We start from the raw sequence: 57,671 nt of genomic DNA on the forward strand, positions 1-57,671 counted from the left end.
CAACCGGCGCGGCCTACCGCCAGCTAGGCGTGCCCGGCGAGGACCGCTACTTCGGGCGTGGCATCAACTACTGCGCCTCCTGCGACGGCTACCTCTACAAAGGCAAGGTCGTGGCCATTGTCGGCGGCGGCAATACCGCCCTGACCGACGCCCTGCATCTCAAGAACCTCGGCGTGGATGTAACCCTCATCCACCGGCGTGACGAGTTCCGCGCCCAGCAGTCACTCCAAGACTCGGTGGAGCGCGAGGGCATTCCGGTGCTCTGGAACACCGTGGTGGAGGAAATCCAGGGAGACGGGAAGCACGCTAACAAGCTGCTCCTGCGCAACGTCAAGGACGAAACCGTCACGGAGTTACCCGTGGACGGCGTGTTCATCGCCATCGGTCAGGTTGCCGCCACCGGCCTTGCCCAAGACCTTGGCGTCGTCCTCGGGGAAGACGGCTTCGTCAAGGTGGACGGGACCATGCGCACCAACGTCCCCCGCGTCTATGCGGCGGGCGACCTGACAGGCGGCCTGCAACAGATCGTCACCGCCATCGGCGAAGGCTCCATGGCGGCCATGAGCGCCTTCGAAGACATAAGCCATCCCTATTGGAAGGAGTAGTCTCGAACTCCACGCTCGGCTCCCCGCAGATGACGCAGAGAACGAAAGCTCCCATAAACAAACAAGAGGCGCGCTCCCGCAGGAGCGCGCCTCTTGATTTTCTTTCAAGCAAATACGATTTAGTCGGATTCCATCTGCATGGTGACCATGGACTCGCTCAACTCGCCTGCCAGGCGGGACATGTTGACGACGGCTTCGCTGGCGTGGGCCATGGCCTCGGCAGTAGCCTCGGCGATGCGGTTGATCTCCTCGGTGGAACGGTTGATCTCCTCGCTGGCCGCAGACTGTTCTTCTGAAGCCGTGGCAATGGAATGCACCTGGGATTCGTTGGTACCCACCAGCTCGAGGATCTTCTCAAGCGACTCGCCCGTGGCGTTGGTCATGGAGGTGGCCTCCTCGATCACCAGGGTGGTCTCCTCGGTCACGGTCATGTTCATGCGCGCGCTCTCCTGGATCGCCCCGATAAAGGAACTCACCTCGTTGGTGGCCTGCACGGTCTTTTCCGCCAGCTTGCGGACCTCGTCCGCGACCACGGCGAAACCGCGTCCGGCCTCTCCGGCGCGGGCGGCCTCGATGGCGGCGTTGAGCGCCAACAGGTTGGTCTGATCCGCGATATCGTTAATCACGGACATGATCCGGCCGATGCCCTCGGCCTGTTCGCCCAGGCCGTCCATTTCCAATTTCAGTTGGTTGGCCTTGGCGTTCACCTGAGTCATGACCTCGATGACCTTGTTGACCTGTTCGCTGCCCTGCTGGGCTGTATCCTGCGCCGAGCTGGCCGTCTGCGAGGCGCTGGCCGCGCTTCGCGCCACTTCGAGAATGGTGGCGTTCATCTGCTCCACGGCAGTGGCGACCTCGGCGGTTCGCGCCCGCTGTTCCTCTGCGCCTCCGGTGGCCTGGCGAATCTGGTCCTCAAGGTTCTCGGCGGCCAGGGAGACCTCTTCGGCGACCGAGGTAGCCCCGGCCACGCCCCTGGCGATGGCCTCGTTCTGGGCTGTAATCCGGTCTTCCTTGAGCTTGATATTGGTAAAGTCCATCACCGAAGTGAAAACACCGATGAGCTTGCCGCTGGTATCCTTGATGGGTGCCGCCGCAATGGAAATGTACTTGGTGTTGCCCTTGCGGGAATCAACCTGTGTCTTGGCGAACTGCTTTTCTTTCTGCTCAAGCGCCTTGCTGGCCACGGTCTCGGTCTCGTAGCCGTAAAAAAACTGGGCAAAGGAAAGCCCGTAGAAATCGGACGGCTTCCCTTCCTGCTCCGTGAGTCGGATGATGGATTCGTTCAGCCACTCGATCTTGCCGTCCGCATCAGTCAGAGCCATGGGCGTAATGATGTTTTCCAGAATGGAATCGGTAACGCCGATCTTGGCCTTCAACGTCTCGATCAGATGATTGATCGAGTGCTGAACCACACGAACCTCTGCGAAGCCCCCCTCTTCCACGTGCATATCCAGCTTGCCCTTGGACGCTTCATCCAGAACGGACGTAGTCTTTCGTAACGGGACGATGAGCCTTTTATGCGTAAAAGACAGCCTGAGGCCGCAGATAATGATGACCGCCAGGCACATTCCGCCGACAAAATATCCATTGGGATGAAAAAAGGCCAGGATACCGACAAGAACAACTATCGCCAAGTCACTCAGAAAGAATACTTTTTCCATGATCAAACACTCGGGGTCACAGGTTTGGTGCAATTCCATTGGAATGTTTCACTTACCACCACTCCGGAATTTCAACAATATCCTTAGACTAGGAAATATTGTAAAATTTGCTACCCGGCAACCCTCGGCCTCCTCCTGCAACATCCAACTCATGGCCCCGGAAATCATATCCCCCCGGTAAGGTGCTGCTCCCAACGAAAGACGCCACTTCAGGCTGTGCAAATGCAGGAGAGAAAGGACCGCCTCAAGCTATAGACACCTGCCGGGTGTGTCAGAAAAACAGCCCAGCCATCCGTCCGGTACGGTTCCAAGCCCTGGTTAATAAGCTATTGCAGATTACCGGTTTCAGAGTAGGCCAGGCCCTCGGATGGTCCTCAAGGGAGGCCTCTAGCACCCTCGCTGTGTCGGCCCCCCATAGGACTAGACTGAACTTCTCGCTGACGAGCTTCCTGGCATGCATGGACATGCTACGCCATAGTTCAGCATCATCAAACAAGGCTTGAAGGCCATCGGCCAACGCGCGGACATCACCATACTTCACCGCAAATCCCGTTTCACCATGTTTCAGGAAACCGTTAATCGCGCCTTCGCACTCATAGGCCACCCCGGGGAGCCCGGCTCCCAAAGCTTCGGCGAGAGACAAGCAAAAGCCCTCATAGGAAGATGTCAGAACGGCGGCATGGGACGAAGCCAGGTGCCCCTGAAGCTCTCCCCATTCCAAAAAACCTAAAAATTCTATTGAATCATTTAATTCATGTTCTTTCACCAATTCGGCCAAAGATTTGCTGTCCGGCCCTGTTCCGGCAATGAGCAACCGGAACTTTCGCCCGGTTTTCCGCAATTCAGCCATCAATTCTATCAGGTGTGAGATGTTCTTTTGCTCCTCGACCACCCTGCCATGATAAATCAACCTAAACTCGTCAACGGGCGGTTGTGCCATCTCTTCCGTAATAGGCACCCCGTGACGAAGGTGGACTATATCCTTCTTCCTTTCTGAGAAAATCTGCTTCAAGTAACCCACCGCCGCATTCGAAGGGCAGATAAACCTGCTAATTATGTGCTCATACTCAATAAAAATATTGTAATAGCTTTCGTGATTATTATGGCAGACGGCCACGATGCGCACAGGCACCTCTTTCGCGTACAAAGCGCATCCGGCATACGTTGACTTTCTATAATTTGGAAGAATAACGTCCGGCTTGATGACAGACAATACCTTGTACATATTCGCAACATGCGACACCGAGTCATAAGCTGGCAAAGCATGGACTGTCGCACTTTGTGATATCCTTGCAATCAATTCATTTTCTTTATCAGCTTCAGGCATTGGACCATGGGTTATAAAATGTACGTCATACCCAGACCTGGATAATTCGCGTATCAAACGACACGTATAGATGAACACGCCACCAGTCATACCGCTATAAATTGCAACTTTCTTAGGCATGGCACCTATACCCTATTAAATATAATGAATGAACAGATCAAAACACACGGGAAACCTCATCGACATTGGATACATTTAATACTATTTTGCCAGGACATACAGTACGCCACTACGGATAGGCAAACAGATTAACGCCATCTCATCGGAAGGCTTGCATGCTACAGGTACGAAATAGCCGTGACACCATCTCCACGTTATACATGGTGCAACGCGCCCAGTTTTCACCCCAGGCAAAGCGTACGCATGGCCTCAAGGCTTACATTATTACCAGTGGACACTAAGAAAACATATGCGGTAGGTATAGGCTTGGTCAAAGTTTTCTCGCAAGCCCAAGCAGGAATCGCGGCCGAACGCAATTCAGGCCCTTAAGATGGAAAAGGAATTCATGAAGATTAAGAAGGTACTTGTCACGGGAGGGGCGGGCTACATAGGAAGCCACACCTGCGTCGAACTGCTTCAAGAGGGATATGACGTAGTTTGCGCGGACAATTTCGTCAACAGCTCTCCGATTGCCATGGACCGGGTAGCACAAATCACCGGGAAAACGATTCCTGTCCACGAATTGGACTTTTGCGACTATCCAGCAGTGAAGAAGTTCTTCACCAACGAGACCGTTGATGCTGTAATCCACTTTGCCGGGCACAAGGCTGTCGGCGAGTCCGTTGAAAATCCACTCAAATATTATGAAAACAACTTACTCAGTCTGATCAATCTGTGTAAAGCCATGGGCAAAGACATCAGGAAAAACCTGGTGTTCAGTTCATCTGCAACGGTCTACGGATTTCCCGACCAGCTCCCCATTGAGGAGGATTCCCCCGTGGACTCCTTCAACCCCTATGGCAGGACCAAGCTCTTCATCGAACAGATACTTCAGGACATATGGGCCACTGACAACGCATGGAACATTTCCATTCTACGCTATTTCAACCCGGTGGCAGCACATCCGTCCGGACTGATTGGAGAAGACCCGGCAGGAATACCCAACAACCTGATGCCCTACATTGCGCAGGTTGCCATCGGGCGCCTTGAGCGGCTTCGGATCTTCGGCGCCGACTACGACACCCCTGACGGGACAGGGGTCAGGGACTTCATTCACGTGGTGGATTTAGCAAAAGGACACGTAGCCGCCATGCGCAAACTCGAAACCTCTCCGGGCCTCATGGTTCACAACCTGGGCACGGGTCGAGGATACAGTGTACTGGAACTAGTCAACACTTTTGCCGAGGTCAACAACGTCCAAGTCCCCTACGAGATTGTCGGCCGCCGTCCCGGAGACGTGGCCGCAAATTACGCCTCGACCGACAAAGCAAAAAAGGAATTGGGCTGGGAAGCACAGTGCGGTATAAGACAAATGGTCCTGGACACTTGGAACTGGCAATCAAAAAATCCGAACGGCTATTCCTTCGACTAAACAGCCTAGCGGCGTGGGCAGCATAATAAAGCCAGGGCGGAAAGGGCATGTACTTACGCATCCCGCGGAATCATCCTTGTTTCAGCAAGACCGGTCCGTTCAGTGGAGGGCGCGGTTCCGTAAGGCTTTAGCTGGCATGCCGCTGGAAGAATCGAACGCGGTCCGCCCATTAGGCAAGCCAACACAACGAGCGCAATATAAATGAAAACCCTCAAGCGATTATACGGTTTCTTTAACTCCTCTCACGGCAGCCTTAGCGATAAAGTCCTTCGTTCAGCGGCATGGCTGGGCATTGGAAGTGTGGTTGTCAACACCCTGGTTCTTGTTCGATCCATCATCTTGGCAAGACTGTTGCTCCCCGAAGTTTTTGGCCTCATGACCACCGCCTTTATGATCATGCGGCTCGCAAACGTTTTTACGCAAACAGGCCTGAACACGGCGCTCATCCAACGCAAGGAGTCCATAGAGGACGCCAAAAGCACGGCCTTTATTCTCACGCTGCTGCGCGGAATGCTGCTTTATGGCGTCTTCTATCTGTTCTCCCCGTTCATAAGCAAATTCTACGGCGATCCCATTCTGGAAACTATGCTCAAGGTGCTGGCAATAACGTTCATCTTCTCCAGTGCCTTAAACATCAATATCATCACCTCCAAACGGGAAGTCGACTTCAAGACCGTTTCGATCTACACGCAATTTTCAAGCATCATATCATTTATCGTTACGATCACTATGGTCTACATCAAGCCGGACCTTTGGTCTCTGGTTATTGCACAGGTGATATGCTCCTTCATAAACATGCTCCTGTCGTATTACTTCTTCCCCATAGAAAAAAAATTCGACTTCAATTTCAACATTGCAAAAGAACTCATTCAGTTCGGCAAATACATGACGGGCATTTCCATAGCCACATTCCTGACCACGGAAATCGATAACTTCACGGTGGGTAAAGTCATCGGCATGGAACCCCTCGGATATTATATCCAGGCGTATACGCTGGCCAACCTCCCTTCAACGCACATCACGAGCATTCTTGGGAACATCATCACGCCCGCATACAGCAAACTGCAGGGAAGCCTGGACCTTCTGGTTGTCGCTTACCTCAAAGTCCTACGGGTCATAAGCAGCATCGTCATCCCCGCTGCTTTCGGCCTGTTCTTCCTCGCGAGCGACATTATCCTCATTTTGTACGGAGAGAGGTGGGCGCCAGCGATATTGCCGCTTAAAGTATTATGTGTCTTCGGCCTGATCAGGTCCGTTGCCTCGACAACAGGGCCCCTGTTCATTGCCATCGGCAAACCCAACCTCGTCTACCGAATCCAGACCTACAAACTCATTTTCATTTGCCTGCTCATCTACCCACTGACCCGGTTGTACGGGATCGTGGGAACAAGCTATGCCGTCATGATTCCCATGGTTTGCGAGCAATTCCTGCTCTGGAGCATGATCGTCAAGGAATTTCCGTTACAACTCAACTCGCTATTTTCGGCCTTTCGAGGGCCCGTCTGCTCTTCCTTGATTATGCTCTTATATTTGCATTACGTTGATCCGGGCGATCTGAGTCCCATGAATCTTGCTTTCAAAGTGCTGTCCGGGGCCGCAGTGTACGGAATCGCCTTTTTGACTCTGTTCTATAAGGACACGAAAACAATCTACCGTTCTTTCATCAAGAAAAGGCAATTATAATGGATATCTCTGTCTTGGTTTGCACCTGGAACAACTGCCGACTCCTACGCCGGACTCTTGATTCGATTCTGGCCAACGACACAACGGCGGGTTTCGAAATTGTCGTGGTGAATAACAACTCGACTGACGAGACGGCCTCAATTCTCCAGTCCTACGAAGGGCACAAGAACGTGGTTACCGTGCTTGAACCGCGCCAGGGCGTGAGCTATGCCAAAAACGCAGGACTACAGCATTGTAATGGTCGCCTGATAGTGCTGACCGACGATGACGTCGTCGTCCCCCCACACTGGCTGGAAGAGTATTGGAAAGCCTTCAGCCAGGACGAATCCGCACAACGCTTCTGGGGAGGGCCGATAGAAAGCGAGTTTGAAACCCATGATTTCGACCGGGAATTGCTCAACTATGCGCCGGGATCGGTCAAAGGGCTTGATCTCGGAACGCAACAGAAGAGTATCGACCGGAAGAACCTGTTTCTCGGAGCCAACTGGGCGCTTTCGAAAGAAGCCTGCTTAGCCATGGGGGGATTCAACAACAACCTTGGGCAGAACCCTTCCCTCACCTATCCACGTATCGGCGAGGAAAGCGAACTGATAGAGCGGTTGATGCGGGCTGGCTACGAAGGGATCTATCTGCCGACCATCAAAATTTTACATTTCGTCCCGGAGACCAAGCTGACTCTGAAACACATCTGCGACAGACGAAGAGCTCTTGGGCATTACAAAGCGATCCACAGCGGTGCCGCATATCCCGGCCGGAAGGTCTTCGGCATCCCCACTTGGCTCTACAAGAAATATGTATTTCATGTTGCTGCAAAATATCTGGCACGGCCCTTCTCAAGAAAAGAGTACATCCGTCATGCCGCCAGACTGTCACACATAGTTGGCGAGATGCACGGCCTGGCCTCAAAAGGTCAAAGCTAGAACCGGTTGACGCGACCAATCCGACTTGCCGGGAAACGCCAATAGAAATTGCAAAGAAATCCTTGTTCCGGGAGGAACCGAGTGAAAATAGACGTGCTCATGGCAACATACAATGGCGAGCAGACTCTGGCCGCAGTCCTAGATGGCTACAGAAAAGTTATGCCCCCCGAGCAAGGTTGGCAACTCGTAATCGTGGACAACGCCAGCACCGATGGAACGAGAAGCCTCATCAAGTCCTATGAAAACGACCTGCCGATCACTTATCTTTACGAAGCCAAACCGGGAAAGAACTCCGCTCTCAACACAGGAATAAAATCGCTGCAGGGCGATCTCGTCATCCTTACCGACGACGATGCCATACCCTGCCCCGACCTCCTGGTTCAATACCGGGAGGTGGCGGAATCCGAGGTAGACGTGTCCATCTTCTCCGGTAAGGTCATGCCGGACTGGAGAAAAGAACCACCTCTGTGGATGGTAGACTCAATTCCATTGACGACCGCCTACAGTCTCAACGCAGGCAAACACTCCGAAGGAAGCATCCCTCCCACGAGTGTGCTTGGTCCGAACATGGCGGTAAGAAGGGAAATCTTCGAGAGAGGATTCCGGTTTGACGAGTCGATAGGCCCATGCGGATCAAGTTACGCCATGGGGAGTGAAACCGAGTTCTGCACAAGACTGCACGGGCATGGTTACAACTGCCATTTCAGCGAGCGTCCCTGCGTCAGTCACATCATCCGGGACTACCAGGTCAACGGCAAGTGGCTGCTGAAAAGGTCATTTCAAAACGGACGGGGCGCAGCCAACCGGGATCTTCGCAATGCCCCTGGCGAATTCCGACTCTTGGCCGGAATACCCAAGCATTACATAAAGCATGCCGCGATCAGGACGGGGACGGTTATCCTCTCCCTCTTCTCCTTTGACAAGACGAAGATCTTTACCTCCCTTTGGGAGTGCAGCAGTGCACTAGGCCGAATCTATGAAGCGCTGAAGCTTAGGGGGACTTGATGCCGCCTTTAGCCCTCGGCCAATCTCTCTGATAACTTCTTGAATTCATTTTTCATTTCGAGATTCTGAAAGACCATCAGCTCGGGGGTCTGCAGGCCCGACATGCGCTCGAGCATGGCGTTGGCGTTCTTCATCAAAGAAATCAGGCTATGGGCGCCCTGTACAGTCTCGTAAGTGTTCAGTGCCACGTCATACTCATCCGCCACCTTTTCCCTGGCGGAAACAATGCGCGCCCGGTTCTTTTTCAAGTAGTCGGCATAGAGCAGGGCCGTGTCCCGCGTCAGCCTCTGGGCCTTGAGGTTCGACTGGTAGATCTTGCGGAATTTTTCAGGTTCGTTTGAGATCCTGTCTTCGGTCTTGTCCATGAGCGCTTCCTGTTTCTCCACGATGCCGTCGATCCTGACCAGGTAGACCTCGTCGATCTTGTGCTCGTACTGCTGGTAGAGATTGAGCAGAATGCGGAGCAGCAGCGTGTGCATTCCGTAATAGCGCTTGGCCATCTCGATCTCCTCCCCGGCCTGGGAGGTCAGCCGCTGGAGCTCCGTGGTGATGGTCTTGACGTTGTTGAACACCGAGACCATTTGCACGTCGTCGTCACCCGTCACGCTGTAGACGAGAGTCTCCACCTGCTCGCGATCCACCTGCATGCCGAGCTTGCGCATTTCTTCCAGGAGCTGGCCGACCAGTGCTTCGACCCGCTTGGCGTTGTCCTTCTCCCGGCCTTCCAGCTCCTTGATTTCCTCATCAATGGAAGTGACGTCCTTCTTCCACAGTTCCCACTTCTCGACCTTTTGAGGCGCAGCGAGACGCTCGGTGCGCAACTCGGCCACCTTCTTGCGGCAATTGAGGGAGTCCTGCTGCAACTCGGCGATGGCCGCCTTGGTCTCGGCCATGTCGGAGATACCGAGGATCTCGATGCACTCGTTAAGCAGGTCGTTGATATCGTCGTCCACGCTCTCCTTGTCTTCCTTGAACGGGTTCCAGGAGGAGTCCGGGACGTTTCCCCGCGCCTCCAGATCGGCCACGGCCTTGGAAAGCAGCGGATGGACGTCGTCCCATATTCCTTCAAGGGACGAAGCCGAAGCCGGGGCCGCAAAAAGCACCAGCATGAGGAGAGTAAGCACTACGCGTTTCATGAGAACTCCGAAAAAAGGCCGCGCCCGCACATTGCCGAACGGGACGCGGCCGTTGCGTTACAGTCTAGTCGTCGTCATCGCTGCCGCCGTCATCATCGTACCCGTCGTCTTCAAGATCATCATCGTAATCCTGATGGGCACCACGACTTCCGCCGCCACCGCCGCCCCGGCGGCCTTTTTTCACGCGGCGTTTCTTGCCGCCAATCCTAATGGTCTTTTTCTTTCCTCCGAATTTGAAGAAAAGAATCAGCACGGCCACGATAATGACTATCCCCAATATGTTATCCATCAGAACCCTCCCGAGGTTTCATACAGCAGGGGCCACAACGGCCCGGTCGGCCTAATCGTCGTCGCCGTCGTCGTAATCGTAGTCGCCGTCGTCGTCATCGCCGCCTCCGCCGCCACCGCCGCGGCCTCCGGCGCCGCCCATACCCGCGGGAACGTAGGTCAGCATTTCATAGATGGACTGGGTCGGCGCAACCCACACCCGGCCGGAACCGGAGTAGGTGTGCAGCAGCCCTTCGCCGGAAACCGACGTGGAGAACCAGGACTTGCTCGACTTCTGGACCGCGAACTCGACACTCTCGGAGCGCATGAAGGCGAACGTGCCGTCCACGCTGAGCTTTCCACCGCTCAGGTCCATGATCTCCACCTCGTCAAGCGGCACGGGCGAAAGCACCACGGCAATGCCGATGCCGGAAATCTTGGTCTGGAAGAACCCCTTGCCCCCGAAGAAACCGGCGGAGATCTTCTTCTGCTTGGCGATGGAGATGTCGAGATCGCCGCTGCCCGCAAAGAAATACCCCTTGTCCACGATGACCCCGCCCTCAAGGCCGCCGATCTCGTGCAGGAAGTAGTGGCCGAAGGTCGGCTCCAGGTAGACGTCGCCCGTGCCGCTGATCTCGTTGACGAAAAAGGTCTCGCCAGTGAGCGTCTTGCGCAGCAGGCCCTTCATCATCCCGCCGCCGCTGCTGGTCTTCATCTCCAGGTTGCCCTGCATGAAGTAGAGCGCGCCCGGCTCGAGACGAATCTTGGAATTGTTCAGGCGGATTCTGACCACCTTGGCCTTCATCCCCGCCTTGTTGGCGAAGTAGAGCCGCTCCGCCGCAAAGGTGTTCCAATATCCCTTGAGCTCCTGCAGCTCCAGGATCTCGAAGACAGTCCCGTCCTGGGCCGTCTTCGACGCCGTGATTTCGAATTTCCCTTTCAACGACATGCACTCCTCCCAATTGATGTTGTCTTACCGTTTCCGATTCTTTTTCTTGTAGTCGGCAATGGCCTGAGCCACGCCGCACGCCTTCATGGCCGAGCTTTTGATGTTGAATCGCACGCAGCCGAAATTGCCACCGATGCATGCGCCGCTGCCGCGATCGCAGGACGGGCTCTCCCCCTTGGTGAGCTGGGGATGGAACCGTGCCGAGACAATGCCTTTGCTGTTCCGGCACATGCAGTTGAGCAGATCGGTGCGCCCGATCTTCTCCATGAACTTGACGAACTTTTTCTCACCCGCATTCAGTTTGGCGATCTTGCCGCTGTAGTGCAGCGCGGCCCAGCTCTCCACCTTGGGTTTCCAGTCACACTTCTTCGCCAGTTCGCTCATTCCCCTGCGATAGGCGGACGGCCCTTTTTCCAACAGCACGCAGGCGAGCTTCTTCGACTCGTATCGAGGGGAGACCTTGCTGCACCCCTTGCCCCCGCTCCACTTGGCCATGTCAGTCTCGATGTCGTGCCGCATCCGGGCATAGGCTGCAAAAGCCTTGCCGTCCTTGCAGGTTCCCTCCATCCAGTTGGTGAAGGCCTCCTTCCCCTGCTGGTAGGTCGACTTCTGCTTGCGGGCCTCCTCCAACTTGTTGAAGAGGGCTAGCGGACAATCCAACGTCTCGAAATCCTTTTTGATCTCTTTGGCAAACCGGGAAAAATCGCTGCCTTTCCGTTCCTTCTCACGCCAGGTCTCGAACTGCATCTTGAGGTAGGACTCGATCTCCTCATCGCTGATCTGCTCGGCCTTGAGCGCAGCTCCGCCGGTCGCAAGTGAGCGAATTTGGTGTCCTTCGGTCAAAGCCTTGCGCACCATGGGGTTCGTCGGGTTGGCGATCATCAGTTCGCGCACCTTGTGATAAGGGAAGGCGTATCCCCGGCTCAGGCCCGCCCAAACCGCGTCGCCCTCCTTGCCGCCGTCGAAAGCCTCCTTGTACCCCGCGTAGAGGTTGCGGGTGGTGTCGTCCACGATGAAATCGCGCATGGCGACCATGCCTTCGTATCCTGCGGTGCCCACGGCCAGCGCCGTGGCCGTGGCCGGATGCATCTGCATGGCCGACGAGGTCAGCGTCCAGATGGCGCGCTTGTAGTCGGAGCCGCCTTCCACCACGGCAGTGCCCGTGTCCACGTTGAGCCCCACGTTCATGGCGTCCGGGGCTTCCTCCAGCCGCCTGATGAACGGGTCGCTGCCGATGGCCGCCCGCATCCTGTTCAGGAACTCGGCCTTTTTCCCGGCGGGCAGTTTCTTCACGTACTTGAGCAGCATCTCGTCCGCGGTCTTGCGGACCGAGTTGAAGCAGGCCGCGTCGCCGCAGGCGGTCATCAGGTTCTTGATGACCATGGTCATGGACTGGAGGACCACGTCGGTGTAGTCGCCCTTCTGCATGGCGGCGATGGCAGCCCCGCCGTGGGTATAGGTATCGTTGGCCATGTTGATGGCCTGGTTGATCTTTTCGCCGGACTTGATCGGCAGCTTCCACTTGGTGGCAAAAGTCATGGCCATGTTGGTCAGCGCCTGGGCGAACTGGTTGTCCCGCCCCAGGGTCAGGTCGAGCTTGGTCATGATCTCGATTTCCCGGTCTATGCATTCGCTGTCCACCTGATGGGCCACGGTCCGCAGCATGGGCGGCGTGGCATCGGTGACGTCGGCATGGAGATAGACGGCCTGGTCGGGATAGTACTGCCTGAGCAGGTCGAGGAACTCCTCCCGAAGCTGGGCGGTCTTGCCGCACTGGGAGCAATTGCCCAAGGCCTCGCCCCCGTCTCCCGGCTCGATATCCACCACCGGAATCTCGGGGACATGGAAAAACTGCTCGAACTGCTCGTCCGTAATCTCGAATTCGTCGTATTCCGGCAGGGAATCCAGCAGGGCCTGTGCCTCGGCTTCCGCTTCGGCATCCCCCTGCCCCTCCGCAAGGGCTGGCAGGACCTCCACCGGGAGGGTGATCATCACCTGATTGGCGTCCGCGCCGCCGTACATGCGCAGTTCATAAGGGCCGGGGTCGGCGGGAAGGCCGAAGTCGAACACGCCCTCGTCGGCGTACATCAGGCTCTTGCGGGCCAACGCCGCCTTGTAGGCAGCGTTGCCGTCGGCGGGCGTGCCCTTGCGCACGAACCCGATCCAGGACTTGGACGACCAGTCCTTGCGCGAAACGTATTCCACCTCCATGGAACCGAATGCCCTGGCCTCGGCGGACATGATCTTCATGGACGGCTCGCGGTCCGCATAGCCGGAGGGGAGCACCACCTCGAATCCGGCCACGAAAACTTCCTTGCTGGAGGAGCCGTTGCCGTCGAGCATGCGCAGTTCGTACCTGCCGGGCTGCTTGGGCGCGACGACCTTCCATGTGCCGGTCTTTGTCTGGCGCAAATTGAGATAAGCGATGTCGTGCTTGTCGTTGACCCCGGAGTTGCCGTGGGGGACATCGGCCGGGACCAACGCGATCCACGCCTTGGCCGGCCAGTCCGGCATGGCGTTGTAGACCACCGAAAAAGCCCTGCCCGATTCATAGGCCTCCGAATCCAGTGCGATGAGAGGCTTGCCGCCCCACTGCACCTCGCGGACCTCGAAGTCCGAAGAGGTCAGCTCCTGGCCGTCGTTGCCCCAATGGGAATACAGACGCAGGGAATATTTCCCAGGCTCCCTGGGCGCGCCAAAACCGAGCACGCCATCCTTGGCGTCCTTGACCATGACGTATCCCTTGTGCAGGCGGGAGACCACGCCGAACAGGCCGTGCTCGGCTTCAGCCGGAACCAGGGCCACAAACGCCTTGGACGCATCTACCGTCTCCTCCGGAACCTCGGCGGCGATGAACTCGCCCGGCCCGAACACCGCCCTCGGGATGAACAGGGCCGGAACCGGTGTATCCTCATCGGGAACCACCTTGATCGAGATCCTGGCCAGGACATTGGCGTCCTTGGCCGTGGAGTCGGTCATGATCAATTCATAACAGCCAGGCCGGGCCGGGACCGAGAGGGAGAACATGCCGTGGGAATGGCTCCCCAGGCGGTTGCCCTGGAGTTTCCCTGAAAAATCTACGAATTCATCCTTGATCGCTTTCCCTGCCGGATACAGGCCGTACCACGCATACGGAGTGCCGGGTCCGTCAAAACCGATCCAGACGGATTCCCGGGCGAAATACTGCTCCTGGACGTTATTGAACCCATATCCCTCTTCGCTCACTTCGTTGAACGGCTCGCAGGGGATCTCCGGGATGGGAATGCCGTCCTCCGGCCCGGCGGGCTGCACGGAGTCCACCCCGAACAGGGAGGCCATGACCCGGTTGTACAAGTCAGCAACGGTGCGTTTGGCCGCCGCGACCTCGTCCGAGGCCATGACCTCGGCGGATTTCTCCCGGGCCGCGTCCCACATCTCACCCGCTTCCTTTTTGGCGGACTGCATCTCTTCGGACGCCATGACCTCGGCGGACTTTTCCTTGGTGGCGTCCCAGAGCTCTCCGGCTCCCTGTTTCATGGACTGCATCTCTTCCGAGTCCATGGCGTCCTTTGCCTTTGCCTTGGCAGCGCCCCACAGGCTCGACGCGGAGGAGAACAGGGAAGCGCCCACTCCCTGACGGGTCCAGGCGCCAAGGCCGGTCATGGCGTCGCCGGACACGGTCATGGTCTGCGGCTTCCATTCCGGCTCGCCGCCCATGCTCCGCCACTTGGCCTCGCCCTGATACACATCGGGATCAGCGGTGGGGTGCATCCGGAAGGAGACCTCCCCTGCGGAAAAGCCGAACTCGGCCGCCGGGCCGGGGTCGGCCACCACGCCTTCGATCTCCCCGGAGTCTCCCTCGCGGAAGGACACGCTGTGTCCGTCGTCCCGCTCCCAGGTTCCGATGATGGAGAGATCATCCGCCAGGGCGGGAAATGCCCCCGACAAGACGACACACAAGGCCAGCAGCAATGCGGAGATACGAGTCATGACAATCCCTCGGCTACATCTTGATCAACGCTTCCATGAAGGTGCGCAGGTCGTGCGTCACTTCAAGCGAACTCTTGCCGCCCGTCAGCAGACGCAGCTTGCGGTCGCCCTCGGAGGGGTCCATGCGGCCGCTTCCCACGTCGCCGAGGATCTTGTTGACCTTGGTCCAGTAGTATTTGTGCTTGAGCCAGGCGTTGTAGTTCTTCACGTCCGACTTCGGCGGCATCTTGGAATCCAGAAGCGGCATGAGCCGTTTGTTGCACTCCTTGGACGTGGAGCGTGATATCTCCACGTACTTCTGAACCTTGCCGAACTCCGGGGAGCCGCGCAGGTGGTCCGCCTTGAACTTGTTGACGTCGGCGGTCTGTCCGGCCCAGGCCTTGTTGGCCTCGAGGATGCCGCCCCGGGCCTCGACATTGTGCACGATGCCGGTGATCTTGTCCGTCTCCCGAAGGGGCTTGCCCTCCTTGAGCGCCTTGGCCCTGGCCTGGGCGATCTCGGCGTCGCTGCGCTTCATGATGACGTTCTTGTCCACGTAGGCTTCGGCGTGCTTGCTGGTGGTCACCGTTTCCCAGGACATCTCGGGGCTCCGACCCGTAGTATCCCGGTAGGCCTGGTTCCAGGCGCGCTGGGCGTCCTGCATCCAGACCACCTCGGCCACGGGCTTGCCGTTCTTCATGGGGGGGAGAGGCTTGCCGTCGGGGCCGTACTGCACCTTGCGGGCGTTGTCGTAGTCGGTGTTGACGGTCTTGCCGCTGTCCGCGTTGCGGATGGCCTCCATCTGCTCCTTGGTGTAACCCTGCCCCGCCATGAGCTCCTCGAACCGCTGCTGGGTCTTGGAGTGGACCCGGTCCATGGAGTCCACGAAGGACTCGGTCATCTTGCGGTTCTTGGGGTTTCGCTCGTGGGTCTTCATCATCATCTTGGCCGGGGCCGACTCGTGGATGGCCGACGCACGGTCCTCCAGCTCGGTCTCCAGCTTCTTGATCTTCTCGGGCGCGGCGCCCTCCTGCCGGGCGCGCTCCAGCTCCTGGAATTTCTTCTTGTACGATTTGACCTTGACGCGGGCGTCGGCCACCTCCTGGCGGTACTGCTTCATGTCCGCGTCGTTGATGGCGCGGTTGAACCCGTCGTCAGGCACGCCCTTGGCCTTTGCCTTGGCCTTGACCATGCCCACGTCCGGGGCGTCGCCCGCCTTGGCGGTCTTGGGCGCGGAGCCGACCTCGCCGGTGCGGGTGCTGCCGCCCGGAACGTCCCCCGTCTTGCCCGCGTGAATCCGCCCTGCGATTCCGGACATGGCCATGTCCATGAACATGCCCTTGGCGATCTCCCAACTGGCGTAGTGCATGATCTCGAGATAACCGCCGCCCTGCTTCACGGCCTGGTCCATGCCGCGGTAGCCGTCCACAAGCACGCCGGTGAGTTTGTTGTACGAACCCGCCAGACGAAGGAAGGACTCCTTGGGGCCACCCTCGATATAGCCGGTGATGCCCTGATAGACCGTGTTGACGTGGGGGCCGCCGTACAGGGACGCGACCATGAGCGAATAGTCGGCGGCGGTCTTGGTGTACTCCGCCGTCTTGAGGCCGACATTGGCCCAGTAGGCGTCGGAATTGGCCTGAGCGAGCTCCTTGTTCCAGTGTTCGTTGGCCACCTGATAGACCATGCCGAGCACCTTGGACGCCTGCTTGGTGTTGCCGTTGCCGAGCACCTCCGGGTTCTCGTAGCCGATCTTGAGGATGCGCCGGACCTCGTCCGCCTTTTCGGGCGGCAGGTTGTCGGCCATCTTCTGGGCGCGGCGCAGGGAGAGCGTGATCTTGTCGTATCGCTGCTGGTCCTCGGCTATCTTCTGGATGAACTGGGCCTGGGCGTAGTTGTCCCACTCGGAGCGGGTGTGCACGATGGTCCCGGTCTTCAGCGTGGCGATGCGGTCCTGTTCGGCCTGGATGTCGGCCCGCTGGCCGAGCACGGTCCGCATCAGATCCGCCTTCCTCGCCGGGTCCTCGGTCTCCTGCATCTCCTTTTCCGTGCACTCCATGATCTTGGTCCAGATGGCGATGTTCGCCTGGCGCTCTTCGATGGCCTCCCAATCGACCTTCCGGCGCTCCTCCGGAGTCTTGTCATCGACCATGTTCAGCTTGACCTTGCCGTCGGCGGTGTGGGTCGTAACGGCTACGGCCGCTTCCGGCTGCTTTTTCTTGGACGGCAGCGGAACCCTCTCGACCTCATGCCCGGCCACCAGGTTGTCGAAAAGGTTTGCGGCCTGGACCACATCGCCCTTCTTGTAGTCTGGGTCCTTCTCGAACTCCACGCACGCCCTGTGAAACGCCGAGCGCAGGCGGAAGTGACGCAACTGATCCTGCACGGCGGACTTGGTCATGCTATCAACCGCTACTGCGGCGATGGATTCAAAGCCATCCTTGCGATCATCGTTAAGGATGCGCTCCCGCTCCGCCTCGCTGATCTTCAGGGCCTTCAGGTAAACATCGGGAGACGCCTGGGGATAGACCGGCATGTCCCCGTCGGTGTAACGCTTGGCGGTTATGGTGAATCGTTCGCCCTCGTCACTGTAGGAAAAATTGAAACTGTCGCCCTTGAAATGCTCGGCCAGTCCCATTTCTTCCATGGGCAAAATGTCTATGGAATCGAATTCCTTTTCTTCATAGTCTCCTGCATCGAGCATGAAGCCGTAATACTTCTTGGGCTCGCCCGTAGCGTAGACATAAAAATATATGGGCTCGTACTTGGCTCCCTCCAAGAAGGGCACGCCCTTGGGGTAGTGCATGTACCCGATCCACTCCCCTTCGGGGTCGCTCCGCTTGGCGCGGAGGCGACGCAGGTAGTTGAGCTGGTTCATGTACTCCTGCTGGTTCTTGAGCATCAGGGCGGCGCCGTCCGGCACGTCGCCCAGGTCCACCAGCTTCTTGATCACCGCGTCCATGCGCTTCTGCTGCGCCACCAGCAGGTTGCGGTACTGCTCGCCCAGCGAGGTGTACTGCGCCACCTGGAACGGGTCGTCGATCTCGGCCGCCCAGTAGGCGTGGACCATCGCCTGCTCGAGCAGCGCGGCGGTGGTGTTGACGGTGGTCCGAAGCGACAGGAGCTCGGCCAGCAGCGGGTTGAACTTGTTGAGGTAATCCACCACATCCTGATGGGGGTACTGGCGCAGAACGCCCCAGGTTTCCTGGAACTTGGCCTCGTCCTTGGCGTTCATGTCGCCATAAATGAGGCGCATGCCCTCCATGGCCGCCGTGACCGCCCCGTCCCACTGGGCGGCGGTGATCTCGTTGAGGTCGATAAACGGCGCGGCCTTGACCGGCGGCACCTTGGCCATGACCTCCTGCAGGCTCGGCATGGGCACCGGAGTCTCAGAAGCAGGAGACTGGACAGGTTCGGACACGGCCCCGGCATCAGCCTGACTCGCAGCCCCGTTTTCGGCCAGGTCCGCTCCGTCTTCCGCCTCCTCTTCTGAAGGCATGGCAGCGCTGCCGCCAACCATCTCCGCCGTCTTCCGCTTACCCTTTTCCCAGAGGTCCTGTGCGCCCTGCTTTGCGGACTGCACTTCCTCCGAGTTCATGACCTCGGTGGTCTTCCGTTTGGTCGTATCCCAGAGTTCACCGGCCCCGGAGCGGGCGGACTGCACCTCGTCGGAACTCATGACGGCATCGACGGTTTTCTCCGCGTCATTGAACAGGCCGGACACGAACCCGCCGAGTCCGCCGTCGCCCTCGGGCTCCTTTTTGGCGGTGGCCACGGGGTCGCTCTTCATGCGCACCCCGGACAGAGCCTCGACGATGAAGCCGGGCGGGGTCTCCTTGCCGTAGGAGGCATCCACGCCGCCCATGACGAGCCGCACCCGGCCGTCACGATAGGGCAGGAAGTTGTAGACCAGCAGTCCCCGGTTTTCGCCTACGGCATAGGGGCAGTTGGGCACGCCGAGCACCGTGTTCGGGCCAGAGGAAAAAAATTTCGGATTCTTGAAACCGGCGGACTTCCAACGCTGCTCGTACCGGGCGAGCCACTCGTAGTACTCGTCCTCGGACATTTCGGGCATGCGCTCCTTGTCCACCTGCATGAAGGCGGAGAGCCCGTCCTGGCTGGTCGTGAACAACCGGCTGTCCGGCGAGTCGGCGTCCACCGGCTGCGCGGTCCACTTGTCGGAGAGATCGATGACGAAGTCCCCCCAGTCCAGGTCATCGGCCAGCGCATTGCCGGGAACGGCGGCGCAAAGGAAAAAGAAGAAAAAGATGATTGAACGAATACTGCCGATTCCCCGCATGGCAACCCCGAAAATTATTGTTTCTGTTTCCGTTTCCGTTTCACTCCGTTGGCCTTGAGAGCGGCTTCAATGTCCCCGAACCGCGCCAACGAATTCTCCATTATCTTCATGACCTCGCCGTTCTCCCGGTACAGCTTGATCCCGACCTCGTTATTGTGCCGCATGGTCATGCCGAGCCCGGCGGAGCTCAGCGATCCCCCGAAGAACAAAAGCAGCGTACCAAGCCGCGACGATGTCTTGGATTCGTACGACTGGAAATAGTCGATGGAGCCCCAGGGGAAGACCCTGCTCCCGGTCCAGGAGAACTCATGGAGCCCGTCTTCGCCGATGCGGTACGCCAACTGGCTGTACCTGAGCCCCACGATCAGCAGGGCGATGCCGCAGGCCGCCATCAACCACATGGCCCCGGTCAGCCATATCCAGCCCTTGTCGATCGAAAAAACCGAGGTGCCGGGAGAGTTGGACCAGACCACGAGCAAGGGCAGCAACCCCATCACGGGCGTGAGCATAAGCCCCATCAGGTCGGGCGCGATGACGGAATTGCCCTGGGGATAGCGGATGTCCTCCGGCCCCCACTTTCTTTTGGGGATCAGAAAATACACCAGCAATCCGGCCATGGCCAGAGCTAGGCCATACCAGCGGTAGGGGCGCCAGTAGGGGTACGGGAGATCGGTGAACTCTTGAGGATAATCGTTTTGCAGGAAAAGCCAATGACGGCCTTCATCTATGCAGATATACCCGGATAGCGGGTAGCCATCCAGGGAATTGAAAGGCGCTTCGTCCCCGGCAAAGGCGAATTGGTTTCGAAAGTAGCCGAACCGCCGTGCGGCCAGATCAGGGTCCCCGTCGGGGTTCTCAAGACGTTTCGCCAATTTTTCCCAGGCCTGCCCGGAAACTTCCTGCCGCCTGCCCTCGGTGCTGGAGAACTTGAACACCTCCAATCCGAACGCCTTGTCTCCTTCCCATTTCTGATAATCTGCATAGCTCCGCTGGAAATCGGCAACACGGACAACGAGGACCTTGTCCCCGGGCCAGAGGAATAATGCGCCGCCGCACAACAATAGGCACAAGGCAAGAAAACGCCGCAGAAACTCAGTCATGATATCGCACGAATCAGGATTGGATAAAGGGCCGCTGGCAACTCAACTCAAGGACGCACACCATTCTTCGCAAGAATAAAAATACCATTAACAAAAACCAACAGTTGGTCAACAAATATTAATCCAGTGTTAACAGGGGGCTTGTATCGTTGTCTTCACCTGTGGCATAGGCATGGCTAATATCGGTGTGAGAGAAACCCAAACGGGACAACTTGCATGAACAGACTCATTCCTACAGTTATGTCACATCAGATGGCAGTACCGTCCCGTCGGGGAAAGGGCGCGGCATGAGATTGCGGCAGTCCTTCATCGCGCTGGTACTCGCGGGCTACATGGCCACGATCTTCCTCATCTATTTTTTCGAATCGTCGGCGGGCAACGCCAACATCAAGACGCTGTTCGACGCCTTCTGGTACTCCCTGGTCACACTGACCACAGTCGGATACGGCGACTACTACCCCACGACCGTCATGGGCAAGGTCGTCTCCTCGACCATGGTCTTCGCCAGTCTCGGGGTACTCGGTTATTTTGTCGGCAAACTCACCGAACACTTTCAGGCTTTAGCGGAGAGGCACAAGATGGGATTGGACGGAACGGATTTCACCAAGCATGTCATCATCGTCGGCTGGAACGACTTCTCCGAAGGGGTCGTGACGCAGTTGGTCAATGCCGGAAAGAAAGCATGCGTCATCGTTGACGAAAAGAGCCACATCGACATAATCAGGGATCATTTCAAGCGTGACAGCGTGTTCGCCACTTTTTCCGACTTCAACTGCCGGGACTGCCTGAGCAGGGCCAATGCGGCCCAGGCCGCCTCGCTGATGCCCTGCCTGGGGGACGACACCCGAAACCTGGTGTTCATCCTCAACGCCAAAAAGGTCTACCCCGACCTCTCCTTCGTTGTCACGCTGGACAACGCCGAGCTCAAGGAAACCTTCGAAAGCGCAGGGGTTCACTTCACCATCTCCCGCAACGAGGTGGCGTCCAAGATCGTGGCCAGCTACATTTTCGAGCCCAGCGTGGCCCGTTTCAACGAGGACCTGCTCGCCTCGGCAACCGGTGACAACGATTACGACATCCAGCAATACTACATCACCGAATCCTGCCGATATGCACACCATACGTACGGGGAGACCTTCAACGACCTGCGGGAGAAGCACAACGTCCTGTGCATCGCCCTCAGCCACCCCATCGACGACGGCCGCGAACTCGTAAAGCTGCCCCCGTCCACCGAGGTCGTACAGCCGGGCGACTATCTGGTCATGATGACGTCGGGAAAGGCCGTGGGGCGGCTCAAGGACATCTTCGGCGTCAACGAAGGGCTGTACTTCGACGAATAGCTGCACCAGGACATGCCCTCCGCCATGAAGCATCTTTGGGATCGATCCAACAGAACGCCACGGATTCAGTTGAAGAGACAGCGGGGCAGTGCGGGGCTGGACAACCTTGGCAGGAAGGGAGCAGACTAGCATAGGCCGGAATCGTAACTGGGGCAGGTCAATTGACTTGCCGACATATCCCGCCAACCCTCTACAGCGATGGATGCCTTATGAGATACAAGCAGGCAGTCGTAGTGATACACGGGATCGGGGAGCAGCGCCCACTTGAAACACTGAGAGGTTTCGTGGATGCAATCCTACCTGAGCCAGAGGACAGCTCGGACAGGAAATACCGCAGCAAGCCGGATCAAATGGCCGAATCCTTTGAACTTCGATGCTTGCAAGCCCCAGGGAGCAGAACTCGCCCCATCACGGATTTCTACGAATACTATTGGGCCCATCACATGCGGAACTCCAAGCTGTCTGGTGTTGTAACCTGGCTTTGCAGCTTGTTGATTCGCCCCATTGGGAAAGTGCCCAAGGGGCTGCGCCCGATTTACTTCGTTACGTACGCCGGCTTACTGCTGGCTTTCGCCATACTTCTTTGGGGCCTGATCGACCAGACAGGCCAATCGCTTCCGAACCGTCTCATAAGCCTGTATAAAACCGAACAACTATACGTTTCCGCGGGCATTCTCATTGTACAGGTTCTTATCAGCAGGTTCATGCTGGGATATGTTGCGGACGCCGCTCGTTACCTGACACCAAGCCCTGACAACATAGAGGAGCGCAACAAGATCAGAGCCGAAGGCATCAAGCTGCTTCGCTCCCTCCATGACTCAGGAAGATACTGCAGGATAATCGTTGTCGGGCATAGCCTCGGGTCCGTCATCGGCTATGACATTCTACGCCATCTGTGGGTTGAGAAGAGGAAACCTTCTCCACCAAAGGCGATAAAGCAGCCCGTAGCCAAGCACTTTGATGATACAGTTCATCCGATTCAAACGGCGACCACACCCATTACACGCGATGAGATAGAAACGTTTCAGCAGGAACAACATAAATTATGGCGGGAGCACCGCGATGCAGGCATACCGTGGCTTGTTACCGACTTCATAACGCTTGGCTCACCATTAGCGCATTCGGCATTGCTCCTGGCCAAGACGCCAGCTGAATTTCTTGAGCGCAAGCAAGAGCTTGAATATCCTTCATGTCCACCAATGCCGACAGAACAGACCCACTATCTGGAACACTACACGGATCCTCATCTGAGCCTGCGAATCCCGCATCACGGTGCGTTGTTCGCATCGACTCGCTGGACCAATCTTTTCTTCCCCTATCACAGCCTTATACTCGGCGATGTCATCGGCGGAGCCTTGGCCGACAGCCTTGGGCAGGGCATCAAAGACATCCCTGTCCAACCATCAAGAGCCGGATTCTTGAGAAAAACCTTATACTCCCATGTTTGCTACTGGGAACCGGCAGATTCGGAGCCCACAGAACACACGGACATGACATCTGATTCCCTGGAGGCCCTTCGGTCTACATTACGACTGGAAAGCCTACGATCCAAGGCCCCTTGGCCGGACCCGGATTGATTGCCCTGGCATTCTTCGTCTCCCCAAAAGCAGGGCTTGGGTGACATTCAACCATGTCACTCAAGCCATCCAGACATACGATGTCTCAATCGACGATCTCTCGCTAACGCAATGTCTTGCAACAACGTCGCCACATTGCCATGGCGCTTTGTATATCATCCATAAAAAAAACAGGACGTCAGATCATCTAAAGATGCAATCTAACGTCCTGATTTCACTCTGGTACAGGGGAGGGACGTGAATCAAATCTTTAACCAGCTAGTATGTTAGTAAATACACACACAACTCTTCAAGAACTACTCACAAAGTTACTCACACATAGCATTCCCATCTTCCAAGTAAAAAGAGCAACTTGCTAAATTATATGCCCTTGAGAAGGGGGCGACCTAGGTCCGACCTCTCTTGGCAGATGTGTCTGCCATTTCAATTCACGCCCCGTGCAGGGGGCGACTCGACAAACGGATTACGCGGGTTGAGGACAATATGTTTCAATCCACGCCCCCGTGCAGGGGGCGACGGGTGGTGTTAGTGGCTGATCAGATTGTCAAACAGTTTCAATCCACGCCCCCGTGCAGGGGGCGACACGGGTACACCTACGAGGTCCGCGCCCGTTCCGTGTTTCAATCCACGCCCCCGTGCAGGGGGCGACATTTTAAGGGGTACGTAGATCACTTTTACAACTTGTTTCAATCCACGCCCCCGTGCAGGGGGCGACGCGGAGATATACGGACGTTCCGCGCCTTTTTACCGGTTTCAATCCACGCCCCCGTGCAGGGGGCGACTCGGTCACTACCGGCACCGCCGGGGGACGAGAAAGTTTCAATCCACGCCCCCGTGCAGGGGGCGACAAGACGCGGAGCGGACATCGCGCCAACACGTTCAGGTTTCAATCCACGCCCCCGTGCAGGGGGCGACACCTTTTCAAGAGCGACGTTTCGGAGGTCGAGCTTGTTTCAATCCACGCCCCCGTGCAGGGGGCGACGGGCGGGGTAAGCCAAAGGCGCGACGACGAGCTTGTTTCAATCCACGCCCCCGTGCAGGGGGCGACCGGGACGCGGGCAACCGGGGTCGCCTTTTTGCCCAGTTTCAATCCACGCCCCCGTGCAGGGGGCGACACGCCGAAGCAGGCCGGGCCAGCGCACCGGATATCGTTTCAATCCACGCCCCCGTGCAGGGGGCGACTGGTCAGGGTGCGGATGATGTGCAGACGTTGAGCGTTTCAATCCACGCCCCCGTGCAGGGGGCGACACCCCTGGCGCTGGCCGGTGACGATGTACTTCGAGTTTCAATCCACGCCCCCGTGCAGGGGGCGACCGGCGGTGGTTACTGGAGGTCTTGCCTATGCGGCTGTTTCAATCCACGCCCCCGTGCAGGGGGCGACAGGGCAATTCGTGGCATAACTACGTGTTACACGGCGTTTCAATCCACGCCCCCGTGCAGGGGGCGACAGGGCAATTCGTGGCATAACTACGTGTTACACGGCGTTTCAATCCACGCCCCCGTGCAGGGGGCGACGGGACACGGCAGGGGTAGCATAGGAAGGTCGAATGTTTCAATCCACGCCCCCGTGCAGGGGGCGACGGGTGGTATGGTAAATGTGGACAGATCGCCTATGGTTTCAATCCACGCCCCCGTGCAGGGGGCGACACGGGCCGAACGCGGGATGTTGTCGATTTCGACGGTTTCAATCCACGCCCCCGTGCAGGGGGCGACTGGTCGCCGTAATCGGCAGATCGGGCAGCGCAGAGGTTTCAATCCACGCCCCCGTGCAGGGGGCGACCCTTGGACATGCGGAGCCCGTTCAGATCGATGATGTTTCAATCCACGCCCCCGTGCAGGGGGCGACCACACATGGCGGGTACTTCCGTCGCATCCATGATGTTTCAATCCACGCCCCCGTGCAGGGGGCGACGCAAGTGCCGAGGCGGGCACATGAGGTTGAACCGTTTCAATCCACGCCCCCGTGCAGGGGGCGACCCAGCTGCTTCTTGGTCTGCTGATCGGACGCAAGGTTTCAATCCACGCCCCCGTGCAGGGGGCGACTCCGTGACTTCAAAGTCGGTCCCGTCGTTGAGCGGTTTCAATCCACGCCCCCGTGCAGGGGGCGACATTGACGTTCGGGAACTAGGCACAGGCAAGTCCAGGTTTCAATCCACGCCCCCGTGCAGGGGGCGACTTAAGTAGTGTCACAACATGCAGATTCTGCGCAGGTTTCAATCCACGCCCCCGTGCAGGGGGCGACTGCGCACCGTGCCGTCGGTGTCGGCGATGAGGGTGGTTTCAATCCACGCCCCCGTGCAGGGGGCGACTATTCAACCCAAAATCAACCCGACGTTGTAAATAGTTTCAATCCACGCCCCCGTGCAGGGGGCGACTGCGCACCGTGCCGTCGGTGTCGGCGATGAGGGTGGTTTCAATCCACGCCCCCGTGCAGGGGGCGACTATTCAACCCAAAATCAACCCGACGTTGTAAATAGTTTCAATCCACGCCCCCGTGCAGGGGGCGACGCTCAAGGCTGTTGACGGGATAAAAAAGGGGAAGAGTTTCAATCCACGCCCCCGTGCAGGGGGCGACTCCAGTAACTACAGCCGCCGCGTCAAATATGCCAGTTTCAATCCACGCCCCCGTGCAGGGGGCGACCGAAGCGACGACCATGTCCTGGTCGATCCACAGGGTTTCAATCCACGCCCCCGTGCAGGGGGCGACGCCCAGGAAGGCCGCGCCAGCCGCCAAACCGACGAGTTTCAATCCACGCCCCCGTGCAGGGGGCGACGCCGGATACCCCGGCGCTTCCCGCCGCCGCAGGAGTTTCAATCCACGCCCCCGTGCAGGGGGCGACACAACCCCTTGCCGCCCTTGCTAGCCTCTTTCGGTGTTTCAATCCACGCCCCCGTGCAGGGGGCGACAACGAAGCCAACAGCGTTAAATATAGAGTTCATCGTTTCAATCCACGCCCCCGTGCAGGGGGCGACAATCCTGGGCCGGGGCGAGGGGCGGCACGCTCTCAGTTTCAATCCACGCCCCCGTGCAGGGGGCGACAGCGGCGACAGAGGCCGAAACCGGCGCGTGGTATGTTTCAATCCACGCCCCCGTGCAGGGGGCGACCTGATAACTTTCCTCATCCGGCGAAAGGGTAGATGGTTTCAATCCACGCCCCCGTGCAGGGGGCGACCGCCGGGGGCAACGCCTTCGCCGGACGTATAAAGGTTTCAATCCACGCCCCCGTGCAGGGGGCGACCGCCGGGGGCAACGCCTTCGCCGGACGTATAAAGGTTTCAATCCACGCCCCCGTGCAGGGGGCGACCGATGGTTAGGGCGTTCCCGCCTGGGTAGATATGGTTTCAATCCACGCCCCCGTGCAGGGGGCGACGGGAGAGATAGCGCGAGTGAGCGCAAAGGGCAGGTGTTTCAATCCACGCCCCCGTGCAGGGGGCGACTGGAGTCCGGGGCGGATAGAGACTCTGTCATAGTCGTTTCAATCCACGCCCCCGTGCAGGGGGCGACCCAAAAAATACGGTAACTTGGACAAGGAAAAATGGTTTCAATCCACGCCCCCGTGCAGGGGGCGACTTCGCGTGGCCTATTACGTCGCCTGCCTCGTCGATGTTTCAATCCACGCCCCCGTGCAGGGGGCGACAAGTTCGACTTCGGAAACGTCAGACTTAAAAAGGTGTTTCAATCCACGCCCCCGTGCAGGGGGCGACCCAGCATATCCGGCTATGTCCGCGCCTTCTTGTGGTTTCAATCCACGCCCCCGTGCAGGGGGCGACTTGCAGCGGCCATAACGCCCAGAATGATGTACTTGTTTCAATCCACGCCCCCGTGCAGGGGGCGACACGATGATTTTATCTCAACTATAATGGCAATGACCGTTTCAATCCACGCCCCCGTGCAGGGGGCGACGCTTTACTCCCTTCCGGCGTCAGACATCCTGGATGTTTCAATCCACGCCCCCGTGCAGGGGGCGACTTCACCATTTCAGGCGCGCGCAGCACCTTCAACCTGTTTCAATCCACGCCCCCGTGCAGGGGGCGACAAAAGTTGAAACAGCCGGACCTTTTGCGTCATACGTTTCAATCCACGCCCCCGTGCAGGGGGCGACCCAGTAACTTTTGCTGCCTTTTTAAGTTCATAAGTTTCAATCCACGCCCCCGTGCAGGGGGCGACTTGATCACATTTTAACCGCCCTAAAGGGCAAAGGGTTTCAATCCACGCCCCCGTGCAGGGGGCGACTGTGACGGCCACGGATGCCGGTGCCCTGATAGATGTTTCAATCCACGCCCCCGTGCAGGGGGCGACATTGTTTTCGGCTCAAGTTCTGTGGTGGCAGAGGGTTTCAATCCACGCCCCCGTGCAGGGGGCGACATGGTTTGGCAGCGACTGTTTGTCAACTTCTCAAGTTTCAATCCACGCCCCCGTGCAGGGGGCGACAAGGTGGTTCCCCGCGGCGGAGGGGATGGAGGAAAGTTTCAATCCACGCCCCCGTGCAGGGGGCGACGGTGACCGTCAAGGACTCGTTGGAGACCAGCGGGGTTTCAATCCACGCCCCCGTGCAGGGGGCGACTGTGGGGGTGCGCAACGCACGCAGGATACAGGTTTTAGGCACGGTATCCGCGAACCAGTGACTACGCATCACCACGAAATTGTTCGCGTTGCGACGAACACGCTGCAACGCATCGTTATCATTCTTTATTCCCACCGTGCGAACCCGCCGGGGAATTGGCGACAGCTTGGGGTTCGCGCTACAGGATGAGCACATCCGTTTCCGGGTCGTAAGCCTCGCCCGCGCCGTGCTGCTCCACTCTCCTTTGCCAGTTCTTACCGAGGAAATAAAACCGCAGGCTATCCACCTCCTCGTCGTAGGCATCAAGTAGGCGGTGACGCAATTGTGCCCACTGGGCCGGGTCGACCACGCACTCGAACACGGAGTACTGAACCCGCTGACCGTAATTCTCGCAAATCTTGGCGATCTTCTGCAGGCGGCGCTTGCCGTCCGGATTCTCGAAGCTCACGTCATAACTTACCAAAACCAACATGCTCACTTCCAATAATACGGCGGGTAGCCGTCCAGATCGCCCCGTATGCTTCGGGCGATGAGTTGCGCCTGAACATGAAAGGCCAGGCCAAGCGGGATGCGCTCCCTGAGGAACGGATGCATCGCCTCATCCTGCTTGCGCTTTTGCCAGGCGGTCAGGACCGTCTTCCGCGTGTCGTCGTCCATGAACACCGCCCCGCTCTCCTTGGTCACGAAGCCGCGTGCACGGACCTCGCCACGATTGATGAGCGACAGGACCAGCCTGTCCGCCATGAACGAACGGAACTCCTCCATGACGTCCAGGGCAAGACCGGGACGCCCGGGCCGGTCGCGGTGCAGGAAACCGACTTGCGGATCGAGCCCCACGGCCTCCAGGGCGGACCGAACATCATGAGCCAGCAGCGTATAAACGAAAGAAAGCAGGCAGTTCACCGCATCAAGCGGCGGACGACGGTTGCGTCCGTCAAACGAGAACGCCTCCTCATCCTGCAGAACCATCTGGCCGAACACGGCAAAGTATGCCCCTGCCGCCTGGCCTTCCATGCCCCGCGCCTCATCCAGCGAAACAGGGGTTTGCAAGCGGCGGGCGCACTCATCAAGGGTGCAAACGGCCCGCTCCAGCATCCCGGCATCCACCCGGTCCCCGTGGTCACGGAGACAGCGCCGCAGAACCGCCCGCGAGTTGACGACCTTCCCCGCTATGACGGACCGGGCGATATCCGCCGACGCCACGGGGTCATCCGCCTGACGGTATTGCTCCCGGCGAAGCAGCACATTGCCGCTCTGCGGGCCGCGCACTCCGGCCAGATACCGCCCGCGCTCGGTCATGAATGAAAGCGCCAGCCCCTTCTCGCCGCAATGGCCCAGCAGGAACGGGCTGCACAGCACGTTGCCGAAGCAGACGATGCCGTCCAGTACATGGACCGGGAAACGCTTCTTCTGGCCGTTCTCGGCCCGGATCACCACACATTCGCCATCCTTTGACAGATAGGTCCCCTGGGAAGTGACATAGAGCGTATTCAAGAGTTTCTTCATGGTTCCAGCCCCTTGAGCAGATAGCGTTCCACATCCTGCCCTGTCTTGGGCATGCACGCGCCTTTCAGGGAGCACCCCCGGCATCGCTTGCCGTGCGTTGCAGGAGGCGTCTGTGCGGTCTCGACCATTGTGTGCATGTCCCGGCAGCTTTGCTCCACGAGCGAGCGCAAGGGGGTGTCAAAGACCACCCGCTCACGGCGGCGGGGCTTGCCGTAGAAGATCGCCCCATCCCGAATGACTGCGCCAAGCATCTCCTCCAGGCACATGGCCTGGGCGCAGAGCTGTGCCCGGTCCCAGTCCTCGACCTTGGGAGAACCGCGCTTGTACTCAACGGGATAAGGAATCTCCCGTCCGTCCGGCCCGGGGCGCATCTCCACCACGTCGGCCACGCCGTAAAGTCCCAGCCGGTCGCTGCGAATGGGCACGGCGCGGTCCTCGGCAACGCCTCCGCGCCGACCGGCGGAACCGGAATCGGCACGGAGGTGCAGCAGCCGCCCCTCGGCGGTGAAACGGTTCTCGGCCCAGACCTTTTCCACATGGATGAGCGCGCACTGCCGGGGGCAGTACAGATAGTGCTGCAATGCGGAAAGGGGCAGGGTCCGGTCCATGGCTAGAACTTCACGTCCACGTCCACACCGCCTGGAACGGCTCCCTCGTCAACGGCGACCACGTAGTCGCCAAAGGCGCGGGCCGGGCCATCGCCCCCGTTGCGGGTGACGGTTACGGCGTCGAAGAGCTTGTGCGCCGGAGCGTTGCCCAGCTTGTCCTGGTGTTTGAACACGATCAGGCCGCGCGCGCTCATCTTGCCACGCGCCGCAGAGTGGTCGTGATCGAACATGTTCGCAAGCGCCTGCCACAGCAGCTCCAGGTCGTCATCGGAGAATCCGGTGCCCTTGTCACCGTCGGCCAGGTGTGCGGAGACGAACCCTTCGGCACGATACAGGGCATAGGGCACGATGTGCTTGCGGCCCATGGTGCGATTGTCGCCGTCCTGGGCCTTGGCTTCCTTTTCGGTTTCCACGGCCATGCGGGTGATGGAGACCTCGGCGGGGATGATCGGGTCAATGCTCTTGGCAAAGGTGAGCTGCACCGGGCCGCGCACCTGTCCGCAGTTGTTCTCCTTGGTGGACATGACCGCGCCGAAGGTGCGCACGTCGAAAAAGTTCTCGCACATCCACTGCCGGGCTGCAGCGACCTGCTCTTCCTTTTTCTTGAGCTTCTTGACCTCCTCGGTCTTGTAGGCGGGCTCGCGTGTCAGGGACAGGACGCCCTTTTCGGCCACATAGATATTGCAGCCCTCCTCGCCTCCCTTGGCGATCTCCACGAAATTGCGCACCTTACGCTTCAGGCAGACATCGGTGACCAGGCCGTGGCCGGTTTCCGGGTCGATGCGCGGGGTGTTGCCCGCATCCGGGTCGCCGTTGGGATTACCGTTTTCCACGTCGAACAGGTACACGAATTCATAGCGATTGGTGATGGCGGTCATGGTCTAGTCCTCCGATTTGTCGTCTTTTTTGGTGAAGAAGTCCTGGCGTTGCTGATAATAACCGAGAATGAACATCCCCTGCTTTTCCGTTGTCAGGGATGAGGGGAATCCTGTGGCCGCATCAATGCCGGTCACGATGTCCTGGATCTTTTTTTCGAGAGTGACGGCCCACCCCGGCTTCTCTTTTCGGATCTTGGCCAGGCCGTGCTGGGCGTTTTTCAAAATGATGGGGAAGGAACGCCCCGGCGTGGCGGTGGCGGAACTGAAGAACCGGTCCCGTACCGTGGCATTGGCACCAGGCACGGCCTCTTCCTGAATCCGCTCCACCACGGCGAAGAGCCGTCCGAGCCGGTAGCCGATATCCCTGTTTTCCGTATCAAGCGTCATGTGAATCTCCTGATTGCTGTTTCGAACGAGAAAAGCCTTGATGAGTGCCGTCCGCAGGTAAGTGACGTCCTTGTCCGCACGGATGCGCCCAAGGGCTGAGGCGAGCAACGTCTGCGGATAGGGCTGCCCCTGTAAGATGGCCCTGATGAGTTGCCCGCCAAGAAGCGGTGAGATGTTCTTGGAATCCCGCTGCGGAGCCAGTTCCCTGAGCAGTTGCCACGGGCTTGGATATTCCGGCTCGCTGTCGAACCGGCGCTTCATGGCCAAGGCACGGTAGTGGCGTCCCAGGTTTTCGGCCATGCCTCCAACGGTGCCCACATGCCAGAAGCGGACCGAGATGCGCGCCGCATTGGGCGACAATCCAAGGACATAGAACGGCGTGTCGGCGCTCCCCAGTGCATCCGGGAACCGCCCTTTGGCGATGTCTGCCAGATAGCCTTCCAGCCGCTTCACCAACCCGTCGTCCTCGGCCTTCTTGCCGCCCATGCCGGAGCCGAAGAGCGCCTCTGCCTCGCCCGGCGCATCGGACCAGAACACCACGGTGGTATCGCCCACCTGCACCTTGCGCAGGCTGCCCGGTGCCAGCAGATGGTTCAGGGCCGTGGTATAGGCGAACGCGGCCCGTTCCGAGACAGGGGCGTTGTGATTCTGCTTCTTGCCGTATGACACGGCTGCATCGAAATTGAAGGAAACCAGCGACGCCCCGGAGGTCTGCGCCCCCGGCACCCCCTTGATTTTGGCATGAATCGGCGGAATGGGAGCGTTCTCTCCAGTGACGAGGCACATGCCGGTTTCGCTCTCACCAACGGCTTGATGACGGATCCAGGCTTCCCGAAAGGCGGGACGGTCGTGCAGAAAACCGGGCTCGCCATCCAGTTGGAACACGATGTTCTGGCCGATGATCTCCTCCCAGTCCGGCAAAGTCTCTGCCAGTTCCGGCTCCCAACCATTCAGAAACGCCAAGAATGCTCGCGCCCCGGCATCGTCCACGCCGTCCAGGACGGCAGCGGCCTCGGCCTTGAACGCCTGGTGGGTTTGGGCCGTACGCTCAGGCTTGCCCTTGTCGTCGGCTCCAAGCACGTAGCCGGTGTTATCCCAGGCGAAATTGGATTTGATCCCCACGGAGCGGCCCACCGGCCCCGGCACTTCGATGCGTCTTGGCTTGCCTTTCTCGTCCCGCAGGTCCAGCGGTCGGCCCACCATCTTGCCCTCCCGGTCCAACTGCAGGCAGAAATGCACCCCCTGCTTGCCGAAGCCGAATTCCGGAACATTGGCCTTGGGGTCGTCGCTCAGCCGCTTGTAGTATTGATTCAAGGCATGAAGGATCATGCGGCCACCACCCCTTTCCGGCAATCAACGATGCCTTTTTCCAGCGTGGGCCGGAAAAAGAACGGCGTCATGTCGGCAGCATAATTGATGTCATAGAGCATCCAGCCCAGGTCGCGCGGCGCATCCCCCGCCAGCTCCGAAACCGGGATGTCTCCTTTGACCGGCTCGAAGTGGGCCGCAAACTCCCGGCAGCCCAGGTAGGGACGGTGGAAGCACTGCCCCTTCTTGGCGCGGCGGTTGAACATGTCCAGATGCTTTCCATCATTTCGGTCCTCGGCGGACGTGTAATCGAAATGCGCCTCAATGACGTATTCCACGTCCCGCAGCACCATGGCCGCCCGTTGCTGGCGGCTCTCCTCCACGTACAACCGGAGCGGCGCATTGCCGCCCTTCATGGCCGCGTTCACGCCGCCAGAGCCTCCCACCGGCACCTTGCCCGCCACCTCATTGCGACGCACGTTGTCGAACCGGATGGGCTTCATCACATGGATGCGATCGATGCCCCACCTGATGGCGGGCTTCCAGTAGATCGCCTCCAATATCCCGCGCGCTGCCGACGGCGTCATCACGTCGTAGCTGACGCGCTCCACCTTCATCTCCGGGCGGGTGAAGCACGCGTAATCACCCCAGACCCTGAGTTGTATTCCTGCCACGAAACTTACCTCCGTGTTGTATCATTTCTACCCATAACACTAGACTGATATAAAATAATAAGTACCTTATCAAGCCCCACAACCTCCCACTCTTAAGAAGTTTCATCATGAAAGTGTGAATCATTTATTTATACCTTAATTGAATTAGACTTAGCCTCATGGAGCTATTTTCGGGCGACATATTTATACCGTAATTGTTTCAACCCACGCCCGAGCTCCACAATCTAGCTACATATACAATCGCCTTTTGTCAATACCTTAATTGAAGCGGACTGTGCATAGCTCCTCCTTTCACACAATGACACCATACTCAACCAATAAAATCCTCCGGGCGCATCTCGCCGGGAAAGGTCAGCCCGAACATCTCGTCATGGAACTCCATGCCACAGAGCACGGCATAGGTGTCCGCCACCCATTCGATGCCTCCGGCTTGATCCAGGGCCGCGAACTGACCGTCGTAGACCTGCACCGTGTACTGTTGCAGTTGCCGCAGAATGCCGCCGGGATGCTCGGCATAGTGCAGGTCGCGCACCAGCTTCTCCGCCCGCTCGTCATAGGGGATGACAACCGGAACCATGGTGTTCTCAATGAGTCTGAACGCCTTGCCCGCCTTGCGGAAATACCACTCGCCCCGGTCGTTGTTCAGGTGTTCCAGGATGCGCTTGCTGTCGAGCCGGTCCTTCTCCAGCCAGTAGTGCAAGGTAAAATAATGCCGAATGGCTTCGGGCGAAAAGGGATCGACATCCGGTGTGCGGAGCACGGAGCCGGTATGCCCTGCCGGGCCGCTGAATGCGCGGGCAACGCCTTCCACGGGCGTGAAAACCCCCACCGGAGCCGCCCCGTCCAGTTCCCCTTCCCGGTTGCACCGCCCTGCGGCCTGGGTGATGGAGTCCAGCCCGGCCATCTCGCGGACAACTTCAGGAAACGAGACATCCACCCCGGCCTCGATCAATTGCGTACTGATCACGCGGCACGGCTCGCCGCCCGCCAGCATTTCGCGGATTTCCTCCAGCCTCTTCGATCTATGGGCCGGACACATCAACGCGCTCAGATGACGCGCTCCTGGCTCGTCCCGCACCAGCTCGAACAATTCAGCGGCGCGTTTGCGAGTATTGACGATGCACAGGACCTGCTCCCGCTCCCGAACCATCTCCGCCACCTCGGCCAACGCCAGTTCACCGAGGTCTACCAGCTCGGTCCGTTTAAACGCCTCATGCATCCGCTGCGGGTCCGGCGCGAGTTCCCGGTCATCACCCAGCCCGTCCAGGCCACAGGCGAAATCCTCCTTTCGCAGGGCTGGCTGCGTGGCCGTGCACAGGACCACGCTGGCACCATAGTTTTCGGTCAGTTCCTCCAGGGCGCGCAGGCACGGGACCATGAAATCCACCGGCAGCATCTGCGCCTCGTCCAGAATGATCACCGAGTCGGCCAGGTTGTGCAGCTTGCGACACCTCGACGGCTTGAACGAAAACAGGGACTCGAAGAACTGCACGCTGGTGGTCACCACCACAGGTGCGTCCCAGTTCTCGCACGCCAGGCGATGCCGCCGGGCCTCGGCTGACTCCCGGGCATGGTCCTCCCGGTCAAAAACCTTGGAAGCGTCAAAGGTGCTGTGGTGCTCGACCACTGAATTGGCCGGAAATATCTCCCGGAAAACCCGCGCGTTCTGCTCGATGACCGAGGTATACGGGATGACATAGATCACGCGGCGCTTTCCATGCAACCGGGCGTGATCCAGGGCAAAGGCCATGGAGGTCAGCGTCTTGCCGCCGCCCGTGGGCACCGTCAGGGAGAACAGCCCCGGAGCCAGCGAGGCCTTGGCCCTGCAAGCAGCGAGAATTTCCGCACGAAGTTCATTGATACGCCCTGACGCGGCGAACGTTGCCAGCTTGGCATCCAGCGCGGCAGTCAGCACTTCAAGCGAAGGACCGGGAGTGCGCCAAGAATGCCGAACACCGTCCATAAATGCTTCGGTATCCAGAAAATCCGCATCCACAAGAGTGGAAAAGAGCATACGGGTAAAAAAAGAAGCTTGAAATGGGGAGTGTATTGGGAACGGTAGCTCTGGGTCATCTCGTCCCAAAAGAGGATTGGTTCTGTCTTCAGGAAAACTGGCGGCACCCCTAACCGTTTTTTCGAGAGAGTGCCCGTTGTCTGTCCCGTTGTAATCAGGTAGCCCCACATGATGACCAGCCACACAGTAAGCACCAATTCGACCAAAAGCCGACGCGCGATCCTGTAAAAGCCGAGCGCCCATACCTTTGTGGTCGACATGTTGCTGCTTTTCGCCGGTTAGGCGTTTCTGAAAGTTTATGGAGTATTTGCCTACATCATGAAGCAGACCTAAGAGGTAGCCCCATTCAGCTGCGTCAAATGAACTAGCAAATGTGGCTGCCATTTGTGCCACCTTGTCAAGGTGCTCATCCAATTTTTGCCAGCTTTCAGGACCAGATCCATCTTTTGTGTGCGCGTAAATGTCGTCCATTAAACACCAAGGGTCTTCCCGCCAGTCCCTCCCCAACTAATGGTACACTCATAACAAATTGCTTATGCATGGATCGGGTAATCTTGTCCATAGTATTTATTGGTTTGCTGGAATGAATTAAGTGCAGCGTATATTCAAAAGGCGGTGACGATTATGCCGAGCTATCTACGAGTACAAATACCATCTAGCTAAAGCGCCGAGCAGTCATCATCCTACGGCGCATAAGGCTTTTGGGTTGTGGGGATGAAAGAGGAGGGTGTACGCCAACAAATCAAGCTGATATAGAATTGACATGAGTAAAAAATGAATTGGTGCATAAAAAACAGCGGGCGGAGGAGCTGATAACTCTTTGACTGTGAGCAAAAGCAAAACTGATATGCAACAATTTCAGTCAACACGTTTTACTTGCGGCACTCTTCTTGGTCGAAAATTCCCTCTTGGCCCATCGACCAAGCTCACCGAGGACGATTTGTTTGATTGTTCCGAGAGCATAGATTGGCGCTCTTCTGATTGGGTATACGGGCGCTAAGTGCATTGTGAGAACTAAATCGTTCCCGCTGATAGATGCAAAGCACCATCGAAGGAATCAGAGAACGAATCGTTTTCAATAGCGTGATGGCTTAAGCTTTATAAAGGAGCCCCCACCAATGAGACCGGAAGATATACCTAAAGGCTGGATTTCCTCCGAGAAGGACTTGAAGAAAGATTGCAAACGAGCGTTCCCGAAGGAGCACTTCAAGCATTTCCGTTACGCGACTCTCTGGCGTTAGAAGCAGCCGAAAAAACCTGACGACGATTCGGACACCACGGAATGAGGGAGATCTTTACTTGCATGCCTCGAATGATAGAGGCTTACTCTCCCCATGGGGCAGCCATGGAGCATGTCAGTTTGGAGACGAAAAGGACCTCAGGCCTTCACAGTTGGCGAATACACTTAACTGCAAGCGCTTAGCGCACGGCACCTGGGGCTGTTACCACTGTTACTAGTCCACAACCAGCTTACTACGGCCATATTCCTCAATGATTCAAGCGACATTACTACTGTTACCACTGTTACGACTTCCATATATGGTTATTGTTGAACGCACTTTCTGTATGAAATATCTCGGTTGCAGTTAAAGAATCACAACTCCCCACCAAAGATCGTGGGGCATTTGCCAGAAGAATTGATAGCAGTCAGTCTCTGTGCCAGATCCGATAGGGGCCTACCCCTTTTGAAAAAGCAGGGGGTGGGGTATGGGTCTGGCCATCCTGCCTTAGTTCAATTCACCATGCGCCTGAACTGTTAGTAACAGTAGTATCAGTAGTAACAGCTCTGAAACGACTAACAATTTCTGTGCCCACAAACAGAAACAGTGATGGTAACAGTGGTAACAAAACCAGACACCAGCCCCACTGCCCATATCCCAGACACGCTATGCCACATCAAACCTAGGATGTGTTGGTGTTATTACTCTTTGAAGATCTTCGACGTGATGACGTAAACCTTTTTCAGGCTCTTGACGCCCATTCCGGGAAGTCGCTTGGCCATCTGGAAGCTCCCGGAGGTCTGTGTTTTCAGAATCCCCTGTTCAGCAAGCATCCTGCAAACCATCTTGTGGTCGAATCCCTGGCAGACCTCCCGAAACGCCTCAGGGAACATCCAGAATTCAGCGTTGCCCTCGTCATCTTCATTTCGGAATCCTGCCCTGTTGTAGCTCTCGACGATCACCTGCGGTTCAGAGCTTTCACTATTTTTGGATCCAATGAGCTCAAAGCGGCTGCTAGCGTACTTTTCAAAGAATGCGCGGACCTGCCGAAGCCCTTCCAGCTTTTCAGCAGCACCTTTTCCCCCGCGATGGTTAAGCCATGCGTGGAAGCAATCCATTGCAGCTTTGGACGCCTCTGCAGACTCCCACGGAAGGATGCCGATCTCAGCAGCAAGCTCACCGCTTGCAGCCACATGCGCAAAACGCCTGCAGGCCCGCTTGACCTGCCCGTCAGCTTCGATCGGACAATGAGTGTTATAAAAAGTGTGGCGCAGCTGAGAGTGCCGTTTACAATGGGCATCGAGGTTGTCCATCAGTTTTTCCAGAAACGCCCGAAGCGGAGTTCCGTAGTAGGAGGTTGCAGCCTGGGAAATCGCTCGTGCGAACTCTTCCCCATTTCCGAAGCCATGGATCTTCTCGAACGCACCGAGGTCACAACCTGCGTCTGCAGGAATATCCACGATTCTCACAGCATGCCCAGCCTTAGCCCTCAGTCTCTGATCCTCAAGGAGCTTGTCATTAAGAGAAGTTTCGCCGGTACTGAGAAAACAAGATCGCCAGGCGTTGATGGATGCAGTCGACCCAACTTTAGTCGCACGCAGCTTCCCCACACCGTTCGCAAGCAAATAAGCACCCTCCGCAACAACCTTACTGTCGGCTTGCCCCATCTCATCAAGGCAGAGGAGAGTATCACAGCATGATGCTGCAATTGCTTCGATACCGTTGTCAGTGGCACGCCACTGACGGATGTAGCCGGCGTCACCGCCACCGCCACACACACTAGCAGCAGCCATTAGCACGGTAGTCTTGCCGATGGAGCTACTTCCAATAAAATGAAAGCCGCCAGACTCAGCTCCTGCGTGGTGCTGCATAACGGCAGCGAACGCTACAGAAACACCAAAGGCGAGACGAGAATTCCCCTGGCACCAGGTGCCCACTGAATCCTGCCACTCCTTAAGGGAACCGCTCAGCTTGTATGGATTGTCATTGCAAAGCCTCTGGAGAATTACCTGTTCTTCACCATGGACTCCATATGTCTGATCAGGGAGGACGAACGTGTCACCATGCCACCCGGTACGGGGGACACAAAGGGCGCGGGCTTCCGGGTCAGTCTGCACAATGTACTCAAGGAGCCGAGCCTTGGAATAACGTCCTGGCGCTAAGCGCAAGCCAAGACTTGCCAGATGTTGCCGAAAAGGCTCCCCAGCCATAGCGGTCATTTCCATGGACATGGCCCACTTATGGTCATTGCCATCAGGATCAGTAACCTGAAGCAACTTCCCCCAGCTCTGGTTGTCTTTATCGCGAGTAAGAGCGAGTACTTCCAAAGGAGAGCAGACCATTTCCTCGACGAGCTCGCCGCTCGAAACAATCTTGGTACGGTAGACACCGTCTTCCTTCAACTTAAAGCCGGGGGAGGCCGACGGGGAAGTTTGGGGCTTGTCGTCAATCCCGTAACGTTCTAATGCCAGACACTTGAATCCTTCACGGTCCACCTGGTTGTTTTCGATCAATTCCAGGGTGCGCTTGCTATCCCAGTCAGTGGCGTCGGCTAAATCCCACCCTTTGGGGGCATTTGCAGGAGGCACAACAATCGAGACCGAAGCGGCCTGTTCGATGACTGCGAGTTCTGCAACTTTGAGCGCGGCTTCGAAGCCGGGCTTGTCTGCGTCCGGCCAGATCTTTACCGCACGGTCTTTGACGGGGCTCCAGTCGGCCAAGTGCACGGAGTTGGAGCCGCTAGGCCAAGTCATAGCGACCATGCTATCCCCAACCAAATCACGCGCGGCATCAGCCGCTTTTTCCCCTTCCATAATAAGGACAGGGACAGTAGCTTCGGCCTGGGCCAAGATATCCAACCCATACAGGGACCGAGGGGCAGGCACCCCCTTCCAATCCCAGTGCCTGTTCCCTTTTCCGTCATGCCCAAACGTATGAGGAAGGATAGCCTTTCCCCCATCCGGCAGATCAAACCTGCAGACGTACGACAACGGATTGCCTTCACAATCGAGGTAGAGCCATACCCGTGACGGCAATCCGAACTTCGGGTGTCTGTGATCGCTGCCAGGTGCGTCTTCAGGGATGGGCAGGAAGGGCTCCCAGTCGGCTTTTTTCGAAGACATCTTCTTTCGATTACAGCGGGGAGTATTGAATTCGATATGGAGATATTCTGCCAGCGCTTTGGCTGCCTCAAGCTGCGTGACGCCATTAAGATAGGCATAGAGGGAGATGAGATCGCCACCATATTCACCAGTAGCGTTTTCAAACCATTGCCCAGTGTCCTTATTAATTTTGAACGAACCAGGTTTTTTATCATCACGGGTCGGATTACGAGGGACATACTCGTTTCCTTCGTAACGCCCGCCAGGGCACCACAGCTCCACGAGCTCGTTGAAACGGTTCAACGCAGCATGATTAACGGCCTGAAAATCAACCTTGAAATACTTCTGTTGACGGGGGCTACTCATTAGCATCTCCTTCAGAGTATTCGCCCATTGCAATGCGCTTGAGACCATCAATCAAGTCGTCAATATCGCTTTCGCGCCACACCGTGCATCGTGCACCAAGCTTCAATCCGGCAGGATAAATGCCGTGTTTGACTCCAGCCCACCACGTGGACTTGCTGACAGGGATCCGCTCCAGGACGTCGGAGATACGCAAAAGGGATTCTTTCTGTTTTTCACTCATGTCATGATTCCTTTGGTTGTGACGTTAGCGGAAATCGCCGTGTCCATCTGAAATCAGACTACCGAGACACCACTAGTGGTGCGTCAAGATGCCTAGGTGGTGAAAAAGCTGGTGAAAAATACTGAGGGGTGGTGAACTACTCTTTTTGGGCTCGTTTTCGAGCAGATTTCCCTCTTGACCGAAAGCCCTCGACCGAAAGCACTTCGTCAGGGTGTGAAACTAAGCGCCCCATCTGGTAATTGGAAATAACAGGGTTGTTTTTTCGATCTTCCGGACACGGAAAAGAGTCGTCCAATTCCCTGGCAACTTCAGCGCGCAAATTTCTACCGGAACAATGCTTGTACTTCTCATGGAGCCATGGGGCCATTTCTTCAGGCGTGTTGAAGACTACTCCCTCAAAAGAAGCAGGCTCCACTATGCTGTTGACCACACCAATAGTAGGTAAATCTGCCCCTTCAGCCATATCAGCAAATTTATCCATGCCAGGGATCGGGAGCCCATTGACGGTATAAACAGCGCCTCTGATCCGGAGCAACAGATATTCAAACTCCAAAATTTTCTCATCCCGGTTCTGCAAAGACTTCGCATCGTCTGTTGAAGCCCTCCTCCAGCGCTGAAGTTCTCTTATGACCTTTTGTTCCAAAGTCTGGCCGTCAGCGTCACGCCTATTCAAAACCAATTCAGGCTTGCCGCCCTTTTGGAGAATTTCCGTCAATTGCTCCTCAAACTCGGAAACTAACACATTGTAATAGCTAACCTTACCACAACCCGCCATACCTTTTTTCTCCCTGTTGTCTTCCATTTGAATTTGACTCCCATCTTTCCTGGTGTGTCACATACGCCCCTTGAGCTCATCTAAATAGTCCGCCCAAACCTGCATCATCTTTTTCCGCTCAGGCAGATATTCGGCATGGTTATACGCGGCCCGGACCTTATTCCCCTCGACGTGCGCGAGTTGCCTTTCTATCTGGTCAGGATGAAAACCCATTTCATTAAGGTTAGTGCTGGCCATGGAACGGAAGCCGTGGCCAGTCATTTCTTCTTTCGTATAGCCCATACGGCGAAGAGCAGCATTGACAGTATTATTGCTCATCGCTCGATCCCTGGAACGTTCTGACGGAAAGACATAGCGGCCATGGCCAGTCACTACCTCCATCTCCTTCAACACTGATATTGCCTGCTCGGACAATGGGACTATGTGCTGACGCTTCATCTTCATCTTCTCGGCCGAGATGCGCCACTCCTTCTTCTCGAAATCAATCTCGGCCCACTCAGCATGCCGCAACTCCCCAGGACGGACAAAAGTGAGGGCCGCCAGCTTCATGGCGTTCCTCGTCACAGGGCTGCCCTGGTACTCATCAATTGAGCGCAGAAGCCCTTTGATGCCCTCCGGGTCGGTAATGCCAGCTCGATGCTGCTCCTTTACGGGAGGGAGGACCCCTGCAAGATCTGGAACAGGATTATGAGTAATCAACCCCATGGCCACGGCGTACCGCATGACCTCGCCAATGATGTTTTTGACTCTGTGGCCGGTGTGCAGCTTGCCGAAGCTCTCCAAACGGAGCAGCACACGACGGATTTGGGGAGCGTCCACTTGTTCAATGGAGATTCCCCCTATTACAGGAAAGACATGACTCTCAAGACGACCTATTTTGCGAATCCCGGTTTGCTCGGCCCAATTCTTGTGGAATTTTTCAAACCACTCCCTGGCCACCGCCTCAAAGCGATCCTTACCTTCAGCTATGGCCTGCTGGGATTTCTTGTGTTCAGCGGGGTCAATCCCCTGCTTCAACAGCCGACGCAACTCATCACGCTTATCCCTTGCGTCAGACAATTTCACTTCCGGCCACACGCCAAGGCTGACCATTTTGGCTCTGCCAGAAAAACGGTAACGATATCTCCATCTTTTAGAACCACTTGGAGGCACCTCCAGGCATAGCCCATGTGCATCTGCAATGCGGTAGAGCTTGTCTTTTGGCTTGGCTTTTTCGATGGCTTTTACGGTCAATGGCATGAGCCCCTCCGTGAGTAACTACCGCGTTCACAAATCTAGTTACGCACATTATTACTCACACCCACAGCTGGATGTCAACGGACCTTCTTAGGCTCAGTCGGATCAAGACAAAGCAAAAGCCCCCGAAATTCGGGGGCTTTCTGGACGACCTTGGACTTGGTCGGATTCTGCCTTGGTACCAGGGGAGGGACTCGAACCCTCACAGTCGCGAAACCGGCGGATTTTGAGTCCGCTGCGTCTACCAATTCCGCCACCCTGGCATGGGAGACATTCTTCATAGGGCAGCGGGCGTATGGTGTCAATGTTCTTGTCACGTTATCCGCTTGGTGATAGCACCGTCCTGCCGTTTGCCACTTCTATAAGTAAAGAAGGTTTTCCCATGCTTCCCATCGGCTCCATCGTCAACGCTCTGGCCATCATCGGCGGCTCGGTTATCGGCTGCTGGCTTCAATCCCGGTTTCCCGAACGTATCCGGACCATCGTCTTCCAGGGGCTGGGATTGTGCGTGCTGCTCATCGGCATCCAGATGGCCCTCAAGGTGGAGAACATCCTCATCGTTATCTTCGCCGTGCTGCTGGGCGGCATCACCGGAGAGCTGGCCAGGCTCGACACCATGTTCGAGCGGCTGGGAAACAAATTCAAGCAACTGATCAAGTCCAAGAACCCCAACTTCACCGACGGACTGATCACCGCCTCCCTCATATACTGCATCGGAGCCATGGCCATTGTCGGCTCCCTGGAGGAAGGCATCAACAACAACCCGGAGATCCTCTTCACCAAGGCCATTCTCGACGGGTTCGGCTCGGTGGCCCTGGCCGCGTCCTACGGCTCGGGCGTGCTCTTCTCCGCCATTCCGGTCTTCCTCTACCAGGGCTCCATGACCATCGGCGCGGGCTTCTTCCAGCAGTACTTCTCGGAGCTGATGATCGCCCAGGTCTCGGCCTGCGGCGGCCTGCTCATCATCGGCATCGGCATCAACCTGCTCGAACTGACCGAAATCCGACTGGCAAACCTGCTCCCCGCACTGGCCTACGTGGTTGCGCTCACCGCCTTTTTCGGCTGAAGCATCAAGCCGCCCGCCAATCACGGAACCGGCCTTGACAATTTGTCCCCGCCAATTTAGTTATCATGATAACAAAAGTTGAGCAACATCGGCCAAAGCCGACAAACCATACAGGGGGAAACCCATGTTGCATTCCGTCATCAAGGAAGATTCCGCTCTCGTCTTCATAGAATTCCAAAACGAATGGCTGACCGAGGAAGGCGTCCTCCAACAACGCCTGATCAAGGACAAAGAACCGTTCCTCGAGGCCGTTCGCAAGGCCGGTAGCGTTCTCGAAACGGCCAGGGCAAACGGCTGGACCGTGGCCCATGCCGGGCTCGACCTGAGCGGCGACCCGCACTACCTGCTCTTCAACGAGGGCCGGGACGTGCTCGGACTCAGGAAGGCCATCCCCGCAGCCGGGACATGGCAAGAAAACGGCGCGCGACCAGTGGAACCGTTCGTCCCTCGCGACGGCGAGTTCGTTGTGGCAGGACGATCCGGCGGCAGCGCGCTGAAGAACTCAACCCTGGACCCGTTCCTGCGCAACCGGAAGATCAACACCCTCTTCCTGATGGGCTTCGCCACGCACGTCTGCGTCGAGTCGACCCTGCGGGAGGCGCACGACCTCGGCTACAACGCCTATCTCGTGGAAGACGCCTGCGCCGCCTTCGAGCAGGCCCAGCACGACCATGTGCGCCGGCACGTGGTCCACCACTTCGGCGAGGAGACCAACGCCGCCGAACTGATCACGCGAATGGAGGGCTAGCCGTGTTTTTTCTGAAAGACCTCCCTTCGCGGGAAACCCTGGAACGCTACCATGACCGCTTCCCCACCATGCAGGTGGACGCGGTCGAGAAGGCGCTCATCCTCATGCAGCGGGGGAGCCAGCTCATCCGCCGGATAGATGACTACTTCGCCCGGCACGACTTCTCCCAGCTTCGCTACCTGATCCTCATCGTCATTGACCGCGAGCCGGACCGGGAAGAGTTGAGCGTCACGGAACTGGCCGCCCGCCTCGACGTCTCCAAGCCGGTCATGACCCGGACCCTGAAGGGGTTGGCCGAGGCTGGCTTCGTAGAGATATCGGCCAACGAGCATGACCGCCGCGCCAAGCGCGTCGCGCTGACCCGGGCGGGCAAGGACAAGCTGCAGGCCATCCTACCCGGCTTTTACGAAACCATTCAGGACTTCATGTCCAAGGAGGATTCCCATGGCTAAACTGCCTTTCGTCTTCAAGGTCTGGCTCTGCGTCTGGGTGCTTGTAACGCTCCTGTCCATCGCCATACGCAGCCTGGGACAACCGCTCCCGCTGTTCGTGCAGACCCTGATCGTCAGCGCGATACTCGTGCCGCTGATGGTCTATGTGATCATCCCATACCTGAGCAGAGGCGGTGGAAACAGAAGCCCTCAGGCCAAAGCGGAAGAGGGCGGCCTATGATGTTGCAGCGACTGAACACCCCCGACGCAAGCCCTCCTGCCGGGCCGTATGTTCATGCCGTCAGGCACGGCGACACCCTGTATTTGTCCGGCCTCACGGCATTTGGCTCCCCTGCGCAAACCGCCCCCATCGAGGTCCAGGCGCGGGAGGTATTCCGCAACATCCGCACCATTGCCGAGTCGGCTGGCAGCGGGCTGGAAAATCTGATCAAGATAACGGCGTTCGTGACGGAGCTGGACCGGATCGAACAGTTGCGGGCGGCGCTGTTCGACATGTACGGAGAACATCTCCCGGCCAGCTCTCTCGTCCGCGTCGACGGGCTGTTCGCAGAAGGCCTCAAGATCGAGGTCGAAGCGATCCTCGCCGTGGACGCGTAGCGGCTTGCCAGGGCTCCGCACCGCTGATAGGCATCGGCAATGGACTCCCTCACCCTTTGCCGCAAGCTGAAAACCCTCATGTCGACTGACACCGGAGAGACGGGATGCAATCCCCTCCCCTTTCCGGGCACGCTCTCCTTTACCCGGACACACCGGCTGCACGCGGTCTGCCCGCCGCAGTCGGCAGTGGTTTTCGTCCTCGAAGGGACCAAGACCGTCACCCGCGGGCATGAGCGCATAGAGGTGCGAAGCGGACAGGGGCTGCTCTTTCCCGCTCGCATGGAGACCTCCATCGAAAACAGACCGGACAGCGGTTCGGGCCGGTATTCAGCCCTGTTCCTGCCATATGATGAGGCCATGATCGCGCGGGCCATGACCGGCCCCGGACCGGATGCCGCGCCCATGCCGCCACTCGATGGACTTCGGCTCGACTGCGACCCGGTCATCGGCAACGCCCTCATCCATCTGGTTGAAATGGCCACCGAAGGCGGCAACGACAGGGTACTGGACCTCTGTCGCGAGGCCCTGCTGCTGCTCATCGCGGACCGCATCGACTGCCTGCCGCTGCTCTGGACCTCGGCCAGAACGTGGAGCGCGCGCTGCGGCTCGGTCATCGGCATGAACCCGGGCCGGGACTGGACCGCGCGGGACATCGCCGAGCGGCTCGGGACCAGCGAAAGGACCCTGCGCCGTCGCCTCAGCGGGGAGGACTGCGGACTGCGGCGCATCCTCCGGGAAGTCCGCCTCAACACAGGCCTGGGCATGCTCCAGTCGGGCCGGACCTCAGTGGGCGAAGTGGCCTACCGCTGCGGCTACAATTCCGCCTCCCGTTTCGCCGGGCTGTTTCGCGAACGGTTCGGCATCAGCCCCGGCGAAGTGCTCCGCTGCGCCGCTTCGGGGCAACCTTTGGCCGGTTCGTGACTGCGCACCGCCTGGGCGGATGCTATTCCCTCTTCAACGCAAAGGAGGAAATAATGCGCAAAAAAATCATGTCACTGATCCTGACGGCGACCGCCGTTATCCTGTTCTCGCTCCCGGCTTTGGCTGGAGACTTCTCGCTCTCGAGCCCGACCCTGCAAGACGGAAAGTCGCTGCCCGGCGAGCATATCCTGAACGGCTTCGGGTGCTCCGGCGGCAACGTCTCCCCGGCCCTGGCCTGGCACAACGCGCCCGACGGCACCAAGAGCTTCGCCCTGACCGTCTATGACCCGGACGCGCCCACCGGCAGCGGCTGGTGGCACTGGGTGGTCTTCAACATCCCGGCCACGGCCACCGGCCTGGAAGCGGGCGCGGGCAGCGAGGACGGCCATCTCCCGGAAGGAGCGGTCCAGAGCCGGACCGACTTCGGCCAACCCGGCTACGGCGGGGCCTGTCCGCCCGAGGGGCACGGCGATCACCGCTACGTCTTCACCATTTACGCCCTGGACGTGGAGAAACTCGACCTCGCGCCGGACAGCTCTGCGGCCATGGTCGGCTTCTTCCTCGGAGGCCACACCTTGGCTAAGGCCTCGATCACGGCCACTTACGGGAGATAGCGCGAAAAGCCGGTTTACGAGATCAGAAGGGTAAGCCACCCTGGCGGGTGGGGATGTCAGGTAATTTCGCCTCCGCGGCCAAAGGGCTCCGGCACTTTGGAAACCCGCTCTCGCCTTCGGCGAAGGTCCTCAACTTGCTATACGCGATAAAAGGCCCGTCTTCTCAGAAAGGCGGGCCTTTTTCCTGCTAACGCCCCAAGGGTATCCCGGGCACAAAGAATTCTGGCCCTCGCCGAGACAACGCCTGACAAATACTTCAACCTGAATATTCTGTCGGCAAAACTTACAAAACAACACCGAAATCATTACAAACTATTATTTTATAAATAATGCACAATACTGATTAACCCTACAAAGAGAAAAGACATACATCTTTAGGCATGTGTTTTGCTATACCCTTCCTCGAAATTTTCGCCTTTCAACGTAGCGAAATTCCTATCGTGAACAGGATGCGTACCTCAGGCAACACCACCTTAAAGACCCATAGATAGAACAGCCTTGAAATGGAGAAACATGCCATGTCTTGTCGATCACTGTTGAAAAATGCTCGCGTACAATTCGCCTCTCTCGCCATACTCCTAACCTTTTCATTCGTAGTCATGACGGCGTGCCCTGCCTTCGCTTCCTCATTCAACTCCGGAATATGGACTTACCAGATGGAAAACCCGACAGGAGAGTTGGTCAACCAGTATACAACTGACACCACGACCAATAGCAACTTAACCTCAGCGTATGGAAGCTCGATCAAGGCGCGGGCCGATCTTTCGACCGGATCGGCGGGCAGCCAGTTCATTCAGACTTCCTCAGACTCGCAAAACGGCCAGTCTCTTATTGTCATGTACGACACGCTCTCCTTTGCCACTTCGAACAATTCGCCGACCTCCGTGACCATGAGCCTCAGCCTGGAGGGACTCCTTTCGAACACCAGCCCGGACGGATACGCCACGTCGGACACTTCGATAAGCATTTATGACATCACCGGCTACAGCTCCTGGTTGGAAGAATCCGCCTACGGATTAGGCATGGTGACCAGCTTCACCAAAGTTGCAACCGCCGCCATCAATTTCGCCGTCGGGGATCAATATTGGCTGGATCTCCTTAATCAGTGGGTGTCTTTTGACGATATGGCCTATGACACCACCGGCCAAACCTATTCTTTTGATCTGACCAAATCCCTGACGTTCGAGGCCGACCCGCTCAAGACGTACGGCATCCGAATCTGGACCAGCGCAGACGCCAACGGTTCGAACGAGGGTATTTCGGCATCCGATTTCTACAACACCAGCGAAGTTGGGTTCACCGAGCTCAACGGCGCGACATTTGAATCCGGATCAGGCGCTTTCCTGGCCAATCAAGGTTCGACGGCACCTGTCGCTACACCCGAGCCCTCGACCATCCTGCTCCTCGGCGCAGGGCTGTTCGGCCTGGTGGCCGTCCGCCGGAAGCGGGCTGCGATTCAATAGGCCACTGACGGCACGCAGTGGCATGGGACCCAATGAACAAAAAGGCCCGCCTTCCGGAGAAGGCGGGCCTTTGCATATTCGATGCGGCGCGAACCTATTCCGCTTCGGCAGCCTTGGGCTTGGCCGTACGCTTGGCTCCGGCGCAGCCGCCGCAGCCGCCCTTGCGCTTCAGGTTCTCGTCGGGCTCGACCACGGTGACGTCGTCCTCGGATTCGAGCTGGTTGTTGGTCATGGCGTAGGCGATGACGTCCTCGAAGCACTGCTGGGCTTCGGCAACTGTCAGATAATCGCCGATCATGCAGTTCTGGAACTCGGGCAGGTCGAACTTTTTTGCCCACACGTTGTTCTTCAGATAGGTCCAGGCGCCGACCTTGGGGACGGAGATGGGCTTGTTGATCTGGCGCAGGGCCACTTCCCATTTCTTGTAGGCGTACGGATCGTCCAGGGTTTCGGCGGGCTCGCACGCGTGGGTGGTGCTGGCCTGAAACGAGATCACGACCTTGAGCCCCACCTGCAATTCCTTGAAAAACCGCCCGAACACGTCGTGGCGGGATGCTTCCACAAGCAACTCTCTGAAATCTTTAGCCATCGATATCTCCTTTAACCTCGATCACTCCAGTTGGGGCATCGTCACCCAATACCCGCACAATTTCAAGGGGTTTTCCCTGAAATACCGTCCGAAACACAAGAAAACTCCGACGGGGCAGAAAGTAGAAAAAAAGAGCAGGCCGCAATGCGGCTGGCCGGGCTTTCCGTAGCAACGCCACGGCCAGCCGTGCCACTTTACGCAGGCTGCCGGGAAATGGTTGGCTGCGAGGCGCAAGAAAAGCCCGTGACCGAAGCGTATCGCGACATACGTGAGGGGTCGGGCTTTTCGCGGCAACGAAGCAGACAGCCATGTCATTTTACGCAGGCTGCCGGGAAATGGTTGGCTGCGAGGCGCAAGAAAAGCCCGGGACCGAAGCGTATTTCGACATACGCGAGGGGTCGGACTTTACGCAGCAACGAAGCAGACAGCCGTTTCCCGGCAGCCTGCTAGCCCAGTACGGCGAGAATCAACGGAAGTGTAACGCTGGAGAGCACGGTCTGGGTGGTGATCACCAGGGCCATGAGTCGGTGGTCGCCGCCCATCTGCCTGGCCAGAATGAAGGCTGACACGGACACCGGGATGGCGGTGAAGATCAGGGCGGCGGTGCGCGAGAGCGGGTCCAGGCCGAGGAACAGGGAGAGCAGGAAGGCCGCCAGGGGGAGCACCAGCAGGTGCGCAGCAGAGGCCACGGCCACGGGCATGACCTTGTCGCCCAGCCCGTCGAAACGCAGGCCCGCGCCCACGGCGAGCAGGCCAAGAGGCAGGGCCGCCTTTCCCAGAATGGTCAGCAGTTCCGCTAACGTAGCGGGCAGGATGATGTCCAGACCGTTCATCAGGAAGCCGGCCACACAGGCCAGGATGAGCGGATTCTTGGCCAGCTCCACAAAGGTCCGCCCTACCCCGCCGCCGTTGTCGCCGTGGCGGGAGAGGATCAGGACGCAGAGGACGTTGACCAGGGGAATCAGGGTGAGCAGGGCCACGGCGGAAAGCGTCATCCAGTCCGGCCCGAGCAGGGCTGCGGCAGCCGAGAGGCCCACATAGGTATTGGGCCGGATGCTGCCCTGGAACACGGAGGTGAACTGCGGCCCGTCCGGGACCAGCCTCTTGCGCAGGGCCACCAGCCCTCCGGCCACCAGGCAGACCGAGACGAACAGGACCACGGCCAGCCCCCTGGCCGAGTCGTCGAAGCTGCGCCCGGACAGCCCGCTGATCAGCAGGGCCGGGAATAGCACGTAATAGGTGAGCCGCTCGGAAACCGGCCAGAAACCCACGCCGGGAAACTCCACGCGGCGCAGAACGAAGCCGAGAAGAATCAGCCCGAAGATGGGGGCGATGGCGAGCACGACGGGAGACATGGCCGGAACCGTACGCCTCAATCAGCGGGAAATCAAAACAAAACGATGCCCGGCCGACTCCCCGGCCTGGCGCAACAGTTACTCCGGCACGGTCTCCATGGACGCCCACTTGGGTTCGTGCAGGGGCAGGATATAGTCCGCCATGCCCTTGGCCTTGAGCAGGATGTCGTAGGCCCGCTCAGGGCCGGTATTGGTGCCCGGAGGGATGACCTCCATCTCCATGGCCCGGACCTCGATGGGCGGCTCCAGGTTTTCCAGGATGGTGCAGAAGCCGCAGATGAGCACGCTCCCCTTGTCCGTCTCCACCTTTACGGACATGCCGCCCTCGGTGTGAGCCGGGGTGTGGATCATGGTGATGCCGGGCAAAACCTCGGTGTCCTCGTTGACGGTGACGATCTGGCCGTTGTCCTTCACGTCGTCCACGTAGTCCTCCAGGTAGCGGAAATCCAGGGGGTGGGGATTGTAGACGGTCTCCAGCTCCTTCTCATGCACGTAGACCCTGGCGTTGACGCACTTGTAGTCGTTCTCGCAGTGGTCGTTGTGCAGATGGGTGTGGATGATCACGTCCACGTCCTCGGGCTTGAGCCCGTACTTGGCCAGCCCCTCCTCGAAGGTGTAGATCTTGCCGCCGATGGCCTTTTCGCGCTCTTCCGAGATGATGGGCTGCATCTCGCCGGTGTCCACCAGAATGGTCTTGTCCCCGCCCTCGATGTACCAGGTGTAGATGGGGATGGTGTACGGCTTCCCGTAGTCGTGCTGGTAGGTCATCATGCCCTTGTCGAAGACCTTGGTTCCCATGCAGATGGGATGGACTTTGTACGTCATGGCTCACCGTCCGTGTTGCGGGTTGTCCTCATCGGGCAATGTACGCCTTCGTCCAACCATGTCCAGTTCCCTCCCCTTAGAGGATGATACCGACCACGGCCCCGGTCATCAGCGTGGCCAGGGTGCCGGAGACGATGGAGCGCGCGCCCAGGCTGACGATGTCGCCGCGCCGCTCCGGGGCCATGACGCTCATGCCGCCGATCATGATGCCCAGGGAGCCGAAGTTGGCGAACCCGCACATGGCGTAGGTCATGATGATCCGGCTGCGCTCGGACAGGACGTCCGGCCCCAGCTTGGCCATGTCGAGATAGGCGAGGAATTCGTTGAGGATGGTCTTGGTGCCCATGAGTGAGCCCGCCACCTGGGCCTCGGACCAGGGGATGCCGATGAGCCAGACCACCGGAGACATGACCCAGCCCAGGATGCGCTGGAGGGTCAGGGGCGCGCCAGCCACGTCGGGCAGAAAGCCGAGCCCGGAGTTGATCAGGGAGACCAAGGCGACCAGGACCAGGAGCATGGCCACGACGTTGAGCAGGATGTTAATGCCGTCCGTTGTCCCGTGGGTCACCGCGTCCATGGTCGAACTGGCGGCGCGGGGCGGCACGGCGGTCCCTTCGGTCACGGCCTCGGTCTCGGGCACCATGACCCGGGCCACGAGGATGGCCGCCGGGGCCGAGATGATGGACGCGGCCAGGATCTGGCCCATGGCGTTGGGCACGACCTTGGACAGGATGGAGGCGTAGAGCACGAGCATGGTCCCGGCGATGGTGGCCATGCCGCAGGTCATGAGCGTGAACAGCTCGCTGCGGGTCATGCGCGAGAGATAGGGCTTGATGACCAGCGGGGCCTCGACCATGCCCACAAAAATATTGGAGGCCGCGCCCACACCGAGCGCGCCGCCGACCTTCAGGGTCTTCTCCAGGCAGTAGGCGAACCCTTTGACCACCACGGGGAGCACCCGCCAGTAGTAGAGCACCGCCGAGAGCACGGACATGATCAGGATGATGGGCAGGGCGCGGAAGGCGAGGATGAAGCCCGCGCCGGGGTACGGCTCCTTGAAGGGCATGGGCCCGCCGCCCAGGTAGCCGAAGACGAAGCTCGTCCCGGCCATGGTCGCCTTCTCGATGGCCAGGGCCGCCTGGTTGAGCCCGAGAAAGATCTGCTCGAAGACGGGAACCTTGAGCATGAGCAGGGCCAGGACCAACTGGAGCGCCAGCCCCACGGCGATCCCCACGGGCGAGACCCTGCGCCGGTTCTCGCTGAGCAGCCAGGCCAGCGCCACCAGCGCAGCCAATCCGAACGCGCTTTGCAACATGGACATCCTCCCTGAAAAAGCTGTTTTCGGAAAGACAGTTACCGGGTCGCGGCCCGGGACGCAAGGGGGACGGGAAGAAGAACTACACCTCGCCGCCCTGCGCCCTTCCCGGGAGCAGAGGAAGGCAGCACAGCGCGCCCAGGAGCACCCCGGCCAGGAGCAGGAACCCGAGGTCGAAATGACCGGCGTCGCCCATGTGTCCGAGAAGCGTGGGGAAAAGCCCGAGGCCGAACAGCGCGTTGAGTGGCCCCATCAGAGAGATGGCCACGGCGCGGTCCTGCGGTTCAAAGGCGAAGGCCAGGACCGTGAAAGCCGGGGCGAAAACCAGGACGGAAAAGACCGGCTGGAGCAGGACCATGGCCACGAGCCATTCGCCGGAGGCCAGACCGAGGCCGGTAAGGGTGAGGCAGTTGCAGGACACGGCCAGCAGGATGGCGGGTTTGGGCCCCCATCTGTCCGTGATCCACCCCGCCCCGAACGGGGCGAAGCAGCCCGCGATCCGGGAAATGGCCAGCAACTGGTTGGCCTGTTCGCGGGTATAGCCGTGCGCATCCGAAAGATAGAGCGGCAGCATGGAATACGGGCCGAGGGACGCGCCCACCGCCGTGCACATGAACAGGACCAGCAGCCAGAAGACGGGCCGTCGGACTATGCGCCGAATGGTGTCGGGCCCGGGGAACACGCCGGGATACTCGCCGCCCTTGCCGGCTTTCAGGAACCAGGCCGCGAGGCAGAGCTGGGCCGCTCCGAGCAGGTACAGGGCTGTCCGCCACTGGAAATGCAGCAGCACGGCTTCGGCCAGCAGGGGCGCGGTCACATAAGCGGCGTTGGGGGCCAGTTCGTGCAGGGCCATGGTCTTGCCCCAGTCCTCCTTGCGGACCAGGGAGGTGACCGTGGCGATGCCCGAGGGCAGGTACAGCCCGACGGACACGCCCAGGGCAAACACGGTCAGGAGCAAGGTCCAGAAGGACCCGGCCTGGGGCACGGACAAGGCGCAACACCCCACCAGCATGGCAGAGAAAGCCACTGTTCTGCGGTGGTATAGCGCCCGGGAGACCAGGCCGCTGACAAACAGGCCCAGGGCGTTACCCACGGCCAGGGCCAGAAACAGGTGCCCCGCTCCGGCGTGGGTAAAATCGAAATCGACCTGCATCACGGGCATGAGCGGAGCGAAGATCACCCGTGAGAGAAAGTTGCAGAAAAAGATGGACGTGACGAAGATCACGGCGGGCAGGGCCGACGAGAAAGGCCTTGGAGAAGAAGTGTTGTCGGTCATGGTGGTCTCGCCCGAGTTCTATTTCGCGGACACGCAGAGCGCAAGGTAAAAATTCTCCAACAAAGCGATATTTATAATATACACGACTTGACCCCTCAACTCGAAGCCGATACGTATTTACCTGACAAGGGCTATCTGCGCTCTGTGGTCAAGAAAAGATTCCACGCACATACGGGCGCGTCTCGCACAGCCCACAACAGCGTGTCGAGACAGACGATATTTTTCAAGGAGAAACACATGGATGTTGAACTCGCAAAACCGTTCATAAAGGCAGCCGTCGACGTCTTGTCGACAATGGCCATGATCAAGCCGGCGGTCGGCAGGCCCTACGTCAAGAAAAACACCGTGGCCGCGGGCGACGTGTCCGGCATGGTCGGCATCACCGGCGAGAAGAACGGCAGCGTTTCCCTGACCTTTTCCAAAGGGTGTGCGGTGGCCATCGTCAAGAACATGCTTGGCGACGAAATCGACGACATCATGCAAGACGTCAAGGACGCCGTGGGCGAATTGACCAACATGATCTCCGGACAGGCCCGCGCCGGTCTGGCCGAAAGAGGCCTCACCTTCCAGGGCTCGACCCCCACGGTCGTCATGGGCGACGGCCATACCATCTCGCACATGGCCAAATCGCCTATCATGGCCATTCCCTTCACTACTCCCAACGGCGACTTCACCATTGAGTTCTGTTTCGAATAGGCAATAAGCGTACGACAACCTGCGGAGAGCCACATGGCGATTTTAGACGACTTTCGCAACAAGGAATTCCTGGACCAGATCACGATCCTCAACGAGATTTCGGGCAGCAAGGACCCGGAAACGCTGGCCGGACTGGTCGAATTGCTCAAGGAACCCGTTGGCGACACCTCCATCGACTACATGGTGGTCAACGCCCTGAACGCGGTCCTGTCCAGCAACGAGGACAAGGTCATCGAAGGACTCGTCGACAGCCATGACGGCTATCGCGTCCTGTGCATCCGAGTGGCGGGCGAATACGCCTTCAGCCGGGCAGCCGAACCCCTGGCGCAGATTGCGGCTTCCGAGACCGACTCCGACCGTCTCATGGAGGTCCTGACCTCCCTGACCCGTATCGGGGATCCGATCGCCGCCGACGTCTTCCGCGCCAACCTCGGCCATGAGGACCCGTTCATCAAGGCTTCCTGCATCGAGGCGCTGGGCAAGCTCGGCGACGAGGCCTCCATCGAGATATTCAAGGGACTGGTCGAGGAATCCGAGGCCCCGGACCGTTTCGAGGTCTGCGACATCACCACCTGGAAGGCAGTGGAGGCCCTGGCGTCCTATGCCAACGACGACACCATCAGCTTCCTGGTCCAAAAGCTCCACCACAAGAATCCCACCGTGCGCCGGATCATCACCGACGCCCTGGTGACCATCGGCGCTCCCGTCATCCCCCATCTTTTTGATGCCTTCGAGGGCGGCGACACTGACAACAAGATCCTCTCTGCCAACGTGCTCGGCTTCATCGGCGACCGCTCCGGCGCCGACGGACTGGTGGCCGCCTTCGACAAGGGGTTGGCCGAGGATCACAACGTGCGTTACGCCGTGTATGAAGCTCTGGGCCGCATCGGCACCATGAAGGGCATCATCTGCCTGGTAGACGGCCTCCAGGAGGACGACGAACTCATCCTCATGGCTGTCATCGGCGCTCTGGAAAAACACGTCAATCCCGGCATGATCGCCACTCTGACCAAACTCGTGACCGCAGCCGACGACCAAAGTGACAGGTTGGCCCAGGCGGTCATCGCCTCCCGGGCCACGACCATCTTCGACGCCCTCTACGACAACGCGGGTGCGGGCGACGCTCTCATCGACGCCCTGGCCCTGTCCAAGGACCCCGAAATCGTCGGCCAGTTCCGCGAGGCACTCGCCGAGATCGGCGGCTCCCGCGCCGAGGCGGACATGGCCAGGCTGCCCGACATCGCCGGCGGTGGACGCAAGGCGCTGGCCGCAGACGACTCCCGCTCCATGTGCGCCATGCACCGGGCCATTCTCACGGACCTGGGCTACGAACCCGTCATCGCGGGCAACGGCGAAGAGGCCTACGACTTCGTGGAACAGGGCGAGGAGTTCGACGTGATCATCACCGACATGAACATGCCCGTCATGGACGGCATGGAGCTGGTGACCAAGCTGCGCAACACCCCCGGCTACGAGGATGTGCCCATCATCATGGTCACCACCGAATCCGAAGCATCCCAGATGGACATGGCCGAAAAGGCCGGCGTGACGGCCTTCGTAACCAAGCCGTTCAAGCCGGACACCCTCAAGGCCAAGATCGAGGAACTCATGGACTAGCCCCGAACATTTCGCAAGAAACAAAAAAAGGCCGGCCCTCTTTCGAGGGCCGGCCTTTTTTTGCGGCCTTGCCGGGGCGCATCAAGCCTTGCCGTTTTTTTCGACGAACTCCCTGATCAGGGCAAAGACCTCACGCGAATAGAGCATCCAGACGTGGGCCATGGGCGAGCAGATATACTCGTCCCACCCCTTTGGCGGGGAGAGCGTTTTCAGCGGAAAGACGAAATCATCGGCCAGGTTGTAGACGGCCAGTCTCGGGCAATCCGGGTCCGGGGCCTTGTCCGCCGTCGCAGGAATCTCTGCCCCCGGAATGAGCCCGCGCCCCATGGCGTTGCCCGCGAGGCGCGCCAGATCGGACCCGCCGTGCGGCGTCCCCAGGGTCATGACTCCGGCGATCTTCCCCCAGAATCGCGGATTGCCCACGGCCGCGCGAATGACCAGTCCACCCAGGCTGTGACCGACCAGGACCACCTTCCCTCCGGGGGTCGCCTGAAGCAACGCGTCGAGCTTGCGTTGCAGCCCGTCAACGGCCTCGGGAAACCTGCCGTTGAAGCTGTTGTACTGGTAGGTATGCAGATTGCCGATCCCGGCACGGCGCAAGCGTTGCTTCACCGTCACCCAGGCCGAGGCATTATGATAGAGGCCATGAACCAGCAGCACCGGCGTGCCCTCCTCCACGGGTTCGCGCCCGCCGAAAATTCCCAGCGGATACGTGAACAGGACGAGGAGGTCGGCGGCAGCGGCGGTGGCCATGCCGCGCAGTACCGGCCAGGTCAGGCCGCCCAGCCGCTCCCGGGTCTCGGCCAGGGAGTCCGCCCACCAGTTGGAAAAGAGATACTGCCCATACCGGAGCAGGGGCCAGACCACGACGAACAGGAAGAGAACCCACAGGAAATATCGCATGCCGCATGGTGGTCCATGGCACGGGCCCACGTCAACCGCGAAAAGGTGACGGAACAGGGACAAGGTTGGCCCGCCCCACTTGCCCCGCGCCGGTGGGCCATGTACTCTGCCTCGTCAACCCTCACAAGGAACACCACATGTCGCAAACAACTCTCTGTCTCGATATCGGCTCCGGCACCCAGGACGTGCTCCTCTACTCCCCTGACAGGGAAGTGGAGAACTGTCCCAAATTCGTCCTCCCCTCTCCGGCCCTTCAGGTGGGCAAACGCCTGGAGGCCCTCCGGCTGCGCGGGGAGAACATCTGGCTGCACGGCAGCAACATGGGCGGCGGCGTGACCCGCTTCATCCGTGCCCACCAGAAGGCCGGGCTCAAGGTCGCCTCCAGCGAGAGCGCGGCCTACACCATGGCCGACGACCTGACCAGCGTCACCGGGTCGGGCATCGAACTGACCGAAACCTGTCCGAACGGCTTCACCCCCGTGCTCCTGGCCGACTTTGACGAGGCATGGTGGCGCACCTTCCTTGACGCCGCCGAGCTGCCCTGGCCCGACCGCATCGCGGCCTGCGCCCAGGACCACGGCTTCCACCCAGGCAAGTCCAACCGCATCGGACGCTTCAAGCTCTGGCAATCCCTGCTCAACGAGGGCGAGGGACGGCCGGAGTCGCTGGTCTACGCCACCCCGCCCGAAACCCTGACCCGGCTTGGAGACATCCACCGGGCCATCGGCGGCGGCCCCGTGGCGGACTCCGGTCCGGCTGCCGTGCTCGGCGCGCTCTTCGTGGATGAGATCGAAAAGGAGAGCTTTGAGCGAGGCATCACCCTGGTCAACATCGGCAACTCCCACCTCATCGCCTTCCTGCTACACGGCGGGCGAATCCACGGCGTCTACGAGCAGCACACCGGCTGCGTGGACGGCAAGAAGCTCTGGAGCGATCTGGAAAACTTCCGCTGCGGCTGCCTCTCCTTTGAGCAGGTCTTCGACGAAAAGGGCCACGGCTGCCTGACCTTGGACCTGCCCCGGGACGC

At 58.6% G+C, this 57,671-nt stretch carries 43 protein-coding genes, 1 tRNA gene, 1 pseudogene and 1 CRISPR repeat array (2 of these 46 only partly in view); of the genes and pseudogenes, 18 read left to right on the plus strand and 27 right to left on the minus strand.

Annotation, left to right across the window (positions count from 1 at the left end; genetic code table 11):
- Positions 1-605: the 3' portion of an FAD-dependent oxidoreductase gene (locus GM415_RS02310; protein ID WP_158946227.1), read on the plus strand. It extends 1,081 nt beyond the left edge of the window; 605 of the gene's 1,686 nt are visible here — the last part of the coding sequence; its start codon lies beyond the left edge, outside the window; it ends in the stop codon at positions 603-605.
- Positions 606-724: 119 nt separating this feature from the next.
- On the opposite strand, the gene GM415_RS02315 is transcribed toward GM415_RS02310, so the two are convergent.
- Entirely contained in the window at positions 725-2,266 is a 1,542-nt protein-coding gene (locus tag GM415_RS02315) for a methyl-accepting chemotaxis protein (RefSeq protein WP_242012322.1), read from the minus strand.
- Positions 2,267-2,537: 271 nt separating this feature from the next.
- Complete coding sequence (locus GM415_RS02320; protein WP_158946229.1) at positions 2,538-3,713, minus strand: glycosyltransferase family 4 protein; 1,176 nt, start codon at positions 3,711-3,713, stop codon at positions 2,538-2,540.
- Positions 3,714-4,098: 385 nt separating this feature from the next.
- Here GM415_RS02320 and galE point away from each other — a divergent pair, with 385 nt between their 5' ends.
- From galE to GM415_RS02340, 4 genes are all read left to right on the plus strand, one after another.
- A complete protein-coding gene (gene galE, locus GM415_RS02325) occupies positions 4,099-5,124 on the plus strand; it encodes a UDP-glucose 4-epimerase GalE (RefSeq protein ID WP_158946230.1) in 1,026 nt (341 codons plus the stop codon).
- A gap of 201 nt (positions 5,125-5,325) precedes the next feature.
- The gene (locus tag GM415_RS02330) at positions 5,326-6,807 is read left to right on the plus strand and encodes an oligosaccharide flippase family protein (protein WP_158946231.1); all 1,482 of its coding nucleotides are present in this window, start codon (positions 5,326-5,328) and stop codon (positions 6,805-6,807) included.
- A complete protein-coding gene (locus GM415_RS02335; RefSeq protein WP_158946232.1) occupies positions 6,807-7,727 on the plus strand; it encodes a glycosyltransferase family 2 protein in 921 nt (306 codons plus the stop codon). The genes GM415_RS02330 and GM415_RS02335 overlap by 1 nt, the downstream gene beginning before the upstream one ends.
- Positions 7,728-7,808: 81 nt before the next feature.
- Complete coding sequence (locus GM415_RS02340; RefSeq protein WP_158946233.1) at positions 7,809-8,732, plus strand: glycosyltransferase family 2 protein; 924 nt, start codon at positions 7,809-7,811, stop codon at positions 8,730-8,732.
- An 8-nt stretch (positions 8,733-8,740) separates the two neighbouring features.
- Here the strand turns inward: GM415_RS02340 and GM415_RS02345 are convergent, their stop codons facing one another.
- The 6 genes from GM415_RS02345 to GM415_RS02370 form a co-directional block, all read right to left on the minus strand.
- Entirely contained in the window at positions 8,741-9,868 is a 1,128-nt protein-coding gene (locus GM415_RS02345) for a hypothetical protein (protein WP_158946234.1), read from the minus strand.
- A 64-nt stretch (positions 9,869-9,932) separates the two neighbouring features.
- Positions 9,933-10,157, minus strand: a complete 225-nt coding sequence (locus tag GM415_RS02350; protein ID WP_158946235.1) for a hypothetical protein — start codon at positions 10,155-10,157, stop codon at positions 9,933-9,935.
- 51 nt (positions 10,158-10,208) lie between these two features.
- Entirely contained in the window at positions 10,209-11,084 is an 876-nt protein-coding gene (locus GM415_RS02355; protein WP_158946236.1) for an AIM24 family protein, read from the minus strand.
- 24 nt (positions 11,085-11,108) lie between these two features.
- Complete coding sequence (locus GM415_RS02360; RefSeq protein WP_158946237.1) at positions 11,109-15,053, minus strand: hypothetical protein; 3,945 nt, start codon at positions 15,051-15,053, stop codon at positions 11,109-11,111.
- 13 nt (positions 15,054-15,066) lie between these two features.
- Positions 15,067-19,332 carry a hypothetical protein gene (locus GM415_RS02365; RefSeq protein WP_158946238.1) on the minus strand — a complete coding sequence of 1,422 codons (4,266 nt, stop codon included), beginning with the start codon at positions 19,330-19,332 and terminating at the stop codon, positions 15,067-15,069.
- 14 nt (positions 19,333-19,346) lie between these two features.
- Positions 19,347-20,432 carry a hypothetical protein gene (locus GM415_RS02370; protein ID WP_158946239.1) on the minus strand — a complete coding sequence of 362 codons (1,086 nt, stop codon included), beginning with the start codon at positions 20,430-20,432 and terminating at the stop codon, positions 19,347-19,349.
- A 287-nt stretch (positions 20,433-20,719) separates the two neighbouring features.
- Here GM415_RS02370 and GM415_RS02375 point away from each other — a divergent pair, with 287 nt between their 5' ends.
- Both GM415_RS02375 and GM415_RS02380 read left to right on the plus strand, forming a co-directional pair.
- A complete protein-coding gene (locus tag GM415_RS02375) occupies positions 20,720-21,772 on the plus strand; it encodes a potassium channel family protein (protein ID WP_158946240.1) in 1,053 nt (350 codons plus the stop codon).
- A 209-nt stretch (positions 21,773-21,981) separates the two neighbouring features.
- Positions 21,982-23,349, plus strand: coding sequence for a hypothetical protein (locus GM415_RS02380; protein WP_158946241.1), 1,368 nt, complete (start codon positions 21,982-21,984; stop codon positions 23,347-23,349).
- A 485-nt stretch (positions 23,350-23,834) separates the two neighbouring features.
- Positions 23,835-27,914: a CRISPR direct-repeat array (repeat unit 32 nt; unit sequence GTTTCAATCCACGCCCCCGTGCAGGGGGCGAC).
- A 178-nt stretch (positions 27,915-28,092) separates the two neighbouring features.
- On the opposite strand, the gene cas2 is transcribed toward GM415_RS02380, so the two are convergent.
- The 13 genes and pseudogenes from cas2 to GM415_RS02440 all read right to left on the minus strand — a co-directional run bounded on the left by cas2 (position 28,093) and on the right by GM415_RS02440 (position 42,470).
- Positions 28,093-28,386, minus strand: coding sequence for a CRISPR-associated endonuclease Cas2 (cas2, locus tag GM415_RS02385; protein WP_158946242.1), 294 nt, complete (start codon positions 28,384-28,386; stop codon positions 28,093-28,095).
- 2 nt (positions 28,387-28,388) lie between these two features.
- On the minus strand, positions 28,389-29,420 hold the full coding sequence (gene cas1c, locus GM415_RS02390; protein ID WP_158946243.1) for a type I-C CRISPR-associated endonuclease Cas1c: 1,032 nt from the start codon (positions 29,418-29,420) through the stop codon (positions 28,389-28,391).
- Entirely contained in the window at positions 29,417-30,028 is a 612-nt protein-coding gene (gene cas4 / locus GM415_RS02395) for a CRISPR-associated protein Cas4 (RefSeq protein ID WP_158946244.1), read from the minus strand. Before cas4 ends, cas1c begins: the two co-directional genes overlap by 4 nt.
- A 2-nt stretch (positions 30,029-30,030) precedes the next feature.
- Positions 30,031-30,906, minus strand: a complete 876-nt coding sequence (gene cas7c, locus GM415_RS02400; protein WP_158946245.1) for a type I-C CRISPR-associated protein Cas7/Csd2 — start codon at positions 30,904-30,906, stop codon at positions 30,031-30,033.
- A 3-nt stretch (positions 30,907-30,909) separates the two neighbouring features.
- Positions 30,910-32,622 (minus strand): type I-C CRISPR-associated protein Cas8c/Csd1, encoded by a 1,713-nt coding sequence (gene cas8c / locus GM415_RS02405; protein ID WP_158946246.1) that lies wholly within the window; start codon positions 32,620-32,622, stop codon positions 30,910-30,912.
- Complete coding sequence (cas5c, locus tag GM415_RS02410; RefSeq protein ID WP_158946247.1) at positions 32,619-33,275, minus strand: type I-C CRISPR-associated protein Cas5c; 657 nt, start codon at positions 33,273-33,275, stop codon at positions 32,619-32,621. Before cas5c ends, cas8c begins: the two co-directional genes overlap by 4 nt.
- Before the next feature lie 310 nt (positions 33,276-33,585).
- Positions 33,586-35,238, minus strand: a complete 1,653-nt coding sequence (gene cas3 / locus GM415_RS02415; RefSeq protein WP_242012423.1) for a CRISPR-associated helicase Cas3' — start codon at positions 35,236-35,238, stop codon at positions 33,586-33,588.
- Positions 35,239-35,259: 21 nt separating this feature from the next.
- Positions 35,260-35,760 (minus strand): annotated as a pseudogene (locus GM415_RS18030) (CRISPR-associated endonuclease Cas3''); the annotation flags it as partial.
- A gap of 1,450 nt (positions 35,761-37,210) precedes the next feature.
- Positions 37,211-39,976: a DUF927 domain-containing protein gene (locus GM415_RS02420; RefSeq protein WP_158946249.1), complete on the minus strand. Its 2,766-nt coding sequence runs from the start codon at positions 39,974-39,976 to the stop codon at positions 37,211-37,213.
- Positions 39,969-40,196: a helix-turn-helix transcriptional regulator gene (locus tag GM415_RS02425; RefSeq protein ID WP_158946250.1), complete on the minus strand. Its 228-nt coding sequence runs from the start codon at positions 40,194-40,196 to the stop codon at positions 39,969-39,971. Before GM415_RS02425 ends, GM415_RS02420 begins: the two co-directional genes overlap by 8 nt.
- 136 nt (positions 40,197-40,332) lie before the next feature.
- Positions 40,333-40,998, minus strand: coding sequence for a hypothetical protein (locus tag GM415_RS02430; protein WP_158946251.1), 666 nt, complete (start codon positions 40,996-40,998; stop codon positions 40,333-40,335).
- A gap of 30 nt (positions 40,999-41,028) precedes the next feature.
- Complete coding sequence (locus tag GM415_RS02435; protein ID WP_158946252.1) at positions 41,029-42,210, minus strand: tyrosine-type recombinase/integrase; 1,182 nt, start codon at positions 42,208-42,210, stop codon at positions 41,029-41,031.
- Positions 42,211-42,383: 173 nt separating this feature from the next.
- Positions 42,384-42,470, minus strand: a tRNA-Leu gene (locus GM415_RS02440).
- Positions 42,471-42,589: 119 nt separating this feature from the next.
- On the opposite strand from GM415_RS02440, the gene GM415_RS02445 reads away from it, so the two are divergent.
- The 8 genes from GM415_RS02445 to GM415_RS02480 all read left to right on the plus strand — a co-directional run bounded on the left by GM415_RS02445 (position 42,590) and on the right by GM415_RS02480 (position 48,068).
- Complete coding sequence (locus GM415_RS02445) at positions 42,590-43,273, plus strand: DUF554 domain-containing protein (RefSeq protein WP_158946253.1); 684 nt, start codon at positions 42,590-42,592, stop codon at positions 43,271-43,273.
- 124 nt (positions 43,274-43,397) lie between these two features.
- Positions 43,398-44,021, plus strand: a complete 624-nt coding sequence (locus GM415_RS02450) for a cysteine hydrolase family protein (protein WP_158946254.1) — start codon at positions 43,398-43,400, stop codon at positions 44,019-44,021.
- Positions 44,022-44,023: 2 nt separating this feature from the next.
- A complete protein-coding gene (locus GM415_RS02455; RefSeq protein WP_158946255.1) occupies positions 44,024-44,473 on the plus strand; it encodes a MarR family winged helix-turn-helix transcriptional regulator in 450 nt (149 codons plus the stop codon).
- Positions 44,466-44,693, plus strand: coding sequence for a putative antibiotic biosynthesis monooxygenase (locus tag GM415_RS02460; RefSeq protein ID WP_158946256.1), 228 nt, complete (start codon positions 44,466-44,468; stop codon positions 44,691-44,693). The genes GM415_RS02455 and GM415_RS02460 overlap by 8 nt, the downstream gene beginning before the upstream one ends.
- A complete protein-coding gene (locus tag GM415_RS02465; RefSeq protein WP_158946257.1) occupies positions 44,690-45,070 on the plus strand; it encodes a RidA family protein in 381 nt (126 codons plus the stop codon). Before GM415_RS02460 ends, GM415_RS02465 begins: the two co-directional genes overlap by 4 nt.
- Positions 45,071-45,109: 39 nt before the next feature.
- Positions 45,110-45,991 carry an AraC family transcriptional regulator gene (locus GM415_RS02470; protein ID WP_158946258.1) on the plus strand — a complete coding sequence of 294 codons (882 nt, stop codon included), beginning with the start codon at positions 45,110-45,112 and terminating at the stop codon, positions 45,989-45,991.
- A 53-nt stretch (positions 45,992-46,044) separates the two neighbouring features.
- A complete protein-coding gene (locus tag GM415_RS02475) occupies positions 46,045-46,605 on the plus strand; it encodes a kinase inhibitor (RefSeq protein ID WP_242012323.1) in 561 nt (186 codons plus the stop codon).
- Between the two features lie 656 nt (positions 46,606-47,261).
- Complete coding sequence (locus GM415_RS02480) at positions 47,262-48,068, plus strand: PEP-CTERM sorting domain-containing protein (RefSeq protein ID WP_242012324.1); 807 nt, start codon at positions 47,262-47,264, stop codon at positions 48,066-48,068.
- Positions 48,069-48,162: 94 nt separating this feature from the next.
- Here GM415_RS02480 and GM415_RS02485 read toward each other — a convergent pair whose 3' ends face one another.
- From GM415_RS02485 to GM415_RS02505, 5 genes are all read right to left on the minus strand, one after another.
- Positions 48,163-48,657, minus strand: coding sequence for a hypothetical protein (locus tag GM415_RS02485; protein WP_158946259.1), 495 nt, complete (start codon positions 48,655-48,657; stop codon positions 48,163-48,165).
- 446 nt (positions 48,658-49,103) lie between these two features.
- Positions 49,104-50,012 (minus strand): AEC family transporter, encoded by a 909-nt coding sequence (locus GM415_RS02490; protein WP_158946260.1) that lies wholly within the window; start codon positions 50,010-50,012, stop codon positions 49,104-49,106.
- A gap of 78 nt (positions 50,013-50,090) precedes the next feature.
- Entirely contained in the window at positions 50,091-50,837 is a 747-nt protein-coding gene (locus GM415_RS02495) for an N-acyl homoserine lactonase family protein (protein WP_158946261.1), read from the minus strand.
- A 76-nt stretch (positions 50,838-50,913) separates the two neighbouring features.
- On the minus strand, positions 50,914-52,152 hold the full coding sequence (locus tag GM415_RS02500) for a NupC/NupG family nucleoside CNT transporter (protein WP_199244327.1): 1,239 nt from the start codon (positions 52,150-52,152) through the stop codon (positions 50,914-50,916).
- Positions 52,153-52,234: 82 nt separating this feature from the next.
- Complete coding sequence (locus GM415_RS02505) at positions 52,235-53,428, minus strand: MFS transporter (RefSeq protein ID WP_158946263.1); 1,194 nt, start codon at positions 53,426-53,428, stop codon at positions 52,235-52,237.
- Positions 53,429-53,665: 237 nt separating this feature from the next.
- Between GM415_RS02505 and GM415_RS02510 the strand changes: the two genes are divergently transcribed.
- The gene (locus tag GM415_RS02510; protein WP_158946264.1) at positions 53,666-54,124 is read left to right on the plus strand and encodes a chemotaxis protein CheX; all 459 of its coding nucleotides are present in this window, start codon (positions 53,666-53,668) and stop codon (positions 54,122-54,124) included.
- Between the two features lie 33 nt (positions 54,125-54,157).
- The gene (locus GM415_RS02515; protein WP_158946265.1) at positions 54,158-55,741 is read left to right on the plus strand and encodes a response regulator; all 1,584 of its coding nucleotides are present in this window, start codon (positions 54,158-54,160) and stop codon (positions 55,739-55,741) included.
- Between the two features lie 81 nt (positions 55,742-55,822).
- Here GM415_RS02515 and GM415_RS02520 read toward each other — a convergent pair whose 3' ends face one another.
- Complete coding sequence (locus GM415_RS02520; protein ID WP_158946266.1) at positions 55,823-56,644, minus strand: esterase/lipase family protein; 822 nt, start codon at positions 56,642-56,644, stop codon at positions 55,823-55,825.
- 137 nt (positions 56,645-56,781) lie between these two features.
- On the opposite strand from GM415_RS02520, the gene GM415_RS02525 reads away from it, so the two are divergent.
- Positions 56,782-57,671, plus strand: partial view of a DUF1786 domain-containing protein gene (locus GM415_RS02525; protein WP_158946267.1) — the 5' portion only. 145 nt of this gene lie beyond the right edge of the window; the window shows 890 of its 1,035 coding nt (coding positions 1-890); it begins with the start codon at positions 56,782-56,784; its stop codon lies off the right edge, out of view.

Origin of the sequence: Pseudodesulfovibrio cashew (genome assembly GCF_009762795.1) — a bacterium.
GTDB classification, from domain to species: Bacteria; Desulfobacterota; Desulfovibrionia; order Desulfovibrionales; family Desulfovibrionaceae; genus Pseudodesulfovibrio; species Pseudodesulfovibrio cashew.

Bases quoted from the DNA above. Each gene is read 5' to 3' on its own strand.
- GM415_RS02315 (WP_242012322.1), bottom strand. From the start codon at position 2,266: ATGGAAAAAGTATTCTTTCTGAGTGACTTGGCGATAGTTGTTCTTGTC.
- GM415_RS02320 (WP_158946229.1), bottom strand. From the start codon at position 3,713: ATGCCTAAGAAAGTTGCAATTTATAGCGGTATGACTGGTGGCGTGTTC.
- galE (WP_158946230.1), top strand. From the start codon at position 4,099: ATGAAGATTAAGAAGGTACTTGTCACGGGAGGGGCGGGCTACATAGGA.
- GM415_RS02330 (WP_158946231.1), top strand. From the start codon at position 5,326: ATGAAAACCCTCAAGCGATTATACGGTTTCTTTAACTCCTCTCACGGC.
- GM415_RS02335 (WP_158946232.1), top strand. From the start codon at position 6,807: ATGGATATCTCTGTCTTGGTTTGCACCTGGAACAACTGCCGACTCCTA.
- GM415_RS02345 (WP_158946234.1), bottom strand. From the start codon at position 9,868: ATGAAACGCGTAGTGCTTACTCTCCTCATGCTGGTGCTTTTTGCGGCC.
- GM415_RS02350 (WP_158946235.1), bottom strand. From the start codon at position 10,157: ATGGATAACATATTGGGGATAGTCATTATCGTGGCCGTGCTGATTCTT.
- GM415_RS02355 (WP_158946236.1), bottom strand. From the start codon at position 11,084: ATGTCGTTGAAAGGGAAATTCGAAATCACGGCGTCGAAGACGGCCCAG.
- GM415_RS02360 (WP_158946237.1), bottom strand. From the start codon at position 15,053: ATGACTCGTATCTCCGCATTGCTGCTGGCCTTGTGTGTCGTCTTGTCG.
- GM415_RS02365 (WP_158946238.1), bottom strand. From the start codon at position 19,332: ATGCGGGGAATCGGCAGTATTCGTTCAATCATCTTTTTCTTCTTTTTC.
- GM415_RS02370 (WP_158946239.1), bottom strand. From the start codon at position 20,432: ATGACTGAGTTTCTGCGGCGTTTTCTTGCCTTGTGCCTATTGTTGTGC.
- GM415_RS02375 (WP_158946240.1), top strand. From the start codon at position 20,720: ATGAGATTGCGGCAGTCCTTCATCGCGCTGGTACTCGCGGGCTACATG.
- GM415_RS02380 (WP_158946241.1), top strand. From the start codon at position 21,982: ATGAGATACAAGCAGGCAGTCGTAGTGATACACGGGATCGGGGAGCAG.
- cas2 (WP_158946242.1), bottom strand. From the start codon at position 28,386: ATGTTGGTTTTGGTAAGTTATGACGTGAGCTTCGAGAATCCGGACGGC.
- cas1c (WP_158946243.1), bottom strand. From the start codon at position 29,420: ATGAAGAAACTCTTGAATACGCTCTATGTCACTTCCCAGGGGACCTAT.
- cas4 (WP_158946244.1), bottom strand. From the start codon at position 30,028: ATGGACCGGACCCTGCCCCTTTCCGCATTGCAGCACTATCTGTACTGC.
- cas7c (WP_158946245.1), bottom strand. From the start codon at position 30,906: ATGACCGCCATCACCAATCGCTATGAATTCGTGTACCTGTTCGACGTG.
- cas8c (WP_158946246.1), bottom strand. From the start codon at position 32,622: ATGATCCTTCATGCCTTGAATCAATACTACAAGCGGCTGAGCGACGAC.
- cas3 (WP_242012423.1), bottom strand. From the start codon at position 35,238: ATGGACGGTGTTCGGCATTCTTGGCGCACTCCCGGTCCTTCGCTTGAA.
- GM415_RS02420 (WP_158946249.1), bottom strand. From the start codon at position 39,976: ATGAGTAGCCCCCGTCAACAGAAGTATTTCAAGGTTGATTTTCAGGCC.
- GM415_RS02425 (WP_158946250.1), bottom strand. From the start codon at position 40,196: ATGAGTGAAAAACAGAAAGAATCCCTTTTGCGTATCTCCGACGTCCTG.
- GM415_RS02430 (WP_158946251.1), bottom strand. From the start codon at position 40,998: ATGGAAGACAACAGGGAGAAAAAAGGTATGGCGGGTTGTGGTAAGGTT.
- GM415_RS02435 (WP_158946252.1), bottom strand. From the start codon at position 42,210: ATGCCATTGACCGTAAAAGCCATCGAAAAAGCCAAGCCAAAAGACAAG.
- GM415_RS02445 (WP_158946253.1), top strand. From the start codon at position 42,590: ATGCTTCCCATCGGCTCCATCGTCAACGCTCTGGCCATCATCGGCGGC.
- GM415_RS02450 (WP_158946254.1), top strand. From the start codon at position 43,398: ATGTTGCATTCCGTCATCAAGGAAGATTCCGCTCTCGTCTTCATAGAA.
- GM415_RS02460 (WP_158946256.1), top strand. From the start codon at position 44,466: ATGGCTAAACTGCCTTTCGTCTTCAAGGTCTGGCTCTGCGTCTGGGTG.
- GM415_RS02465 (WP_158946257.1), top strand. From the start codon at position 44,690: ATGATGTTGCAGCGACTGAACACCCCCGACGCAAGCCCTCCTGCCGGG.
- GM415_RS02470 (WP_158946258.1), top strand. From the start codon at position 45,110: ATGGACTCCCTCACCCTTTGCCGCAAGCTGAAAACCCTCATGTCGACT.
- GM415_RS02475 (WP_242012323.1), top strand. From the start codon at position 46,045: ATGCGCAAAAAAATCATGTCACTGATCCTGACGGCGACCGCCGTTATC.
- GM415_RS02480 (WP_242012324.1), top strand. From the start codon at position 47,262: ATGGAAAACCCGACAGGAGAGTTGGTCAACCAGTATACAACTGACACC.
- GM415_RS02485 (WP_158946259.1), bottom strand. From the start codon at position 48,657: ATGGCTAAAGATTTCAGAGAGTTGCTTGTGGAAGCATCCCGCCACGAC.
- GM415_RS02490 (WP_158946260.1), bottom strand. From the start codon at position 50,012: ATGTCTCCCGTCGTGCTCGCCATCGCCCCCATCTTCGGGCTGATTCTT.
- GM415_RS02495 (WP_158946261.1), bottom strand. From the start codon at position 50,837: ATGACGTACAAAGTCCATCCCATCTGCATGGGAACCAAGGTCTTCGAC.
- GM415_RS02500 (WP_199244327.1), bottom strand. From the start codon at position 52,152: ATGTTGCAAAGCGCGTTCGGATTGGCTGCGCTGGTGGCGCTGGCCTGG.
- GM415_RS02505 (WP_158946263.1), bottom strand. From the start codon at position 53,428: ATGACCGACAACACTTCTTCTCCAAGGCCTTTCTCGTCGGCCCTGCCC.
- GM415_RS02510 (WP_158946264.1), top strand. From the start codon at position 53,666: ATGGATGTTGAACTCGCAAAACCGTTCATAAAGGCAGCCGTCGACGTC.
- GM415_RS02515 (WP_158946265.1), top strand. From the start codon at position 54,158: ATGGCGATTTTAGACGACTTTCGCAACAAGGAATTCCTGGACCAGATC.
- GM415_RS02520 (WP_158946266.1), bottom strand. From the start codon at position 56,644: ATGCGATATTTCCTGTGGGTTCTCTTCCTGTTCGTCGTGGTCTGGCCC.